At 66.8% G+C, this 56,794-nt stretch carries 53 protein-coding genes, 1 tRNA gene and 1 pseudogene (2 of these 55 cut by a window edge); 22 read left to right on the plus strand and 33 right to left on the minus strand.

Features of this window, described 5'->3' with window-relative positions; all coding sequences use genetic code 11:
* The 4 genes from D7316_RS20420 to D7316_RS20435 form a co-directional block, all read right to left on the minus strand.
* A protein-coding gene (locus D7316_RS20420; protein WP_124709880.1) for a cytochrome P450 crosses the window boundary here: on the minus strand, nt 1–702 show its 5' portion. Its footprint begins 1,542 nt before the window's first position; the window shows 702 of its 2,244 coding nt (coding positions 1–702); its start codon is at nt 700–702; its stop codon lies off the left edge, out of view.
* Between the two features lie 253 nt (nt 703–955).
* Complete coding sequence (locus D7316_RS20425) at nt 956–1,939, minus strand: aldo/keto reductase (RefSeq protein ID WP_124709881.1); 984 nt, start codon at nt 1,937–1,939, stop codon at nt 956–958.
* 30 nt (nt 1,940–1,969) lie between these two features.
* Nucleotides 1,970–2,740 carry an SDR family NAD(P)-dependent oxidoreductase gene (locus D7316_RS20430; protein WP_124709882.1) on the minus strand — a complete coding sequence of 257 codons (771 nt, stop codon included), beginning with the start codon at nt 2,738–2,740 and terminating at the stop codon, nt 1,970–1,972.
* Nucleotides 2,709–3,617: a creatininase family protein gene (locus D7316_RS20435; RefSeq protein WP_124709883.1), complete on the minus strand. Its 909-nt coding sequence runs from the start codon at nt 3,615–3,617 to the stop codon at nt 2,709–2,711. Before D7316_RS20435 ends, D7316_RS20430 begins: the two co-directional genes overlap by 32 nt.
* Before the next feature lie 257 nt (nt 3,618–3,874).
* Here D7316_RS20435 and D7316_RS20440 point away from each other — a divergent pair, with 257 nt between their 5' ends.
* Entirely contained in the window at nt 3,875–4,894 is a 1,020-nt protein-coding gene (locus D7316_RS20440) for a LacI family DNA-binding transcriptional regulator (RefSeq protein ID WP_124709884.1), read from the plus strand.
* A gap of 119 nt (nt 4,895–5,013) precedes the next feature.
* Here the strand turns inward: D7316_RS20440 and D7316_RS20445 are convergent, their stop codons facing one another.
* From D7316_RS20445 to D7316_RS20455, 3 genes are read right to left on the minus strand one after another with little or no spacing between them, the layout of a single operon-like run.
* On the minus strand, nt 5,014–5,919 hold the full coding sequence (locus D7316_RS20445) for an LLM class flavin-dependent oxidoreductase (RefSeq protein ID WP_124709885.1): 906 nt from the start codon (nt 5,917–5,919) through the stop codon (nt 5,014–5,016).
* 56 nt (nt 5,920–5,975) lie between these two features.
* Nucleotides 5,976–7,112 carry a DNA adenine methylase gene (locus tag D7316_RS20450; RefSeq protein WP_232016998.1) on the minus strand — a complete coding sequence of 379 codons (1,137 nt, stop codon included), beginning with the start codon at nt 7,110–7,112 and terminating at the stop codon, nt 5,976–5,978.
* A gap of 56 nt (nt 7,113–7,168) precedes the next feature.
* Nucleotides 7,169–8,386 carry a DUF418 domain-containing protein gene (locus tag D7316_RS20455; RefSeq protein ID WP_124709886.1) on the minus strand — a complete coding sequence of 406 codons (1,218 nt, stop codon included), beginning with the start codon at nt 8,384–8,386 and terminating at the stop codon, nt 7,169–7,171.
* Between the two features lie 113 nt (nt 8,387–8,499).
* Here D7316_RS20455 and D7316_RS20460 point away from each other — a divergent pair, with 113 nt between their 5' ends.
* Nucleotides 8,500–9,084: a TetR/AcrR family transcriptional regulator gene (locus D7316_RS20460; RefSeq protein ID WP_124709887.1), complete on the plus strand. Its 585-nt coding sequence runs from the start codon at nt 8,500–8,502 to the stop codon at nt 9,082–9,084.
* Nucleotides 9,085–9,265: 181 nt separating this feature from the next.
* On the opposite strand, the gene D7316_RS20465 is transcribed toward D7316_RS20460, so the two are convergent.
* The 6 genes from D7316_RS20465 to D7316_RS20490 all read right to left on the minus strand — a co-directional run bounded on the left by D7316_RS20465 (nt 9,266) and on the right by D7316_RS20490 (nt 15,325).
* Complete coding sequence (locus tag D7316_RS20465) at nt 9,266–11,929, minus strand: MFS transporter (RefSeq protein WP_124709888.1); 2,664 nt, start codon at nt 11,927–11,929, stop codon at nt 9,266–9,268.
* A 35-nt stretch (nt 11,930–11,964) separates the two neighbouring features.
* Nucleotides 11,965–12,774 carry a YceI family protein gene (locus D7316_RS20470; RefSeq protein WP_124709889.1) on the minus strand — a complete coding sequence of 270 codons (810 nt, stop codon included), beginning with the start codon at nt 12,772–12,774 and terminating at the stop codon, nt 11,965–11,967.
* Nucleotides 12,771–13,604 (minus strand): MSCRAMM family protein, encoded by an 834-nt coding sequence (locus D7316_RS20475; RefSeq protein WP_124709890.1) that lies wholly within the window; start codon nt 13,602–13,604, stop codon nt 12,771–12,773. Before D7316_RS20475 ends, D7316_RS20470 begins: the two co-directional genes overlap by 4 nt.
* On the minus strand, nt 13,604–14,125 hold the full coding sequence (locus D7316_RS20480) for a MarR family winged helix-turn-helix transcriptional regulator (RefSeq protein WP_124709891.1): 522 nt from the start codon (nt 14,123–14,125) through the stop codon (nt 13,604–13,606). The genes D7316_RS20475 and D7316_RS20480 overlap by 1 nt, the downstream gene beginning before the upstream one ends.
* A 235-nt stretch (nt 14,126–14,360) precedes the next feature.
* Entirely contained in the window at nt 14,361–14,849 is a 489-nt protein-coding gene (locus tag D7316_RS20485; protein ID WP_124709892.1) for a DoxX family membrane protein, read from the minus strand.
* Nucleotides 14,846–15,325, minus strand: coding sequence for a DM13 domain-containing protein (locus tag D7316_RS20490; RefSeq protein ID WP_124709893.1), 480 nt, complete (start codon nt 15,323–15,325; stop codon nt 14,846–14,848). Before D7316_RS20490 ends, D7316_RS20485 begins: the two co-directional genes overlap by 4 nt.
* Nucleotides 15,326–15,478: 153 nt before the next feature.
* Here D7316_RS20490 and D7316_RS20495 point away from each other — a divergent pair, with 153 nt between their 5' ends.
* From D7316_RS20495 to D7316_RS20510, 4 genes are all read left to right on the plus strand, one after another.
* Nucleotides 15,479–16,156 (plus strand): response regulator transcription factor, encoded by a 678-nt coding sequence (locus D7316_RS20495; RefSeq protein ID WP_124711472.1) that lies wholly within the window; start codon nt 15,479–15,481, stop codon nt 16,154–16,156.
* Complete coding sequence (locus D7316_RS20500; protein ID WP_197718277.1) at nt 16,153–17,298, plus strand: sensor histidine kinase; 1,146 nt, start codon at nt 16,153–16,155, stop codon at nt 17,296–17,298. The genes D7316_RS20495 and D7316_RS20500 overlap by 4 nt, the downstream gene beginning before the upstream one ends.
* A 101-nt stretch (nt 17,299–17,399) precedes the next feature.
* On the plus strand, nt 17,400–18,281 hold the full coding sequence (ppk2, locus tag D7316_RS20505; protein WP_124709894.1) for a polyphosphate kinase 2: 882 nt from the start codon (nt 17,400–17,402) through the stop codon (nt 18,279–18,281).
* Between the two features lie 85 nt (nt 18,282–18,366).
* Nucleotides 18,367–18,795, plus strand: a complete 429-nt coding sequence (locus D7316_RS20510; RefSeq protein ID WP_124709895.1) for a hypothetical protein — start codon at nt 18,367–18,369, stop codon at nt 18,793–18,795.
* On the opposite strand, the gene D7316_RS20515 is transcribed toward D7316_RS20510, so the two are convergent.
* Nucleotides 18,792–20,375 (minus strand): DUF222 domain-containing protein, encoded by a 1,584-nt coding sequence (locus tag D7316_RS20515; RefSeq protein ID WP_164473824.1) that lies wholly within the window; start codon nt 20,373–20,375, stop codon nt 18,792–18,794. The two genes, D7316_RS20510 and D7316_RS20515, sit on opposite strands and share 4 nt — an antisense overlap.
* A 179-nt stretch (nt 20,376–20,554) precedes the next feature.
* Nucleotides 20,555–21,160: a pyridine nucleotide-disulfide oxidoreductase gene (locus D7316_RS20520; RefSeq protein ID WP_124709897.1), complete on the minus strand. Its 606-nt coding sequence runs from the start codon at nt 21,158–21,160 to the stop codon at nt 20,555–20,557.
* Nucleotides 21,161–21,407: 247 nt separating this feature from the next.
* On the opposite strand from D7316_RS20520, the pseudogene D7316_RS20525 reads away from it, so the two are divergent.
* A pseudogene (locus tag D7316_RS20525) lies at nt 21,408–21,677 on the plus strand (hypothetical protein); the annotation flags it as partial.
* 10 nt (nt 21,678–21,687) lie between these two features.
* On the opposite strand, the gene D7316_RS20530 reads toward D7316_RS20525, so the two are convergent.
* Nucleotides 21,688–22,212 carry a hypothetical protein gene (locus tag D7316_RS20530; protein WP_124709898.1) on the minus strand — a complete coding sequence of 175 codons (525 nt, stop codon included), beginning with the start codon at nt 22,210–22,212 and terminating at the stop codon, nt 21,688–21,690.
* Nucleotides 22,213–22,423: 211 nt separating this feature from the next.
* Between D7316_RS20530 and D7316_RS20535 the strand changes: the two genes are divergently transcribed.
* Nucleotides 22,424–22,885, plus strand: coding sequence for a DUF4383 domain-containing protein (locus D7316_RS20535; RefSeq protein ID WP_124709899.1), 462 nt, complete (start codon nt 22,424–22,426; stop codon nt 22,883–22,885).
* A gap of 61 nt (nt 22,886–22,946) precedes the next feature.
* Nucleotides 22,947–23,498 carry a dihydrofolate reductase family protein gene (locus D7316_RS20540; protein WP_124709900.1) on the plus strand — a complete coding sequence of 184 codons (552 nt, stop codon included), beginning with the start codon at nt 22,947–22,949 and terminating at the stop codon, nt 23,496–23,498.
* Between the two features lie 16 nt (nt 23,499–23,514).
* Here D7316_RS20540 and D7316_RS20545 read toward each other — a convergent pair.
* Nucleotides 23,515–23,585, minus strand: a tRNA-Gly gene (locus D7316_RS20545).
* A 139-nt stretch (nt 23,586–23,724) separates the two neighbouring features.
* On the opposite strand from D7316_RS20545, the gene D7316_RS20550 reads away from it, so the two are divergent.
* Entirely contained in the window at nt 23,725–24,360 is a 636-nt protein-coding gene (locus D7316_RS20550) for a TetR/AcrR family transcriptional regulator (protein ID WP_124709901.1), read from the plus strand.
* 38 nt (nt 24,361–24,398) lie between these two features.
* Nucleotides 24,399–25,184, plus strand: a complete 786-nt coding sequence (locus D7316_RS20555) for an SDR family NAD(P)-dependent oxidoreductase (RefSeq protein ID WP_124709902.1) — start codon at nt 24,399–24,401, stop codon at nt 25,182–25,184.
* A 20-nt stretch (nt 25,185–25,204) separates the two neighbouring features.
* On the opposite strand, the gene D7316_RS20560 is transcribed toward D7316_RS20555, so the two are convergent.
* A complete protein-coding gene (locus tag D7316_RS20560) occupies nt 25,205–26,632 on the minus strand; it encodes a hypothetical protein (RefSeq protein WP_232016999.1) in 1,428 nt (475 codons plus the stop codon).
* Between the two features lie 214 nt (nt 26,633–26,846).
* On the opposite strand from D7316_RS20560, the gene dcd reads away from it, so the two are divergent.
* From dcd to D7316_RS20575, 3 genes are all read left to right on the plus strand, one after another.
* Complete coding sequence (dcd, locus tag D7316_RS20565; protein ID WP_124709903.1) at nt 26,847–27,422, plus strand: dCTP deaminase; 576 nt, start codon at nt 26,847–26,849, stop codon at nt 27,420–27,422.
* Nucleotides 27,423–27,558: 136 nt separating this feature from the next.
* Nucleotides 27,559–28,977 carry a UDP-glucose dehydrogenase family protein gene (locus D7316_RS20570; RefSeq protein ID WP_124709904.1) on the plus strand — a complete coding sequence of 473 codons (1,419 nt, stop codon included), beginning with the start codon at nt 27,559–27,561 and terminating at the stop codon, nt 28,975–28,977.
* A gap of 97 nt (nt 28,978–29,074) precedes the next feature.
* A complete protein-coding gene (locus D7316_RS20575) occupies nt 29,075–30,391 on the plus strand; it encodes a hypothetical protein (protein ID WP_124709905.1) in 1,317 nt (438 codons plus the stop codon).
* Between the two features lies 1 nt (nt 30,392).
* Here D7316_RS20575 and D7316_RS20580 read toward each other — a convergent pair whose 3' ends face one another.
* Nucleotides 30,393–31,193, minus strand: a complete 801-nt coding sequence (locus D7316_RS20580) for a MerR family transcriptional regulator (protein ID WP_124709906.1) — start codon at nt 31,191–31,193, stop codon at nt 30,393–30,395.
* 35 nt (nt 31,194–31,228) lie between these two features.
* Nucleotides 31,229–31,804 (minus strand): TetR/AcrR family transcriptional regulator, encoded by a 576-nt coding sequence (locus tag D7316_RS20585; protein ID WP_124709907.1) that lies wholly within the window; start codon nt 31,802–31,804, stop codon nt 31,229–31,231.
* 92 nt (nt 31,805–31,896) lie between these two features.
* Between D7316_RS20585 and D7316_RS20590 the strand changes: the two genes are divergently transcribed.
* Nucleotides 31,897–33,468: an MFS transporter gene (locus tag D7316_RS20590; RefSeq protein ID WP_124709908.1), complete on the plus strand. Its 1,572-nt coding sequence runs from the start codon at nt 31,897–31,899 to the stop codon at nt 33,466–33,468.
* Here D7316_RS20590 and D7316_RS20595 read toward each other — a convergent pair.
* The 6 genes from D7316_RS20595 to D7316_RS20620 all read right to left on the minus strand — a co-directional run bounded on the left by D7316_RS20595 (nt 33,430) and on the right by D7316_RS20620 (nt 44,105).
* A complete protein-coding gene (locus D7316_RS20595) occupies nt 33,430–34,569 on the minus strand; it encodes a PDR/VanB family oxidoreductase (RefSeq protein WP_124709909.1) in 1,140 nt (379 codons plus the stop codon). The two genes, D7316_RS20590 and D7316_RS20595, sit on opposite strands and share 39 nt — an antisense overlap.
* A gap of 17 nt (nt 34,570–34,586) precedes the next feature.
* On the minus strand, nt 34,587–35,522 hold the full coding sequence (locus tag D7316_RS20600) for a metal-dependent hydrolase (RefSeq protein WP_124709910.1): 936 nt from the start codon (nt 35,520–35,522) through the stop codon (nt 34,587–34,589).
* Nucleotides 35,523–35,535: 13 nt separating this feature from the next.
* A complete protein-coding gene (locus tag D7316_RS20605; protein WP_124709911.1) occupies nt 35,536–37,323 on the minus strand; it encodes an SDR family oxidoreductase in 1,788 nt (595 codons plus the stop codon).
* A 107-nt stretch (nt 37,324–37,430) separates the two neighbouring features.
* Entirely contained in the window at nt 37,431–38,684 is a 1,254-nt protein-coding gene (locus tag D7316_RS20610; protein WP_124709912.1) for a pyridoxal phosphate-dependent aminotransferase, read from the minus strand.
* A gap of 149 nt (nt 38,685–38,833) precedes the next feature.
* Complete coding sequence (locus tag D7316_RS20615) at nt 38,834–42,457, minus strand: (Fe-S)-binding protein (protein ID WP_124709913.1); 3,624 nt, start codon at nt 42,455–42,457, stop codon at nt 38,834–38,836.
* Between the two features lie 265 nt (nt 42,458–42,722).
* Nucleotides 42,723–44,105 (minus strand): WS/DGAT/MGAT family O-acyltransferase, encoded by a 1,383-nt coding sequence (locus D7316_RS20620; protein ID WP_124709914.1) that lies wholly within the window; start codon nt 44,103–44,105, stop codon nt 42,723–42,725.
* Between the two features lie 126 nt (nt 44,106–44,231).
* Here D7316_RS20620 and D7316_RS20625 point away from each other — a divergent pair, with 126 nt between their 5' ends.
* Nucleotides 44,232–44,825, plus strand: a complete 594-nt coding sequence (locus D7316_RS20625) for a SanA/YdcF family protein (RefSeq protein ID WP_232017000.1) — start codon at nt 44,232–44,234, stop codon at nt 44,823–44,825.
* An 18-nt stretch (nt 44,826–44,843) separates the two neighbouring features.
* Here D7316_RS20625 and D7316_RS20630 read toward each other — a convergent pair whose 3' ends face one another.
* From D7316_RS20630 to D7316_RS27205, 3 genes are all read right to left on the minus strand, one after another.
* On the minus strand, nt 44,844–46,088 hold the full coding sequence (locus tag D7316_RS20630; RefSeq protein ID WP_124709915.1) for an acyltransferase: 1,245 nt from the start codon (nt 46,086–46,088) through the stop codon (nt 44,844–44,846).
* Nucleotides 46,089–46,307: 219 nt separating this feature from the next.
* The gene (locus tag D7316_RS20635; RefSeq protein ID WP_124709916.1) at nt 46,308–48,443 is read right to left on the minus strand and encodes an acyltransferase family protein; all 2,136 of its coding nucleotides are present in this window, start codon (nt 48,441–48,443) and stop codon (nt 46,308–46,310) included.
* A gap of 11 nt (nt 48,444–48,454) precedes the next feature.
* Nucleotides 48,455–48,622 carry a hypothetical protein gene (locus tag D7316_RS27205; RefSeq protein WP_164473825.1) on the minus strand — a complete coding sequence of 56 codons (168 nt, stop codon included), beginning with the start codon at nt 48,620–48,622 and terminating at the stop codon, nt 48,455–48,457.
* Here D7316_RS27205 and D7316_RS20640 point away from each other — a divergent pair.
* The 3 genes from D7316_RS20640 to D7316_RS20650 all read left to right on the plus strand — a co-directional run bounded on the left by D7316_RS20640 (nt 48,621) and on the right by D7316_RS20650 (nt 51,339).
* Nucleotides 48,621–49,985 carry a styrene monooxygenase/indole monooxygenase family protein gene (locus D7316_RS20640; RefSeq protein WP_124709917.1) on the plus strand — a complete coding sequence of 455 codons (1,365 nt, stop codon included), beginning with the start codon at nt 48,621–48,623 and terminating at the stop codon, nt 49,983–49,985. The genes D7316_RS27205 and D7316_RS20640 overlap by 2 nt on opposite strands.
* 116 nt (nt 49,986–50,101) lie before the next feature.
* Nucleotides 50,102–50,320, plus strand: a complete 219-nt coding sequence (locus D7316_RS20645; RefSeq protein ID WP_124709918.1) for a hypothetical protein — start codon at nt 50,102–50,104, stop codon at nt 50,318–50,320.
* A 20-nt stretch (nt 50,321–50,340) separates the two neighbouring features.
* Nucleotides 50,341–51,339: an iron-containing redox enzyme family protein gene (locus D7316_RS20650; RefSeq protein ID WP_124709919.1), complete on the plus strand. Its 999-nt coding sequence runs from the start codon at nt 50,341–50,343 to the stop codon at nt 51,337–51,339.
* A 26-nt stretch (nt 51,340–51,365) separates the two neighbouring features.
* On the opposite strand, the gene D7316_RS20655 is transcribed toward D7316_RS20650, so the two are convergent.
* On the minus strand, nt 51,366–51,572 hold the full coding sequence (locus D7316_RS20655; RefSeq protein ID WP_124709920.1) for a CDGSH iron-sulfur domain-containing protein: 207 nt from the start codon (nt 51,570–51,572) through the stop codon (nt 51,366–51,368).
* Nucleotides 51,569–52,306 (minus strand): methyltransferase, encoded by a 738-nt coding sequence (locus tag D7316_RS20660; RefSeq protein WP_124709921.1) that lies wholly within the window; start codon nt 52,304–52,306, stop codon nt 51,569–51,571. Before D7316_RS20660 ends, D7316_RS20655 begins: the two co-directional genes overlap by 4 nt.
* Nucleotides 52,307–52,495: 189 nt before the next feature.
* On the opposite strand from D7316_RS20660, the gene D7316_RS27525 reads away from it, so the two are divergent.
* Both D7316_RS27525 and D7316_RS20670 read left to right on the plus strand, forming a co-directional pair.
* Nucleotides 52,496–53,539, plus strand: coding sequence for a hypothetical protein (locus D7316_RS27525; RefSeq protein ID WP_164473826.1), 1,044 nt, complete (start codon nt 52,496–52,498; stop codon nt 53,537–53,539).
* A 79-nt stretch (nt 53,540–53,618) separates the two neighbouring features.
* Nucleotides 53,619–54,062 (plus strand): ATP-binding protein, encoded by a 444-nt coding sequence (locus D7316_RS20670; RefSeq protein ID WP_124709922.1) that lies wholly within the window; start codon nt 53,619–53,621, stop codon nt 54,060–54,062.
* Between the two features lie 17 nt (nt 54,063–54,079).
* Here D7316_RS20670 and D7316_RS20675 read toward each other — a convergent pair whose 3' ends face one another.
* Complete coding sequence (locus tag D7316_RS20675) at nt 54,080–54,454, minus strand: STAS domain-containing protein (RefSeq protein ID WP_164473827.1); 375 nt, start codon at nt 54,452–54,454, stop codon at nt 54,080–54,082.
* 326 nt (nt 54,455–54,780) lie between these two features.
* Between D7316_RS20675 and D7316_RS20680 the strand changes: the two genes are divergently transcribed.
* The gene (locus D7316_RS20680) at nt 54,781–55,521 is read left to right on the plus strand and encodes a SigB/SigF/SigG family RNA polymerase sigma factor (protein ID WP_232017001.1); all 741 of its coding nucleotides are present in this window, start codon (nt 54,781–54,783) and stop codon (nt 55,519–55,521) included.
* A gap of 231 nt (nt 55,522–55,752) precedes the next feature.
* Here D7316_RS20680 and D7316_RS20685 read toward each other — a convergent pair whose 3' ends face one another.
* Nucleotides 55,753–56,794, minus strand: the 3' portion of a protein-coding gene (locus D7316_RS20685; protein ID WP_124709924.1) for a zinc-dependent alcohol dehydrogenase. It continues 137 nt past the right edge of the window; 1,042 of the gene's 1,179 nt are visible here — the last part of the coding sequence; its start codon lies beyond the right edge, outside the window; the stop codon is at nt 55,753–55,755.

Here is a 56,794-nt window from a genome sequence, read left to right on the forward strand (position 1 = left end):
CTCCTCCGGTGCCAGCGGCTGGCCGTCGATCTCGGCCTGCACGATTGCGGTGAGGACGTCGTCTCGCGGCTCGTTGCGGCGTTCACGCAGCAGGAAGGCCAGATACTCGCGCAGTTGCTGCGAGGACTCACGAGCGACCTCGGTCAGTTCCGGGGTTCCAGGATGCCGGTCCTTGATGCCGTGGGTCCACTCCACGAACTTGTCGCGAATCTCGCCCTCGGGCATGCCGAGGAAGTTGTAGAACACCTCGAACGGGATCGGCCACGCGTAGTCGGCCGAGATGTCGACCTCGCTCTGGTAGGCGAACCCATCGATCAGTCGGTCGCAGACCTCGCGGACCTCTTCGGTCAGCGCACGGATGCTGCGTGGCATGAACGACCGCTGAACCGCGGCGCGGAGCTGGTCGTGACGCGGGTTGTCGATGTTGGGCAACATGCCGGGATAGCGGCTCTGCTCTTGTTCGGGATCGTCGATGTCGACGCCCTCGAAGCTCAAGTAGGTCTCGTGGTCGCGCAGCGCGGTGCGCACATCGTCATAGCGGCTCAGCGCGTAGAAGTCCCATTTCTCGTTGTAGTACACCGGGGCTTCGCGGCGTAGCCGGGCATAGACCGAGAACGGATCGTTCTGGAACTCGTCGGTGAACGGGTCGTAGATCGGGTCGTATCCGTTCTCGACGAAAGGCTTCTCGATGGAGATCGTCATCGATGGCCTCCTCTCAGGGGGCTGCATCAGTGGGTCTGCCAGGTAGGCGCTTGGGCTATAGATCGATCTATGTTGTAGATCGATCTATACAATGACAGAGAGCCAGGTCACAGTCAAGGAAAACTTGTGATCTCCGAGGAACGGTCCGAGCACGTCGTGCGCGCTGCGCGGGGACGACCGCATGGCATTGCCCGCAATACGACGAAAGCGGCTTGCGCAGTGCGCAAGCCGCCTTCTTATCGCCGGGGGACGGTCAGTCCCAATGGGTGGCGTTGTTGAAGTTCTTGATGAACCGGTGGCGGGTGCGGATCGTGTCGAAGACGTCGTCGGGTAGGTCCGGACCCTCGACTGCGGCGATGTTCGCGACGGCGTGTTCGGGTTGGTGCATGCTCGTGAGAGCAGTGGTGATGCCGCCGGCCTGGGTGACGAACTTCAGGGCGAGGGCGGCCAGGCTCGGCGCGTACTCGGGGACGAATTCGCGCAGCGCTTCGACCTTGTCGAGGTACACGTCCCGCGGCAGCGTCGCATCGAAGTAGCCGTCGAGGTAGTGGCCGGCCGGAAACGCGGTATCGGCCGTGATCGCCCCGGTCAAGCCGCCTTCGTCGAGCACGCAGCGGGCCATGACCGCGACGCCGTGACTGTGCGCCAACGGGACGAGTGCGTCGAGCGCCAACGGGTCGAAGATGTTGACAATGGTCTGGACCGAATCGATCAGACCGCTGGTGACCAGGCCGAGCGCAACGTCGGATCGGTGATCGGGCAGGGACACTCCGATGCTGTCGACCAGGCCTTCGTCCTTGAGTTCGGTCAACTCGTCCATCCAATGGCCTGTCAGACCCCACGTCGGCCACCACAGGTGCAGTTGGAGCAGGTCGAGTCTGTCGAGACCGAGTTCTTTGAGTGACAGTTCGGCGCTGGCCCGAACCTGCCCCCGGGGGAAGACCGTCTCGACGTCGACCGGCATACCCCATCGCCGGCGTGGCCCCAGCGATTCGACCTTCGTCGCCACGATCGGCATCTCACCCGTCCAGCCGCGTAACGCTCTGCCCACCAACGATTCCGATGGTCCGTAGGCTCTCGCCGTGTCGATCAGGGTGACGCCGGAGTCCAGCGCTCGATGTATCGCGGTGGTGCCGGCGGACTCATCCGGCGTGCCGAACCAGTGCGATAGTCCCATCGCACCGAAACCCAATCGGCTGACGCGTTTTCCGGCGATCTCGAGGTCTGCGTAGTGCATCGTGTCGTACCTTTCTGGATTGGCTCGATCTCACCCGCGGGGAGTTCCGGACGAAGCCGAGACTCCCCCGTCGACGGGGATGATCGCGCCGGTGATGTAGCTCGCGTCGGGACTGCACAGAAACAGTGCCGCCCGCGCGATGTCTTCAGGGTCTGCGACGCGGCGCAGGGCTGTGCGATCCATCAGCCGGTCGTAAAAATCATCGTCGGACAACCGCTCTTCGGTCAGGCGTGATCGTGTGAAGCCCGGGGCCAGCGCGTTGACCCGGACGCCGTCGGCGCCCAGATCCAATGCGAGGCTCTGCATCAGCGCGTTGACGGCTGCTTTCGTGGCGTTGTAGCCGAACATCCCCCAGTCCCCGCGCAGTCCGGCGATCGAGGAGATCGCGAGAAAGCTGCCGCGCGTGCGACGCAGGTGCGGCACACTGGCGTCGGCGAGTGCGACCATCGCGTCCAGATTGATGCGCCGCAACCGCTCCCAGGATGAGAGGTCGCCGATGCGACTGGGTTCGCTGGTGCCCGCACTGGCAACCACGGCGTCGAGCTTGCCGAACCGGGCCGCCGCTGCGGCCACCGCGCCCGCGGGGGCGCCGTCCTGCGCGAGGTCGGTGGGATGCACCAGCGCCTGCTCCGCCGGAAACCCGCTCACGGCCTCGTGCAGCGACGTGGCCGATCGACCGGTCACGGCGACCCGAGCGCCTTGTTCGAGGAAGGCCCGCGCCACCGAGCGGCCGATGCCCGTGCCAGCACCGGTGACGAGGACAACTGAATCACTGAAGGGGTAGATGACCGTGGTGATCATGCCGTTCCCCTCGAACGGTCGACGACGCAACACGGCCGAGTGCCGCCGGCCCGCGGATGTGCTGAGGCGAGGGATTCTCGTCGGGATCCTGCTCGGACAGCGTCCGCCATTCGGCACGCCGGGCGAGTATGCGTCGCCAGATGAGTTCGGTGTCGTCGATGCTCAGCGGATCGATCGTGGTGTCGAGCGGGCCGAGGTCGGTGATCCTCCGGCCGAGTTCGTCCAGGGCGGCCTCCATGATGGCGCGCCCATGTTCACCCGAGGCCTCGACGGCGTCATCGCCCTGAGCGAATCGGCCCAACGGACTGGAGCTCTCGTCCGGCACCCGTCCGAGATCGACCAGATCGGGGCGCACGTGAAGGAGCTGTGACAGTTCGTAGTTGCCGGCATGATCGCCGGCGAACACTCCGCTGACGAGCTCTGGGTCGCTGACGGCCAGGATCTGAATCGGGCGGGTGATGGTGAACTCCTCTGCCACGAGGCGTAGATCGGCCTGGTTTCCGTGGTGCCCGGTCACGATGACGATTCCGCGGAAACCGGCGTTCGCGAACGCCCGCATCTGGAAGAGCAGCATCCGCAGCAGGACATCCGGCGGTACGGCGGCCAGATAGGGGTTGGGTCCGCCGATGACCTCGGCGAGCCATGGGCGGTGATAGCCGGTCTCGTGGATGTGATAGCCCTGCGTGGGCGCAACGACGCCACCGTGCCGCCTGGCCGCCTGCTCGCACAGCCATACGGCCTTGAAGGTGTCGAGTCCGAAGGCCGCCGGGTGGCCATGCGGTTCACATAACCCCATCGGCAAATACACGAGTGGCTGCTCTGCTTGACGCGCGACGAACTCACGCGGCATCAGTTCCTCCCACCGGACGATGGTCATGAGTTCTCCTCGGTAGACGTGGTGGGCGACCGCATCCGTTATGGGTCAGCGGAGTGGCCGGGAGGCGTGTTCATGGCAAGATGTCACTCGGGTCGGGTACCTGCCATCGCGCCGCCGTCGAGCGCGAAGTGGCACCGACCTCTATAGCTCGATCTATACGGAAATTAGCAGCACTGTGGCCCGGGACACAAGGGTCTCGGTAGATATTCCTATAGTTCGATCTATATGTGGTCCATTTGATGGTCGGAAGGAGCGCGATGCCCGAGCACACGAACGGGTCGACCAAGGCGCCGACGATGGCAGACGTCGCCGCACGTGCCGGAGTCTCGCGTGCACTCGTGTCGACGGTGTTCCGAAACGTGCCGGGTGCCAGTCCGACGACCCGCGAACGCGTGCTCAAGGCCGCCGCCGACCTCGGCTACCGCGTGGACAACCGTGCCCGTACGTTGCGGAGCAATCGGACTGGTTTGGTGGGAGTCGTCTTTCGCGTCCAGGATGCTTTTCACTCCGACTTCGTCGAGGCGCTGTACCCGGTGGCCGACAAGAGTCGCTTCAACCTCGTCCTGAGCGCCACGACACGCGCCCGATCCGAAGTGGACGCGGCCGAGGCGTTGTTCGACGACAGGTGCGAGGCGCTGATCCTGGTGGCACCGCAGATGCCGGACACCCAGTTGATCGATCTGGCCCAGCGCAGCCCGACGATCGTCGTCGGCCGCAAGATCCGCTCCACCGCAGTCGATGTCGTTCGCACCCCCGACGAGGAAGTGGTGCGCCTCGCCGTCGACCACCTCGTGTCGCAGGGGCACCGCCGAATCGCACACCTTGACGGAAGGTCCATCCGCGGCTCGGTCGACCGGCGGCGCAGCTACCTCAAGGCCATGCGCGGACTCGGCCTCGAGGAGCACGCCACCGTCATCGCCGGCGGCAACACGGAGATCGAAGGCATGCGGGCTGCCGAGACCATCCTCGCCGCGCCAGTGCGCCCGACAGCGATCCTGGCGTTCAACGACACCCTCGCCGTTGGCCTCATGTTCGGCCTCCGGCAAAGCGGAGTCGCTGTCCCCGAAGAGATCTCGGTGATCGGCTACGACGACATCCACATGTCGGCGCTGCCGTTCATCAATCTGACCACCGTTGGCCAGGACGCCACCGCGACGGCGCGCGGGGTGCTCGACCAGGTGGCCGGACGCCTCGACGACAAGTCTCCGGCAGGCAGCGAAAGGCTCGTCCCGCCCTACCTCAAAGTCCGCACCACCACGGCGAGACCGACGAGCTGAGCCGGCCGCGGCCGCGTCGCCGAAGTGGACCTACCACCGTTCACGCACCGGTGTGCGCGCACGATCGCGACGACCTCGGTCAGGAAGCGCAGGCCAGGAGGGGTGGCCACGTCACCGCCTCAGCCGAACTCGGCGGCCACCTGGGCGGCCCGACGCAGTTGTTCGGGATCGGAGCTGGTGGGGATGAGCTGGACCTCGTCGGTCCCGAGGTCGGCGAAACGCCGAAGTGTGGCAGCGAGCTCCTTCTCGGTGCCGGCCCATCCGGTGGTCGGCGCGATGGCGTCGACGAAGTCGGCGGGGATCCAGTTCATGTAGTGACGGAGATGGCGGTGCACCTGTTCGCGTGGGTCGTCGCCGGTCCCGTCGCGATTGCCGAGTGCGAACCAGAACGACGTGGCCAGGTGGGGAGCCGGTTTGGCGGCGTCTGCCCACGCGGCGCGGGCGACGTCGAACAGTTCGTTCTGCTTGGCCAGGTCGAGGTCGAGGGTCACCCCGGCGACGCCGCTCGCCCAGGCCGCGGCGCTGCGGATCGTCTTGGGGCCGGTCGTCCCGACGTGGAGCTCGGGTCCGCCCGCCTGCACCGGGCCGGGTCCGACGGGCAGCACCGACTCGGTGATCTTCTCCCCGGCCCAGACGCGGCGCATGATGTCGACCCGATCGGCCATGCCGCGGATGTTCTGGGTCGCGGTGTCGGCGCCCACGGCGTGGTAATCCTCGTGACGACCGCCGATGCCGAGGCCGACGGTCAGCCGCCCGCCACAGAGCATGTCGCCGGTCGCCAGGGCCTTGGCGAGCATCACCGGGTCGTGCAACTGCGGGACGACGACGGTGGTCACCAGCCGGACGCGGCGCGTCCACGCCGACAACGCGCCGAGCAGGGTGAGGGCGTCGGGATTGTCGAACGCGATGCGCTCACCCCAGCAGAGGGAGGAGAAGGGGCCGTCGTCGATCTCGGTGGCCCAGGTCCGCAGCAGGTCGGCGTCGAGACCGGGTTCCATCACCGGCATGGTCATTCCGATGCGCATCCCGGAGTTGTAGCACGACGGACCGTCCCCGCGGTGACGTGTGCGTCGGATGGGCCTCAGCGTTTGTCGACGAGGAACAGGTGTTCGGTGACGTGAACACCTCGGCCTCGCAGATTCCGGCTGCCGCGGAAGGTGTTGTAGCGCGACCGGAACTCGGTCACGGTGCCGACAGCGGAAAGGATCTCGAGCATCTGCGCGGGAGGGATGAACCCCTCGTCGTTGAACGAGACGATGAGGAACCGGGCGTCGAGGGCGACGGCCAGATCCGCGAACAGCGTCGCCGATTCCCGACGGACGTTGTAGCCCGACCGTTTCCAGTCGACCGGGATGCCGGACACCGGGCTGATCTCCGTTGGTCGACGGTGATCCACCAGGAGGTTGAGCATGAAGTAGTTGGAGCCGTAGGGATGCTGGTTGTACGGCGGATCGAGGTAGGCGAGGTCGACCGGGCCGACGACGTCGGGCAGGGCGTTGGCGTCGATCTGCAGCACACGTTTGACGGCGTCGTGGCGACTCAGCACGGGCGGCGACAGCCGGATCGCACCCAGGATGCGCACCAGCGCGTCGTCGCCGGAACCGCCGAAGCGGCCGAGGCCGGTGAGGCGATCCTTGTGGAATCCCTTGAAGATGCCGGACGTGTTCGCATGGATCGACGCGGCGGAGAGCAACGGCGCCAACAGAAATGGCCGATATCGGAGTTCGGTCTGCTGGATGAGGGTCGCGTACGCGTCGAGTCGGCGGGCGTTGTCACGGGTGTAGAAGACGCGTTCGCCCGGGCGGATCGCGAGGTCGTCGGCCGGTGCGTAGAGATCCTCGATGAACCCGCCGACCGAGAACCCGTCGTCGACGGTGGCATTGATCCGGTCCATCAGCGACGCGACGGTACCGAGGTCGACGTCGGCCCGGTTGGTGAGATGGCACTCGCTCATCACCCGCGCATACGACTCGAGATCATTGGCGATGACCGTGTGGGCGCGTGATTTCAGCAGCCTGGAGACGACGCCACTGCCCGAGAAGGCGTCGAGCACGCTCATCTTGTGGCCGAGCTGCGCCTGGACCTGCGCGGCGGCCCGATCGATGAGGGGGAGCAGGGCCCGCTTGTTGCCGATGTAGGTGAGCAGCTGATCGGACAGGAAACGCGGATCCTCGGGCGCGGCAACGTCCATCGTGGGTGGCTCGGGATCGCGGCTCACCTGCGTGGTCACCTCGCAGCTCGGCAGGGCGTCTGATGGACTGCGGCCTCATCGTCTCACGAGGAGGCACCTGTCGGGGTGCGGTCGGCCGGTTCCGTCGTCCGCGACCGCCCGGTCCGGTGCAGTCGCGCATAGCTGCTGTGCCAGAGCCATTCGAGGGGACCACGCTCGAATCGTCGGAGCCACAGCCGCGAGAGCACCATCAGCACGACGGTGATGCCGAGGAACAGTCCGATCGTCGCGGGCACCACGGTGGTCGGGTCGAGGCGTGCGGCCAGGCCGAGTCCCCACCCGTAACAGATCGCACCGGCCAGTGCGTTCTGGAAGACATAGCAGCTCAACGCCGTCCGGCCGATCGGGGAGAGGGCGCGGCCGAGGACTCCAGGCGACCGGCCGTCGGCGTAGAACGCCGCGATCGCCGCGAGGATCCCGAGTGCGACGATCGGCGCGAGCAGGTAGCGGCCGATGATCAGGCCGGCGTCGCCGCCGGTGATGCCGACGACGAGGTCGATCGGAAACGCGACGCCGAGTCCGAAAACCATCAGCCGCCTCCGCAGCCGGCCGGCCGACGGTACGCGTGTCGTCGGTTCGAGGACGCCTGCCCGCAGGAGCGCGGCGCCGACGAGGAACAGCGCCACCGACATCGGCAGGATCATGACGACCTCGGCGCGGAACAGCGCGATGTGCTCGGCACGGAACACGACGAGATCGAGGAACGAGCCGTCGGCGTACGGATTGGGGGACAGCGGTTGTGCTCGGTCGGTCGGTGGGGCGGTCGCGAGCGCGGTGACGATCAGGGTCAGCAGCAGCAGATGGATGACTGCGGCGATGATCAGCGCGACATGTTGTCGCCGGATGGTCGTCGACAGGATGAACGCCACGATCAGGCCGGTGACGGCGTAACCCATCAGGACGTCGAACTCGGTGAAGAGGAAGTAGTTGACGGTGCCGTCGACGAAGAGCAGTGCTGCGCGCCAGGGATAACCGCCGGGCCACGGTTCGCCACGACGTTCCGCGGAACGTTGCTGGATGGCGAGACCGATGCCGAACATGATCGTGAGCAGGCCGAGGAACTTACCCTGGGCGAGCTGCTGCAGGACGTCCTGGACCAGGGACCACGCCCCGGTCGCCTCGTGGGTGCCGTTGAGGTAGCCGACCAGGCCGTCGACGTTGGTGAAGATCCAGATGTTGGTGGCCAGCGTCCCGAGAATGGCGACGCCACGCGCGACGTCGAGGGCGGCGAAGCGTCGGGGTGCGGTGGGCAGGTCCGTCACGGTTCCTCCGTCGTCGTCGGGAGTCGTCCAGGGGGCAATGCGCACTCGATCTTGGTGGCACGACTGTGTTGGCAACGCGGCCTAAGCTAGCACAGCTGAGCTACCATGCGGAAGTGCCCAAACTGATCGACCACGACGCCCGACGAGCCGAGATCGCGGAGGCGCTCTGGCGGGTGGTGCTCCGCGACGGGGTGTCGGCGGTGTCGATCCGGGACGTCGCCGCCGAGGCGGGGATCTCCGCCGGGTCGTTGCGACATGTGTTCGCCGACAAGGAGGAGATGCTCGCGTTCTCGATGCGGCTGATCTACCTGCGGGTCGGCGAACGCGTCGTCGAGCATGCGGCGATCCGCGACCCGCTGCGGCGCGCGGAGGCGATGCTGTCGGAGGTCCTGCCCTTCGACGATGTGCGCCGGGTCGAGATGCACGTGAATCTGGCGCTGGTCACCGATGCGGTCGCACATCCGGGGCTGGCCGAGGCCGGACTCGAGGCGCACGACGGTCTGCGGGCACTGTGTCGGCGGGTGCTCACCGATCTGAGCGACCACGGGCTCGTCGACGGGCGGCACGATCTGGAGGCGGAGGCGATGAGACTGCACGCTCTTGTCGACGGGCTGGCGGTGCATCTGCTGCTCGGGCACAACGACGCGCCCGCCCGGGTGCGGCGGCTGGTCCGGGATCACCTGGGGTCGTTGCGATGAGGGGCGCGCCCGCAGGTCCCGCTCTCCGGAAACCGCCCCGCCGGAAACCGCCCCGCCGGAAAACCGCCCCCGCCGGAAAAGCGCCCCCGAAATGCGCCCTCCGTAGCAGGGCCATCGACGCATTGTCGACGGGTTCGCTACGGAGGGCGCTTTTCGGGGGCCGGGCCTGCCCGGGTAGTCGCTACGACACAGCCGGACTCCGGCCCGCACCCAAACCGATGTCGGCGACGTTGCGCTCACCCGCCACGACCTGAACCTGGACGGCGGCGGGCTCGTACATGTTGGCGACGATGGTGAACTGGGCGTCGGTGAGACCCTCGATCCGGTATCGACCGTCCGCGTCGGTGGTCACCGATGCGACGATCGTCTGCTCGGGTCCGATGGCCGACACGGTGGCACCCTCCAGCGGTGTGCCGTCGGCGGTGCGCACCGAACCCTGCACGCCGCCGATGGCGACCAGCAGCAGTTCGATCCCGTTGTGCGAGGACGCGTCCACGGTCACCAGCTGGCTCGTCGGCTGGTAACCGGGAACCGACGCCGTCACCGCGACCGTGTCACCCTGCGCCAGGCCGGCGATGGCGAAGCGGCCCTCGGAGTCGGCGTGCACCTGGGTGACCACCGCGCCGGACTGATCGGTGACGACCAGACTCGCGGCCAGGGGCCGCTGCGCGTCACGCACGACGCCCCGCACCGTCGATCCGCCGGCCAGCGCGAAGTCCCGCCGGAAGATCAGGTCGCCGACCACCGACACCGTGAGGGCGCGCGGAGAGCGGCCCGGTGCCGTCGCGATCACCGTGTAGGTCCCGTCGGCCAGATCGTGGATGCCGTACGACCCGTCGGCGTGCACCGCGGCGGAGCCCGCCTGATGGCCGCGGACATCGGTCACGGTGACCGCGGAATCAGCCAGCGGCACTCCGTCGGCCGTGGTGATCCGACCGGCGATACGCGGCCGCTCGGCCTGCGATCCGGCCGTTCCGGCCGACGTCAGACGATGCCGGGGCAGGGAGTCCGCTGCCGCGGCCGACCGCGGTTCGTCGATCAACTCCGACGGTGTCCCGACTCCCGCGTCGGCGGCCACCGCCGCCAGTTCCGCTCCCACGGTCTCCGGCATCAGCGGTGCCTTCTTCGATCCACCGGTGAACAGCGACGCGATCGCACCCAGGACGCAGCAGATCAGGGCGAAGGTGAACGCCGCCGTCAGGCCGTCGGAGAACGGATCGCTGATCAGATGCGGGAAGAACTCCAGTCCGGTGAGGTGATCGACGCTCGACTGTGGAAGTCCCTGCAGCGCTTGACCACCCACCTCCCGAATGGGGTTGTAGCCGAGGAAGGCGGCGAACAGGATGCCGACCGTCGGCAGATGTGCGATGCCGTTGGCGGTCGCGTCCGGCATGCCGTTGGCGGTCAGTCCACTCAGCATGGCGGTCGGCAGGTGCTTGCTCAGACCCGCGATCATCAGTGAGAAGAACAGTCCGATCGACAACACCATGGCCGCGTTCTGGAACGTCGTCATCATGCCCGCGCCCGATCCCCGCGACGTGATCGGCAGGCTGTTCATCACCTCGGCGCGGTTCGGCGAGGCGAAGAGCCCCATGCCGATTCCGTTGATGAGCATGATCACCGCGAACACCCAGTAGGTGAAGTCCACGGGGATCGCGATCAGCGCCGCGAACGTACCCGCGGTGATCAGCATGCCGATGGTGGTGAACCACTTGGTGCCCAGGCGGTCGGAGAGGAAGCCGGAGACCGGCGCGCTCAGCAGGAAGCCGATGGTCATCGGCACCATGTAGATGCCCGCCCACAGCGGGGTGCGGGAGTAGTCGAAGCCGTGCTGCGGCAGCCAGATGCCCTGCAACCAGATGATCAGGATGAACTGCAGGCCACCACGTCCGATGGAGGCCATCAGGTTGGCGAGGTTGCCGAATGCGAACGACCGGTTCTTGAACAGCGACAGTTCGAAGAGGGGACTGTCGACCTTGGTCTCGATGAACACGAACGCGATCAACACGATCACGCCACCGATGAGCCCGGTGAGGACCCACGGGTTGCCCCACCCCATGTTGGATGTCCCGTACGGCTGGATGCCGTAGGTGATCGCGATCAGGATCGCGATGAGTCCGACCGCGAACGTGATGTTGCCCCACCAGTCCATCTTGGCGCGACGGCGCTCGCCGGTGTCGTGCAGCTTGAGGTAGGCCCAGATGGTGCCGACGACGCCGAAGGGCACCGAGACGAGGAAGATGAAGTGCCACTGGATCGGTGCGAGCACGCCGCCGATCAGCAGGCCCAGGAACGAACCGGCGATCGCCGCGACACCGTTGATGCCCATGGCGAGTCCGCGTTGGTTGGCGGGGAAGGCGTCGGTGAGGATGGCCGAGGAGTTCGCCATCAGGAACGCGCCGCCGACGCCCTGGATGATGCGCCAGAAGATCAGCCAGATCGCGGCCTCGCTGCCGTCGAACCAGGTGATCGCCAGAAAGATCGATGACACGGTGAAGATGGCGAAGCCCATGTTGTACATGCGGGCTCGGCCGAACATGTCGCCGAGACGGCCGAAGCTCACCACCAGCACGGCGGTGACGACCAGGAAGCCCATCATCATCCACAGCAGATAGCTGGTGTTCTGCGGCTCGAGGGGATTGAGGTTGATGCCCTTGAAGATGTCCGGCAGGGCGATGAGCACGATCGAGCTGTTGATCGTGGCGATGAGCATGCCCAACGTGGTGTTCGACAGCGCGATCCACTTGTAGTTGGGCCCGAGTTCGTCGAGCGTTCGTTGCCGGGACGGTCGCGCGGCGCTACCCGCGGCGCGCGCGTCGGCTTCGGCGACTGCATGATTCGACATGTGTGCCTTTCAGGTCAGGAGGAGTTCGGGTCGGTTCAGGAGCTGGTGCGGACGGCCTGGATGTCGAGGCTCACGGTCGCGGTGCTGCCGATCTGAGCCACTCCGCTGATCAGCTTGTCGTCGAAACTGATCCCGAAGTCGTTGCGTTGCAGCGACCCGGTGGCGCGGAAGCCGGCGCGGTGACCACCCCACGGGTCGTCGACCTCACCGAGATAGGTCAGTTCGAGGGACACCGGCACTGCGGTGCCGCGCAGCGTCAGAGTGCCCGAGAGCGTCCACGCCTCATCGGTCGACGGCCGCACCTGCGACGCCCGGAACTCGGCGATCGGGTACTGCTCGGCGTCGAAGAACGCGTCGGAACGAAGGTGGTCGTCGCGGGTCCGGTTGTCGGTGTCGATGCTCGCCGTCTTGATCTCGGCGATCACCGCCGACTTCTCGATGTCCTCGGCCACCTCGATCTGACCGGTGAAGTCGCCGAAACGTCCTCGGATGGTGGCGATCCCGAAATGACGGACACTGATCTCGATGGTCGAATGGCCGGGGTCGATCTCCCAGCGGCCGGTCGCCGGGACGGGTGCGCCGCCCGCGCGGGCAGCGGTGATCTGTCCGAGATTCAGCGCGCCGGAACCGGATACGACCGCAACGCGAGCGGTCGGTTGATAGCCCTCGGCCGTGATCACCGCGGTATAGGTGCCGGTGCCGATGTCGGCGGCGACCAGGGCGCCATCCGCGTCGGCGCGCACGATGGCCTGCTGTTCGCCGGCCTGCGACATGACGGTCATCACCGCTCCCTCGAGGGCACGGCCGGTGGAGGTCGACACGCGTGCCGTGATCGTTCCGCTCATGCCTGCCCCCTTGCCCCGAGGACGAACTCGTGCGTGACGACCCGTCCGGCCTCGATGTCGATGGTCGCCGCGACCGGCGCATAGCCGTTGGCGATGACGGTGTAGTCGCCGGGCGCGAGGTTGGCGAACAGGTAGCGCCCGTGCTCGTCGGTCAGTGCGCTGGCCGCCATCTCGCCGGCGTCGTCGAGCAGCGCTACCTGGCTGTGCGCCACCGGCGAGCCGTCGGCGGCGGTGCCGTCGGTGATCACTCCGCCGAGTTCGGCGGCGGTGCGCAGGACCACGTCGATCGTCGCGGCGGCGGTCCCGTCGATGGTCACGGTCTCGGCGACCGGATCACAGCCGGATGCGGTGACGATGACGGTGTAGGTGCCGCCCGACAGTCCGCTCACGTCCCACCGGCCGTCCGCGCTGGTGACGGCGGTGGCGGTGACCTGTCCGGTGCGGTCGGCGACCGCGACGGTCGCCTTGGCGACGGGCTCGCCGGTGGCGGAGGTGGTCACGACGCCGCCCAGCGCGGCCATCGACGACAAGGTGACCTCGACGTCGACCGGACTGCTGCCGACGGCCACGGTGACCGCAGACGGTTCGTGGCCGTTCGCCGAGACGACGAGCACGTAGTGGCCACCCGCGGCGACCCGGATGACGAACGTGCCGTCGGGATTTCCGACGGACCGGGCGGCCTGACGGCCGTTCGGGTCGATGACCGTCACCGTCGCGTCGGCGATTGCGCTACCGTCCGCGCGACGGATGTCGCCGCGGATAGTGCCACCGGGGCTCGAAGGCGGTGACGAGTCGCCCTCGTCGCGGTGTCCGTTGATGTTGGGCTGCATCAGTTCTCCTCCTCTGTCGGGGCGTCGTCTGTGGTGGGAACAGCGGGGGCGTGGGCGCCGGGATGGACGGCGAGCTCGCACAAGGTGTCGGCGAGCAACCGCATGGCCTGTTCGACCTTCTCTCGGTCGTCCGAGTCGAGATGGTCGAGTGCCACCTCGAACAGCTGCGATTTGCGCGACGATGCGCCCCGGATGAAATCGAGCCCCGCTGCCGTCGGTGTGAGCAGGCAGACCCGCCCGTCGTGCGGATCGGCGGTGCGCACCACCATCTCGTGCCGTTCGAGTGTTGCCACCACCCGGGACATCGTCGGTCCCGCCACGCCCTCGCGGTCGGCGAGTTCGGTGGCGCGAATCGGCGCATGCTGCGCGATGGTCCACAGCGCACACATCTGACCCGCGGACAGCGGACCCTCGCCGGATCTCGACCGAACCGCGCGTCCGATCCGGATCAGATCGCGATGGACGGCCGCGGCACCGGTCGGTGTGGTGGTCGTCAGATCGATCGTGCGGGATCCGGACACGGAGACACGCCCCCTCCAACAGACAACTACTTAGTAAAGCTAAATGAAAATTACTTAGCCAGACTAAGTGAATCACCGCCCCGGAGTCGCCTCGGGACGGTGTGAGTTGGGCTACATCTGTGGCGAAAAGACCGGCAAAGCAGTCGATTTCGGACATAGGCGGCATCGGTTCGCCGGATATGTCCGAAGTCGCGACGGTGCCCACGACCGCCGCAGAAGGGTCGTCGAACGGTGATCAGCGGTGCACATCCGGTATCGCGGCCCGACTCGTCCGACGACTGACCAGCAGCGTGGGCAGTGACCACCCTGACGCGGCGTGCGGGAACGCGACGACGGCGACCGACAGCAGGACCATGATCGGGTACTGGCCGATCAGCTGGTCGGCCATCCAGTAGGTCATCAGCATGACGGCGGACAGCGCTGCGGCGGGACGGACCAGCACGCCGATGACCAGGACGATGCCCAGGCCGGTCTCCATCGCCGGGATGGCAACGCCGAAGAGTTCGGTGAGAGGGTCCATCACGAGCGTCGCGAACTCGGTGAAGTAGCCGGGCACTCGGCTGTTGGACATGGCGCCGTCGACCACCAACTGGATGTCGGCACTGCCGAAGTGAGCGCGGTACTTCAGGATTCCCTCGTTGAGCCAGAGGATGCCGAGGGCGATCCTCGCCGCACCCATGAGCACGGGTGCGGCGAGGACGCGAAGGTTCGACGACAGTGTCATGACATCAGCGGTGCGGCACCGAAGACGGCCTTCGCCTTGTCGCAGTTGATCACGACCGTGGTGTAGGAGGAGGCGTCGACACCCTCGAGCATGAAGGTCTGGGAGTCCTTGTCGTAGGCGACGGTGCCGATCTCCTTGCCGGCGCCGACCGCGGTCTGGTCGGTGCCGTTCGTCAGGTAGACGTGCAGATCGGGTCCTTCGTCGGAGGAGAATCCCGACAGGACGATCTCGTCGTCGCTGACCATCGCCATGCCGGACACGGCTTTTCCGTTGAGCCCGCCGAACTGGCCCGTCCGGGACATCTGGGCCTGCGGCGACATCATCTCCGGTGACGACATCATGCTCTGTGGCGACATCATCGCCGCGGACGACGTCGCGGCGGCCGGTTGGTCCGCGTCCGAGCTGCACCCGGTGAGCGACACCGCCGCGGCGATGAGCGTCGCGCCGACGGCGCCGGTGATTGCTGACTTGCGCATGAGTGTTTCTCCCTCTCGATGGTGTGTGACGTCCCGAACGGTAGGAGGGAAATCGGCACCGAGACCGAAGATTTCAAGAGCGTAAGAACTTCACGGCGATTATCGCGGCCACCGAGGTCTATCGTCGATGACGTGGAAGAACGCCCACGCGTGATGATCGTGGAAGATGATCCCACCGTGCTGACGGTGGTGGGTGACTACCTGCGTGCGGCAGGTTATCCGGTGGCCCAGTTCGCCGACGGAGACGCTGCCCGGATCGCGTTGTCCGCCGACGTTCCCGACGTGCTCGTCCTCGATCGCATGCTGCCGGGGGTCAGCGGCGACGAGCTCTGTCGCGAGGTGCGGGCCTCGGCACCCCAGGTCGCGATCATCATGCTCACCGCGCTCGACTCCGTTGATGAGCGGATCAACGGACTCGAATACGGCGCCGACGACTATGTCGCCAAGCCGTTTGCGCTGCGGGAGTTGCAACTTCGCATCGACGCCACGATCCGGCGTGCCCGCGGCGCCACCACCTCGGTGTCTCCGTTCGCGGTGGGACCGTTCCGCGTCGACCCCGCTCGCCGTCGCATCTGGCTCGACGACCACGAGATATCGCTGACCACAAGAGAGTACGAGCTGTTCCTGTTCTTCCTGCAGAATCCCGAGCGGATCCACTCGCGTGACGAGATCCTGCGCGAGGTGTGGGGATGGTCGTTCGGGGAGGCGTCGACGGTCACCGTTCACGTCCGGCGTCTGCGCGAGAAGATCGAACCCGAACCGCGCTTTCCCCGCCACCTGCTCACCGAGTGGGGAGCCGGTTATCGATTCACGGTGCAGGAGTCCGAATGATGCTGAGTGTCAAGGATATTCTCCTGATCGTCGGGATCACCGCGGTGTGTACGGCGGTGGTCACCGGCGTCGCGCTGCTCATCATGCGACTCAACCGGCGCGGTTCGATCACCTCCCAGTTCGCGGTGGTGGTGGCCGCGGCGCCGGTTGCCGTTGTCGCGTCGACGATGGCGATCGCGTCGGAGATGTATGTGTCGCAGCATGATCTGCAGGTGTTGATCTGGGTGGTGCTGATCTCGGCGCTGTTGAGTCTGCTCGCGGCGGTCGTGACCGGCCGGTCGGCGCGGGCCAGGATGGGTGCGATCAGGGAATCGGCTCTGCGCATCGGCGACGGCGAGGTCGTCGATGACGACGCGCACGGCTGGAAGGAGTTCGCCGACGTCTCGACCGCGCTTGCCGACACCTCCGAACGTCTGGCGGCCGCGCGGGCGGAGATCGCCCGGCTCGACGCCTCCCGCCGGCAGTTCTTCGCGTGGATCTCCCACGACCTGCGCACGCCCCTGACCGGCGTCCGGGCGATGGCCGAGGTCCTCGAGGACGGGGCCGCAGAGGACCCCGCCGACTACGCACGCCGAATCCGCGTCCAGGTCGACACCATGAGCCGCCTGGTGGACGACCTGTTCGACCTCTCCAGAATTCAGAGCGACGCGTTGGCGCTGCACTGCGAATCCGTCGGGTTGCTCGACATCGTGTCGGATGCGGTCGCCGACGTCGCGCACATCGCAACCGACCGCGACGTCCGGGTGGTGCAGGCCGGCATTGCCGACTGCATGCTGTGGGCCGACCCGCACGAGCTGACCCGCGTGGTGGTCAACCTTCTGACCAACAGCCTGCGGCATGCCCCGTCGGGGTCGGAGATCCTCGTCTCGGCCCATCGCAGCGATGATGCGCGCGTGGTCCTGAGCGTGCTGGACCACGGCAGCGGCGTGGCCGCGGAGGACCTTGGGCACATGTTCGAGATCGGTTGGCGGGCGAATACGGCCCGGACCCCGGACAAGCCGACCGGCACCGCGTCGGCGGGCGCCGGCCTGGGGTTGGCCATCGTCCGGGGGATCGTCGAGGCGCACGGCGGCGACGTGAGCGCCCAGCATGTTCCGGAGGGCTTCCGTCTCGACGTCGTGCTGCCCACGGCGGCCGGCTGATCGCACGATGTCAGGCGTCGCGCGAGCACCAGTGCCGTAGGATTCGTCGGACGCGTTGTCGGGGTCGTCGACGCGGCGCACGCGATCGGAGGAGGACACTCATGGGCAAGAAGAAGAAGTCCAAGAAGGTGAAGTCGCACAAGCATGCGAACCGCGGCACGATCGCTCCGTTGCCGGACATCGACGACCGCGAATCCGACTCCGCAACAGAGCCTCTGATGAAGAACAAAGAGTTCCGGGAGCTGATCAAACCCCTGCATGCGGAACTCGTCGCGATGCAGGAATGGGTGAAGTCCACCGGCGCGAAGGTGTGCGTGATCTTCGAGGGGCGCGACACCGCCGGCAAGGGTGGCGTCATCAAGGCGATCACCGAGCGGGTGAGCCCCCGCGTGTTCCGGGTGGTGGCGTTGCCGACGCCGACCGAACGCGAGAAGTCGCAGATGTTCCTGCAGCGGTACGTATCGCACCTGCCTGCGGCGGGAGAGGTCGTGATCTTCGACCGCAGTTGGTACAACCGGGCGGGCGTCGAGCGCGTGATGGGCTTCTGCACCGAAGAACAGTCCATGCAGTTCCTCGCCGACGTGCCGGAGTTCGAGCGGGCCGTCGTGCGTTCGGGAATCCTGCTCATCAAGTACTGGCTCGAGGTGAGCGAGGAGGAGCAGACGCTCCGGCTGCAGAGCCGAATCGAGGACCCGCGCAAATACTGGAAGCTGTCGCCGATGGACGTGAAGTCGTACACGCGTTGGGACGACTACTCGAAGGCCCGTGACGACATGTTCCGCTACACCGACACGGGCTGGGCGCCGTGGTACGTCGCCAACACCGATGACAAGAAGCGTGGCCGGCTCAACATCATCACCCACCTGCTCGGCCAGGTGCCGTACACGCCGCTCGAGGCGCCGGACATCACGCTGCCCGAGCGGGAGCTCTCCGGCTACAGCAGCCCGAATCTGGCCATCACCACGGTTCCGGTGCGCTACTGAGCCAGGTTGCTCGCCGAGCTACAACAAATGTTGAAAAACGCGGCAGCTCTGTGCATTTCACGCATCGCTGCTACCGTTGGCAAGCATGCGAAACAAGATTCTGGGTTCTGTGCTCGCCGTGGGAGCGGCTGTCGGACTCGGGTTCGTCGGCTCGGGGGCGGCGAGTGCCGCACTGCCGGCATTCGACCTGACCGATGGCGGCAGTAGTGCGACGACCTCGACCGTCGTGATCGACCGCTCCGCCGACGGCCGCGGCCCCTACACGTGTATCGCCGTCGCACGGCCGAACGGGTTGCCGCCGGGGGTGAACATCGCCATCCCGAGCAATCCGACCGTCGTACCCGCCGACCGCGCGACGCGGCTCACGATCTCCAATCTCGCTCCGAACACCGCCTACACGGTGACGGCGACCTGCACCGAGCTGCCGGGCCTCGACGTCGGCAGCGCGACCGTCGCGGTGCAGACCACCGCCGGTGGTGGGGGCGGCGGCGGGACCGGGAGTCTCAGCTTCTAACCGTCTGTTTCGTTGCTGATTCGGCGTCTGCGGTTGCGTTCGCGTTCCTGCTGTCTGCGGGTGTGCTTGGCTGACACCCGACTCTGCGAACGAGTGGGCGCTGCTGGTGTCTCCACGGTTGGAGCAGGCGTCGTGAGATCCGGCGGACCCTGGGCAGGCGCCGCGAACCGGATGCGGCGTAGCCCGGGGAACAGCACGTCGAGATGCTCGGGATCGCCCGTGACGACCAGGCCTTCGGGGGTGGTGAACTCGGTGTGCAGGCGGCCGGTGAGGTCGCGGTACTGATCGTCGATCCAGTCGCCGAACGTCTTGAGCAGATGCCCGAAGCGGTCTTTGGAATTCAGGTTGTCCGCCGTCGTCTGACCGCCACGCGCCGGATGCCGGTGGTCGTACTCGACGACGTGGTCGACGTCGGCGACGAACGACGACACCGACGAACCCGGGATCACGCTGTAGGCGTCACGAATCCGAACGAACAGATCCAACGCCGACGACGGCCGGTACGGATCCGACGGCCGATACGCGGGCAGCGTGATCGTGCCGTCCGAATTCTGCGGTGTACCCGGCGGTACGAGTGGCCTGACGACGGCATCCGGGCGGGCGATCAGGTCACGGACGTGGGCGTCGGAGACGACGCCGTGCCCTGCGACGAACCCGGCGTTGTGGGCGGTGCCGGCGGCGGTGGATTCGTCGCACACCACGTGGATGACGACCTTCGAGTCGACCGGTGGGATCGTCGAAGATTCCGGAATCTGCGCGCTGCAATCAACGTGGCCGCACTGGCATTCGAACGGAGTTCCGGTCAGCAACGCGAATGCCGCATCCGACGCACGCTGCTGCCTCGTGCGGCCATCGAACTCGCATGCGGCCGCGGCGAGAGCCTTGACCGCGGCAGCCGCGATCTGTGCGTTCTCCGCCGCCATCGTCGCGGTCAACGTCGCGGTGCCGTCCTTGCCGTCGCGCACCCACATACCGCGCGCATCCAGGGCGCGGCGACGGCGCTCGCGGACGGCGTCGGGGTCGTGGCGGAACACGATGCGATCGACCATGTCCTGCACGCGTTCGCGTGACCACGCACCCTCATGAAGATCCAGGGCCGCCGCGACCTCGACATCCACCACCGCCGCATACTCGTGACCGTCGACCAGGTCGCTGCGGGAGATGATCGTCGCCACCAGGTCCGCCGAGATTCGTCCATCACGCAGCCGTTCGGCGACCTGCGGTAGCCGGTCCCGCAAGGCGAGAGCCTGGTTGATGATCTTCTCCGCAGCGTGTTGGGAGATGCTCAGCGAGATGGCGATCCGCGCGGCACAGTCGGCGAAACCGTCCTTGAGGAACAGTGCATGCGGATCCGGATCAGACCCGACGATGCGGGCATGCAACTCGGCGGCGGTCTGGTACTTCTGCCACGCCAGAAACGACTGGCCGCGCTGCAGCGAGACGAAAGAGCCGACAAGGTCATTGGTGTCGGCGGCGGGAATCTCCTCGGCAGACACCCCGCCCGTGAACAGCGGCGCCACATCCGGCCACGGCGAGGGGACTCCCCACCACGACGACAGCGACCACGCTGAACCCGACACCGAGAACACCTTCCGCACGAAGAAACCAGGGAACACCAGGACCGTTCCCACATATCTCTTCGAACATCAGCCACTCCGGTGGGGGCCGACCTCGGGTTCATCAACAACCGATCCTGCTGACAACCACTCTACGAAACCGGTCCGACAAGAATCGATCGCGAACCTGTCGTCGCCTGGTGTCAGGCCGCCTCGACCGCGCGCAGACAGTAGCCGAGCGAATTCGGCTGGGAGAACGACCACTTGGTCTGGTCCTCGGTACAGGTCAGCGACTCGTCCGAACGGGAGACCGCCTCGGCGATGACCGTCGTCTGCGCGGGTGTCGCCGAGCAGTCGCTCTCCCGGTAGTCCACGAGCTGACCGCCGGGCATCGGGATCTGATAGCACTCGCCGTTGACGAAATTGGGTGTCATGCAGAGTTTCTGGGAGTCGCCGGCGAAGGTGAGGCTGGCACTGTTCTCGGCCGCGCAGTCGGCGCCGGTCGAGACCGTCGACGCGGCGTAGAAGGTGAGTCCGTCGGAATCACAGGTGACCTTGGTGGCGCGCACCTTTCCCTCGTCGTCGGTCTTGTCCGCGATCCGCAGACATTCGCCGACCGCGATGTCGGAGGTCTTCTCGACCGGCTTCTCACTCTCGGTGCCGATGGACACGCTGCATGCGGCGACCAACATGAAGCCCATACACGCCAGCAGGAGACCGCCGTGCCGGGCGAGCTGCCATCGCCGGCGCGGCGGGGCGTCGGCGATGTAGGTGATGTCGGGTCGGGGAGAGGAATCGTGGAACGTCATCGGAGGAGCCTTTCGGTTGCTTGTTGTGCGACGAGCATCCCGATCGGCTCTTGTGACGGACTTGAGGTCGGCTTGGTGCGCTGCGGCGCGTCCACTGCTCAGATGACGACGCTCTCGTCGCCGCGTGACGCCATCCGCTCCCCGGATCGGTATCCGCTCCCTCGATCGAAGGAGCGGATACGGATCGAGGGAGCGAGGATGGTCGAGCGGGAAGCCAGAGGTGGCTCAGCGGCCGAGGAATGCGTTGCAGGCCTTCTATGGCTTTGCCTCGCAACAGATGTCGGGCACAGCCCAGCTGGTGACCAACACGAAGGGCGGTGTCAGTTCACAGGTGGGCATGTCGATGGCGCCGCCGCTGTGGATCGTGAACTTCGCCCTGCTCTACATCCTGAAGCCTTCACTGGCGGCAGCGATGCCTGCCCACTGGGCTCCGATTCCTCCCGCGGTGGCTCGCGCCGTGCGGTCGAGTCCCAGCGGGCAGGTGCCTTTCGGCGACTACGCGTCGTACTTCCGGTGACCGATCGGCGCTACGGGGTCTGCCGGGGCTCCTGCGTCTGCCGGGGGTCTTGGGTCTGTCGCGGATCCTGAGTCTGCCGAGGATCCTGGAGGTGACGCGGGTCGGATGATCCGTTGGTGTCCGGCACCTGCCCGTGGCGCGGTGACTGCGCGGAGTCCTGTCCGGGCGCCGGCTGGCGACGATTCCCGTCCCGACCGACATCGGGGTCGATCTTGTCGGCACGGGCGTACTCGCTGTCGAGTTCCTGCCGGGATTCGACGGCTTGCTCCTGATGGGAGCGGGCATGCTCGTTGAGGCGCTTGGCCTCGGCGGCCTTCGCGTCGGCCTCGGCCTGGACCTGTCGTGCTCGGGCCTCGGACTCCTCCGCGATCGCTTCACGGTGTCGCACGGCTGACGCCTGCTCGGACGCATTCTCACGAATTTCCTGTGCCTTGACCCGCTGGTGCGATTTGCGCTGGCGCAAGATCACCAGCAAGGCGACGAGCAGGACGATCACGACGACGATGGCGATGACGACCCAGATTGCGGTATCCACGGTGTACTCCTCGGCTGACGGTGTTGTCGCGGAGGGGTACCCAGAACGGGGCGGAACCAATCCTCGGCGGGGATACGGGTATCCGTGCTCGCGGTCGGGAGATCAGCGCCCGGATGTTTGATCCGGCGCGACGCGGAAACTCTGCGTGTGCGCCCGACGTCGATCCGACGGCGCCGACATGTTGTCCGACCGAGTCGAAAGCCGGCTCCCCATGGCCACACTTCGTTCCAGCCTGACGCGCACGCCAGTGCAGACCGCCGCATTCGCGGTCGGCGTCGGCTTTGTCGTCGCGGGTGTCCTGGGCTTCATCCCGGGTATCACCCGCCGCTTCGACATGCTCGGCCCCGCCGGGCTCGACTCCGGCGCGATGCTCGTCGGGGTATTCGAGGTCTCGGTGTTGCACAACGTCGTTCATCTGTTGTTCGGCGTCGCCGGGGTGATCTGCGCCCGGCGCGGATACACCGCGCACCTCTACCTGATCTTCGGCGGGATGATCTATCTGGTGATGTGGCTGTACGGGTTCCTCGTCGATCGCGAGAGTCCAGCCAACTTCATGCCGGTCAACGATGCCGACAACTGGCTGCATCTCGGGCTCGGAGTCGGCATGATCGGGCTCGGCGCGCTATTGCGCTCGCGGCGACAGCGCGACCTGTCGAAACCGCGCCGCCGATGAACTCTTGCCGCCGAGCCGGTCAACCCCTAGAGAACGCACTGCCATTCGACGAGGAGGACCCATGCGAAAGCTGGCCGTCACGCAGAACATCACACTCGACGGATCGATCGAGATGCTGGAATCCTGGTTCGATCCGGGCGACACCACTCCGGACCTGATCGAGGAATCGCATCGTCAGGACGCCGAGGCCGACGCGTTGTTGGTCGGCAGGCAGACATTCGAGGACTTCCGCGGGTACTGGCCGCACCAGACCGACGACCAGACCGGCGTGACCGACTACCTGAACACGGTGGACAAGTACGTGGTGACCTCGACGATGACCGACCCCGACTGGGCGAACTCGACGATCATTCCCGGCGACTCGATGACCGACGGTGTCGCGGAGCTGAAGCGGCAGGACGGCAAGGACATCGTCGTGACCGGCAGCATCACCTTGACCCATGCGCTGATCGAGGCCGGACTCGTCGACGAGTATCGGCTCTTCGTGTACCCCAGCGTGCAGGGCCGCGGCCGACGATTGTTCCCGGATGGATACGAGGTCCCGACGTTGGATCTCGTCGAGGCGAAGTCGTTCGGTAACGGGGTTGCGCTGCTGAGGTACACGGCGAAGTGACCGAAGCTCTCATCGGAGCCGATGACGGGAATCGAACCCGCGTATTCAGCTTGGGAAGCTGATGTTCTGCCATTGAACTACATCGGCGTGCAAGGCGTTGACCTCGCGATCGACAGACTAGCAAACGGTCGGCGGACTGGCGTGAGGGCGGTCACCGGCGGGTCTTAGAAGTGAAAAACCTACCGGATGGTTTGTCAAAACCTACCGAGCGGTTTATTCTGGCCTCGTGAGTCCAGTCGAGCCATCCACCGCAAAGGGTGCGGCCACCCGCGCCCGCCTACTCGACGTGGCAGCACGAGTATTTGCTGAGAAGGGCTATGGCGCAGCCAAGTTCAGCGAGCTGATCAGCGAGTCCGGGCTCACCAAGGGCGCGTTCTACTTCTACTTCCCGTCCAAGGCGGCACTGGCCCGTGCGGTCATCGACGATCAGGAGCGTCGGTGGGTGGCCGAGGTCCAGCAGCGTGTCCTCGCGCAAGCCACGCCGACGCAACAGCTCGCCGACGTCATGCCGGCGATGCTCGAGCTCCTCGCCCGGGAGCCGGGCGCGTGGAGTGTCGTGCGCCTCGTGCGCGAGTTGGGCGCCGACGCCGGGCTCGCGGACGACGTCGTCAAGCCGATGGACGCGTGGATCGCGTTGGTGGCCGGAATCATCCGCGACGGACAGCAGGCCCGGGAGTTCCGCGCCGACCTCGACGCCGACGGCCTCGCCACGGTCCTGGTCGGCGCCTTCGACGGCATCAAGGGTCTGGTCGATTCGACGTCCCCCGAGGATCGCGAGCAGCGCCTCACGCGATACACCGGCATCCTCGGCGACATGGCCTTCGCCGAGCTCGGCATCCTCGCCCATCCACGCGACCTCTGAAGCCCGACCACCCCGATCCCCGAAACCGAGGAGCAATCATGGACTACCGTCAGCGCACCACCCTCATCACCGGCGCCAGCGGCGGGATCGGTGCGGAATTCGCGAAGACCCTGGCGGACAAGGGCTCCGATCTGATCCTCGTCGCACGCAGCGAGGACAAGCTGGAGGCCCTCGCCGCGGACCTGCGGTCCCGGCACGGGATCCGCGCAGAGGTGATCGCTGCCGACCTGTCAGTCCCCGGTGCCGGCGACGGTCTCGTCACCGAGGTCGGGAAGCGCGGCCTCGACGTCGACATCCTGATCAACAACGCGGGCTTCGGCACCCACGGAGATCTCATCGACGCCGATCCGGCGCGCATCCGCGACGAGGTGTCACTGAACGTCGCGGTCCTCACCGATCTCACCACCGCTTACCTGAAGACGATGGCGGCCAAGCAGTCCGGCGCGATCATCAATGTCGCGAGCACCGCGGGCTTTCAGCCGGTCCCGCACATGGCGGTCTACGCGGCCACCAAGGCCTATGTGCTCTCACTCAGCGAGGCACTCTGGTGGGAGGGCAAGCAGCACGGGGTGAAGGTGCTCGCGCTGTGCCCCGGCGCCACCGACACCGAGTTCTTCGACATCGCCGGCTCCGACGATGCCGCCGTCGGGTCGCGACGGTCCACCCGGCAGGTCGTCGACACGGCGCTGGATGCGCTCGAGGCGGGTAAGCCGAGTGTCATCGACGGTGCGCAGAATCGGATCAGCGCGATCGGTAGCCGTTTCGCACCGCGACGTCTCGTGATCGCGATCGCCGAGCGGGCGGTCCGGCCCAAGAAGGGTTAAGGCCGAAGGGTTAGCGCCGCTCACCACCGGGCAGCCGACACCGGCACGCGCTTCCCGTCGGTCTTCGTCGGCGCCGGACGCTTGTCCTCGGCGAGACACATCGACCGAAGTACGTTGTGGTACACGACGAGTCCGTACAGATTCGGCGCACCGATGATGCCCGCGGACCGTGGCACCATGTCCGCGGTGATCCCGGCACCGGGGAAGAGGTCGTTGAGCAGTGCGGCCGACGGATCGGTGCCGCCCTCCTGCCAGGCCAGCTCCACGACGTGGGCGGCGAGTGCATACGCGTAGTAGGCGGCGGTGAGCGTCTTGGTGACCGTGAGCGACGAGACCGGCACCGTCGCGCCCAGGTCGGCACCCTGGTTTCGGTTGTGGGCCAGACCGATACCGATGTCGAGTGGCGTGCCGCCCACATAGGGGATGAGGACGCCGAGCTGGGACAGCGCGTACTCGGGGGTGGTGAAGTCCGCCGGGTCGGCGGGGATGAGGTTCTGATGGACGCGCGCGTGGCGCATCCAGTCCTGTACCTGGCCCGCGGCCGCCGCGATCTGGCGATCGGTACGCGGGTCGGTGGTGATCAACTGTAGATAGTTCGACGTGCGGGTCACGATGCGCGACAACGGGATGCTGCCGATCGACGGGCAGGTGTCCGCATCCGCGATGTCGACCTGGCCGGCGATCTCCCGGACGATCGCGGGAACCGACTGGGTGAACCGGAGATCCTTCACCGGTTTGCCCGCATTCTCCTTCTGCGAGCGGGTCACCGACGCGATACACGAATCGATCAGCTTCTCGCTGACCACCTTGTAGATCTGGGTCGATGCGAACACACCCAACAGGATCGGGAACGTGAGCAGCGTCCCGACGGTGATGGGGCCGGCGACCGTGGCGATCGCCGGCACCGTGCGTCGGAGGATGGTGAGCGGAACCATCACGGTGACATACAGATACAGCCAGACCGTCTCCACGGCCTGGGCGACGGTGAGGTTCTCCACCTCGATCGCCTGGCCCGACCGGCCTTCGCGGACATCGATCAGCTGGCTGACGATCCACTGCGAGATCGGGTCCCGATACGTCATGATCGGGTCCTTCTCGTCCGCGCCCAGGTGGGCGGGATGGTTGGAGACGGCGAGGCTCGAGATCCGCAGGCCCTTCATGTCCCGATGCGCGCGAGCGCGGATCGTCGAGGACTGGCGCTTGATCTCGGCCGGCAGCATCGGCAGCAGCGAGTCGAAGATCGCGTCGTAGACGGCGCCGAACGTCGCGAATCTCGACCCGACGCATTCCTTCGGCTCGTCGGGCGGCTTCGCGACTGGGGTCACGGACTGCTGCGTCGGTTGTGCCGATGCCACCGCACCGACGCCACGTTCACCGCCGAGCGCCACCGCCAGGCACGCCACCACCACGACCACGGTCGACGACACCAGCCACTTGTAGTTCCGCATCCGCCCCTGATCCCCGACTCGCGCGGGCCGATGCACCTCGGCCGCGACCCCCTATGACGTCTCGTGACCGTCACGCCGCGATCACACGACAATCACGGAGGTCACTGTAGAAGACGCGACCGTCGGTTGACCATGGTTCGGGTCAGGTTGCATCTGGTTCGACAGCTCGCGGTCACGCGCCATTCACCGGAGGTCGTCGGCTAACCTCACAGGCGTGCTGCTCTCCGATCGCGACATCCGTTCCGAGATCGCCGACGGCCGGTTGGCGCTCGACCCGTTCGACCCGACGCTCGTTCAGCCGTCGAGCATCGACGTGCGCCTCGACCGCCTGTTCCGGGTGTTCAACAACACGCGCTACACCCACATCGACCCCGCACAGCGGCAGGACGAGCTGACCTCCCTCGTCGAGCCCACCGAGGGTGAACCGTTCGTGCTCCATCCGGGTGAGTTCGTCCTGGGCTCCACGCTGGAGGTCTGCTCCCTGCCCGACGACCTCGCCGGCCGGCTCGAAGGCAAATCATCGCTCGGGCGGCTGGGTCTGCTCACCCATTCGACGGCGGGCTTCATCGATCCCGGCTTCTCGGGGCACATCACGCTGGAGCTGTCGAACGTCGCCAACCTGCCGATCACGTTGTGGCCGGGCATGAAAATCGGGCAGCTGTGTCTGATCCGGCTGTCGAGTCCGGCCGAGAATCCCTACGGCAGCGCCTCGGTGGGCTCGAAGTACCAGGGGCAGCGCGGACCGACGCCGTCGAAGGCGTATCTGAACTTCACCCTCCCGTCGGACTGACCTGGCCGAACGGCAGCAGTTCACGAACGTCGTTCGACGGTCGTTCATCTCCGATGATCGGAGTTCATCCGATCGATCAGGGCGGGCCATGTCGTGGTCGCGTCGTCGCAGTGCAGCGCGCGTACTCACTGAAGACATGAAGCTCACTGTGATCGGATGCGGATACCTGGGTGCCACCCATGCGGCCTGCATGGCCGAACTCGGGCACGACGTCCTCGGTGTGGATGTCGATGCCGACAAGGTCTCCCGGCTGCAGGCCGGGGAGGTGCCGTTCTTCGAGCCCGGACTCGCCGACGTGCTGCGTCGCAACCTCGCGGCCGGTCGGTTGCGCTTCACCACCGACCACCGGGACGCCGCCGCCTTCGCATCGGTGCACTTCCTCGGTGTCGGGACGCCGCAGGTGCGACGCGGGTACGGCGTCGACCTCTCGCATGTCGAGTCCGCGATCGACGCGCTCACGCCGCTGGTGCGCGGAGAGCATCTGATCATCGGCAAATCGACCGTGCCGGTGGGCACTGCGGCCGCGCTGTCGCAACGGATGGCGGTGCTCACCGCGCCGGGCTCGCGCGTGGACCTCGCGTGGAGTCCGGAGTTCCTGCGGGAGGGCTTTGCGGTGGAGGACACTCTCGAACCCGACCGCCTGGTGCTGGGCACCGACCCCGACGACGAGGATGATCGCGCCGAACAGGTGATCACCGAGATCTATCGGGAAATCCTGGAGACCGGCGTGCCCTTCGTCCGAACCGATTGGGCGACGGCCGAACTGGTGAAGGTGTCGGCCAATGCGTTTCTGGCGACCAAGATCTCGTTCATCAACGCGGTCAGTGAGATCTGCGAGAACGTCGGCGCCGACGTCTCGACGCTGGCCGATGCCATCGGCTACGACGCACGGATCGGCCGGCGATTCCTCAACGCGGGCCTGGGATTCGGCGGGGGCTGCCTGCCCAAGGACATCCGCGGTTTCATGGCGCGGGCCGACGAGGTCGGTGCGGGTCAGGCGCTGCGCTTCCTGCGGGAGGTCGATGCGATCAACACCCGCCGCCGCAGCGCGATGGTCGAACTGGTCGCCGACGCGGTCGGCGGCGATGTCCTCGGCACCAACATCGCCGTCCTCGGTGCCGCGTTCAAACCGGAGAGCGACGACGTGCGGGACTCGCCGGCGCTGAACGTCGCGGGACAACTCGCCCTGCGTGGGGCGTCGGTGGCGGTGTTCGATCCGAAGGCCAACGACAACTCCCGGCGCCTCTATCCGACGCTGGCGTACGCACAGAGCGCGGTGGAGGCATGTGAGCAGGCCGATGCGGTCGTGGTGGCGACCGATTGGGCCGAGTTCGTCCACATGGCCCCGGAAGAGCTCGCCGACGTCGTGCGGGCGCGGGTCATCGTCGACGGGCGGCGCTGCCTCGACGCCGCCGCATGGCGGTCGGCGGGCTGGCGCTTCTATGCGATCGGCGGCCCCATGCGGGCCGTGCCCAGGTCGCCGATCGCACGTCGCGCGAACTCTGACAGTGAGTTGCCGCAGGTCGCAACGGTCGCGACCCCGCCGACGCGCTGAACCCGTGTTAACCTCGGGCGTCCGCACTTCATCGTGAACTTCGGACGCGGGGGGTGCACTCTGGGGGAGTGCGCATGGACGCAGGACATCGGATCTGATGACAGACGACGCGACGGAGCGCGGTCGCACGGCAATCGCCACGACCGCAGCTGACCTGCGCCCACTCGACCCCGTCCTGCTGGGTGACATCGCCGCACGCCAACTCTCCCGCGGCATCCCCGCCGACCTCCCGTTCGTGCTGCTCGACGTCGCGGAGGACGGACTGCACCTCACGGTCGTCGACCCGACCGCCGAATCGGTGATCGAACAACAGGTCGTGCCGACGGTGAGGCCGTCGGTGCTGGACCACCTCCTCGCCGACCATCTCGTGCGCACCGGACGGGTGGAGCAACCCGCGACGCAGGTGTGGACCGCGGAGCTCCTCGATCTGGCGTCCCGTGGGCGGAAACGTCTCGCGTCGTCCGACGGCACCTTCATCATGGGCCGTGAGCACGTCAAGTTCTTCCGCGTCGCCCAGCGCGACCTCGACGAGGCGAGCGCGGGTCAGCTCGCCGAGGTGGTGCGGCTGTCCGCCGATGCGGGTGCGTCCGTGCCCGGCGGGGTGACCTCGCTCGTGTTGGCCCCGGGGCACGAGGCGTGGCCGGGATTCGACAGTGCGCTTGCGCAGTCCGCCGCCGTGCCGGTCCTGGCACTCGACGCCGCGACCATGCCGATCGACGACGCGGGCCGCAATCGTCACGACTCGGGCGCCGAGGTGCCGGCCGCGGCCGACGCCGGGTCCTCCACCGTCGCAACCCCGATCGAACCCTTGGTGATCGCCGCGTCCGCGCTCGACACCGTGCCCGAGATCACCATCGAGCCCGAGAACATCGTCGAACCTCCTCTGCCTGAACCTCCTCTGCCCGAACGCCTTCCGTCGAACCCGACACCGATCGTCCGGCCCGTGTACGAGCCCCGGGAATGGGAGCTCGAGCCGGTGTTCACGAGTCCGCCGGTCACCCGTCCGCGCGCGCTACGGACCTCGGGAGCCAGGGGTTCGGGCACGCGCATGTCGGGGAGGCGCTTGCTGGCGGGCATCATCGCGGTGTTCGCGATCGTCGGGATCGGCACCGCCACAGCGGTTGCGGTGACCGGCGACGACGGCGGGTCCGCCGATCGTCCGATGAGCCTGGCCGATTCGTCGTCAGAGTCCGCCGACGCGGACCCGACCTATGCCGACCCCGCCGACTTCGCGGAGGCCCGCCAGCCCGCCGCGCGGTACGTCGCGCCGCCACCCCCACCGCCGCCGACCGCGGAGAGCACCACCGAGGCGCCATCCCAGCAACAGCCGCGTCCACGGCCGCGACCTCGGCCGCGTCAGCGGACGATTCCCAATCCGATCCCCGGACTGCCGCCGATCGTGCTGCCCGGCTGAGTCACCCGTCGGCGGCGTCGTCTCCGGTCGTCGCCGCGTCGCCTGCTGCACCGGCGGCCGACTGTCGTGCCCGGCCGAGGTATTCGCTGAGCTGACGGGCGAGGTCGCGGTCGAGCGCACGGTCGAGGGCGTTGTGCGCCGACACCGAACCGGCGCGGCGAAGCTCGCTGAGAAGCTCTGTCGCCCATTCGGATTCGGCCGATGTCTGCGGTAGCCAACCGTCCGCGTGCCCCTCGGTGACAGCGCGTCGGCCGGCCGAGATGACCACTTCGGCGACCGCGGCCATCTCGCGGTCGAGCCGGCCGTGCACGTCGAGGATGCCGCTCAGCGGCAAGCCCAATCGGACGAGCCGCCCATACGCCGACACGGTCTCCTGATCGAGGATCGTGTAGTGGTGGGGATGCTTGTGATCGCCCTTCGGCTCGATGAGCCCGAACTCGATGAGCCGCTCGAAGTGGGCCGGGTTCCCCGAGTTGAGAAGCGACTTGAGGTCGTCGGCGGAGATCGACGTCGACGTGGCGGTGGACCAGGGTTCGGAGACGATCTCCTCGAGGCCGAGCACCTCGGCCAGGTTGTCGCCACGTTGGATGCCGGACAGGAAATCGCCGATGTGGCGGATGGTGAACCCGCGCTTGAGCAGATCGTTGATGACCTTCAGCCGGGCCAGATGGGCGTCGGTGTAGATCGCGATGCGTCCACGCCGGACCGGGCGGGGGAGCAGGCCGCGGTCCTGATAGCCACGCACGTTGCGGGTCGTGGTACCCGCGGCTCGTGCCAGATCGTCGATCCGGTATTCGGTCACCGCGACATTGTCCCAGATGGTGCCCCGTCTTCGGCTCAGGCTGCGACACCCCGGGCGATGAGACGGATGACCTGCTCGTACGCCGCCGAGGGATCGATGAACGGCGGATACGACGATGCCAGCTCCAGCGCCACCGCGCCGTGCACGCACGCCCAGATCTGCGCGGCCAGCTGCTCGGGCTCACCGGGCCGGATCATCCCCGCGACCTGGCCGTATTTGACGATGTCGACCAGCTCGAAGAACGCGCGGGCGGCGACCTCGGACTCGGCCTCGCAGTCCATCGAGAACATCAGGGTGTACAGGGTCGGGTTGGCGACCGCGAAGCCCCGATAGTTGCGGCCGCTGTTGAGCAGCCGTGTGGACGGGTCGGCGTCGGTCGCGGCGATCAATCCGGCGAACTCCGCGAAACCATCGGTGACCAGTGCGTTCAGCAGGCCTTCCTTGCCGTCGAAGTGGTTGTAGACACCCATCGGCGCGACCCCGGCCTTGGTGGCGACGGCCCGGACCGTCAGGGCGGCCACTCCGTCGCGTTCGAGGATGCGACGTCCGGCGGCCAACAGGTTGGCGCGCACTTCGGTGGCAGGGGTTCGGGCGGATTTCGGTGGTGACACATTGACAACCCTACTAGAACAATGTTCTTCTTGAATAGAACAACGTACTACAACGGTGTGACGACGTTCCAGAACTGACTCGAGGAGAGAACATGAGAACCCGTTGGCTCGCTCTGGCGGCGCTGTGCTTCGCCGAACTACTCGTGATGGTCGACAACACGATCGTCAACGTCGCGCTCCCCACCATGGCGCGCGACCTCGACGCCGGGATCTCCGGTCTGCAATGGATCGTCGACGCCTACACCCTCGTCTTCGCCGGTCTGCTGCTCACCGGCGGCTATCTCGGTGATCGCTTCGGTCATCGGCGGATGCTGCTCACCGGCATCGCCGGATTCGCCGCGATCTCCGCACTGGCCGCATCGTCGCAGACCCTCGGCCAACTCATCGCCACCCGCGGGGGCCTCGGTTTGTTTGCCGCACTGGTCTTCCCCGCGACCCTGGCGATCATCACGTCGATCTTCACCGAGCCGAAGCAGCGCGCTGCGGCGGTGGGGATCTGGGCCGCGACGTCGGGTATCGCGGTCGCCATCGGTCCGGTGCTCGGCGGCTGGCTGCTCGAGCACTATTCGTGGTCGTCGGTGTTCTGGGTCAATCTGCCGATGGCCGCGGTGGCGGTGATCGCCATCGTGATGGTGGTGCCGGGCACACGCCCGGAGGCCGTATCCCGTTTCGACGCAATCGGTCTGGTGCTGTCGATCATCGGACTCGGGCTGCTCACCTACTCGGTGATCGAGGGGCCGCACTTCGGCTGGGCCGATCTTCGGACCATCGGTGGGTTGGTTGTCGCAGGCATCGCCCTGGGCTTGTTCGCGCGGCGGGAACTGACCATCGCGCACCCGATTCTCGACATCCGGCTGTTCGCCAACCGCCACTTCGCCGCGGCGGCCGGGATGATCAGTGTCGCGTTCTTCGCGCTGTTCGGCTTCATCTTCCTGATCACCCAGTTCTTCCAGGCGGTCAAGGGCTACGGACCGTTGGAGGCGGGCCTGCGGACCCTGCCGTTCGCCGTGGTGATGGCGGTGTTCTCGCCGATCGCGATGGCACTGTCGCACAGGTTCGGCCCCCGGTTGGTCTCGGTCGCCGGCGGACTCTTGATGTCGGGCGGCTTCGCGCTCGTCGAGGTGTCGTCGCGGATGTCGGGGTACTGGGAGTTGATCATCTGGTCGATGTCGCTGATGGCGATGGGCCTCGCGTTCATCTCCGGTCCGTGCACCCAGGTGATCATGGATGCGCTGAGACCGGAGCAGGCGGGCGCCGGTTCGGCCGTCAACGACACCACCCGCGAGATCGGCGGCACGCTCGGCGTCGCGGTGCTGGGGTCGGTGCTCACCTCGGTCTACACCTCGGGCGTCGGAGATCGACTGTCGCAGTTGGGCGTACCCCGCGCCGCAACGACCGTCGCCGAGGACTCGGTGATGGCGGGGATCGAGGTGGCCGCCCGTGCGCCGTCCCAGATCGATCAGCAGGTGCGGTTCGCGGTGCAGGACGTGTTCGTGGACGGCTTGCACAGCGCGGTCTGGGTGGCCGTGGCGATCACCGCCGCAGCCGCGCTCGCGGCGGCGTACTTCCTCCGGGGCGCCGTCGGCGGACGGACCGCAGCGCCGGTCGTCGACGACGCGCCCGGGTCAGAGATCGACGGTGACGTTCCCGCCCGCACTGCGTGACACGCACGTGAGGAACATGCCCTCGGCGCGTTCCGGCTCGGTGAGGATGTTGTCCCGGTGATCCGGTTCACCGGCCAGCGTCCTCACCTTGCACGTTCCGCAGAAACCCTGTTGGCACGAATACGGCACCGAGGGCAGGACTTTCAGGATCGCTGCGAGGGCTGTCTGATCGGCGGCGACCGGGATCTCCTGCCCGGTGGAGGCGAGGGTCACGGTGAAGGGCACGCCGTTCTCGACCGGCGGTGGACTGAACCGCTCGTAGTGCAGTTCGATGTCCGGCCGGTCGCCCAGGTGAGTTCGGAGACGTTCGAGCATCGGCACCGGTCCGCAGCAGTAGACGGCGAGACCGCTCGGTGCACGCCCGGTCTCGGGATCGACCGGACCGAGGAGATCCTCCATCGTCGGCAGACCGTGCCGGTCGTCGGTCCAGATCGTCACCTTGTCGCCGTAGCGGGCGAGCTCCTGTTGGAACGGAATGGATTCCGACGTGCGACCCGTGTAGATCATCGACCAGTCGAGACCGAACCGATCGGCTGCGGCGAGCATCGGCAGGATCGGGGTGATGCCGATGCCGGCGGCGACGAAACGCAGTGACTGCGCCGGCGATCCGTGGCCCGGGACGGCAAGCGGAAAAGCATTGCGCGGTCCCTTGATCGAGACGAGATCGCCCACCCGCAGAGCGTCATGCACCTCGATGGAGCCGCCGCCACCGTCGGGGATGCGGCGGACCGCGATCCGATAGGTGTTCCGGTCGGCCGGGTCGCCGCACAGCGAGTACTCTCGCATCCGTCCCGACGGGAGCAGCAGGTCCAGGTGCGCACCCGGATGCCAACGCGCGAGAAGTCCTCCGTCCGGCGCTGCGAAGGTCAGCGCGACGACGTTCTCGTCCTCGGCCACCACCTCCCGGCCGATCAGTCGCACCGTCGTCACGCCGTCGTCGGCCTCGGTGGGGCGCAGCGGCGCCAGTGGTCGCCAGATCGGCCACCACATCTTCGCGATCACCGTTCCCACCGTGAGGAATGGGTCGTGGCGCCATCGCCCGTACAGATGCGGTGGCGGCGTCGTCATCGAGGTGTTGTGGGGGTGTGCGCGGTGGTTCATCAGCGACGTCACCTCGCTCAACTCGCGTTTCGCGCGGCCGGCGACGCGGCGAGATATGCGACTGCCTGTGCGGTGCTGCCGATCTCGTTGGGGTGGAAGCCGGGTCGGAAGTAGCTGAAGGTGGCGAACACGATGTGCCGCATCTTCGGCAGGACGCCGGCCCGGACACCCCGGAAGTAGTGGTACTGCTGCTGAACGTAGTTGTACCGCAACGACGAATCCTGCCTCATGATGAACCGGAAGCCGCGGTTGATGAGGAGCAGCAGGACCGGCAGCACCACCAGCATCGCGCGTCCGCGGCGGAGATAGCTGTCGCCGAAGTACACGGCCACCTCGTGTGCGACGGCCCGGTGCTCGACCTCCTCGGCGCCGTGCCAGGTGAACAGGTCGGTCATCGTCGGGTCGGCGCCCGACTCCACCCACGTGTTGTTCAGCGCGAAGTCCCCGAGGATCGCGGTGTAGTGCTCGAGCGCCGCGATGAGCCACAGCCGTTCGATGAGATGCTTCTGGCGTGCCCGGGGTGTGCCGGATTCCATGGGCCCGAGGATCTTCCGGAAGATCCACTCCATCTGCCGCTGGTAGGGGCGCGGGTCGACGCCGTGGTGGTCGAGGAACTCCCAGAGCACGTGATCGTGGGCCTCGGCGTGCATCGCCTCCTGTCCGATGAAGCCGCGCATGGTGGCCGCGAGTTCGTCATCGCCTACCAGGGGCAGGGCCTCGTTGTAGGTCTGCACGAACCAACGCTCACCTTCGGGCAGCAGGAGATTCAGCACGCTGATGAAGTTGGCGGCCACGGGGTGGTCGGGAATCCAGTGCAGCGGGGTCTCGGACCAGTCGAAGGCGACGTTGCGGGCATGGAGCTCGACAGGGCCCGGGTCGGACCCGTCGACATCCCGCGGTTCGCGGGCGTCGTTGATCGGATGGGCGTGGTGCGCGTGTGCGGTCGCGGACATCGTCGGATCCTCTCTACTGCGTGACCTTGCGACGTGCCGCGATGCGCGACACCCAGGGCGTGAAGCGATAGATGCGATAGCCGACCTTGGCCTCCGGCGTCACCGGCACCACCGCCTTGTTGCGGATGATGGCGCGCACGATGTCGCGGGCCACCCGATCCGGCGTGAAGCCGCGTCGCCGGTACAGGCCGTCGATCCGATTCCGTTCGGCCACTTCGGTTTCGGCGTCGAGTCCGGCGATCGGGGTGTTGCCGACGATGTTGGTGTCGACGATGCCCGGGCAGATCGCGCTGACACCGATCCGATGCTCGGCCAGCTCGGCGCGCAGCGACTCGGAGAACAGCAGCACCCCGGCTTTGGACGCCGAGTACAGTCCGAGCGAGCGCTGCGGGGTGAAAGCCGCGGCCGACGCGATGTTGACGATGTGTCCACCGACCCCGCGCTCCACCATCTGCCGCCCGAAGGCGCGGCTGCCGGAGATGACCCCACGCAGATTCACGTCGAGTAGCCGGTCGACCTGCTCGTCGGTCGCGTCCAGAGCGCTGCCGGCCAGGCCGATCCCGGCGTTGTTGATGACGATGTCGGGCACGCCGTGGGCTCGTCGGACCTCGTCGGCGAACGTGCTGACGGCGGAGGTGTCCGAGACGTCGAGTTCGTAGGGCGACGCCTGGGCGCCGAAAGCCTTGCTCTCCCGCGCGGTCTCCTCGGCGGCGGCGACGTCGATGTCGGCGAGGACGAGTTCGCAGCCCTGCTCGGCGAGTGCGTATGCGGTCTCCCGGCCGATGCCGCTGCCCGCGCCGGTGATCACGGCGAGCTTGCCGGACAACGGCTTCGGCGGTCCGAACAGTCGGTTGCGATCGAGCCGGCCGGCGACGTCGGCCGGGGTTCGGGGAGCGTGAGCCGAGATGAAGTCGTGCGCCGTCTGCGCCAGATAGGCCGGATTGGTATACGGCAGCCAGTGTCCGGTGGCGGTGCTGCGTCGCCAGAGCCGCTGGGTGTGGCGGTGCGTGCCGTCGAAGATCGCCGGGCGCAAGGCGATGTCGCGTTCGTTGACCACTTCGAGGACCGGCACGAACGTGGGGGAGGTGTGCGGATCGCGCAACTTGGTGCGGATGTTGGCACGGTACAGGCGAAGTCCGGAGATCATGTCCTCGCGCAGCGTGTCCCCGACGACGACGTTCTCTCTCGGGGTGCCCTCGACCCGGTGCAGGAATGCCCGCCACACGGCGGGCGACCCCGCGGCTCCGAAGAACAGCTTCGGCAGTAGCGGCATCTGGAAGAAGACCGTGTAGGCCGACGATGCGGCCTGCGACAACGCATTCCCCAGGTTGCGCGGAGTGGGACGGCTCAGGTTGTCGCGCGCCCAATCGCCCAGCTGATCCAGATTGGGGCCGGACACCGAGACGAACGAAGCGATCCGATGGTCGGCGCCCGGGCGGGTGACCGCCTCCCATGCCTGCACGGAGCCCCAGTCGTGCGCGACGATGTGCACCGGTTGGTCGGGGCTGACGGCCTCGGCCACCGCGAACACGTCGTCGGCTAGCTCACTCAGTCGGTACGGGTCGTCGCCGTCGGGGCGGTCGCTTTCGCCGAATCCGCGGCAGTCGTAGGCGACGACGTGGAAATCCGCGGCGAGAATGGGCGCGACGTGGGTCCACAGGTGGTGGGTATCGGGCCATCCGTGGATCAGCAGAACCGTTGGACGGGGTCGCTCGTCCGCACCGTGTGCCGAGTCCCCGACCTCGAAAACGGCCAGGTTGACCCCGTTGTTGCTGACGACGCGCTTACGCCACTCCACCATGTGACACCCCTCCGAGACAATCGAACGGAGTTGACGTTACCAACGGTCACATGAATTGACCAGAGTGTCCGTGACTCGGCGTCACGTATAGATTTGCGGGGGCGCGCTCACTGCCGATACGACGACAGGAAGTTGCCGATCCGTTCGATGGCGCCGCCCAGGTCACGTGACCACGGCAGCGTGACGATCCGGAAGTGGCTGTGATCGGTCAGGTTGAAGCCGGTGCCCTGCACCACCAGGATCTTCTCCTGCAACAGCAGGTCCTGGACGAACAGTTCGTCGTTGTGGATCTCGTGCACCTCGGGGTCGAGCCGCGGGAAGGCGTAGAGCGCGCCCATCGGCTTCACACAGCTGACGCCGGGGATCTCGTTGAGCTTCTCCCAGGTGACATTGCGTTGCTCGAACAACCGCCCGCCGGGTGCGACGAGCGCGTCGATGCTCTGGTACCCGCCGAGTGCGACCTGGATGGCGTGTTGGCCGGGCACGTTGGAACAGAGTCGGGTGGATGCCAGGATGCCGAGTCCTTCGATGAACCCCTTGGCGTGGTCCTTGGGGCCGGTGAGGACCAGCCAGCCGGCGCGATAGCCACAGACGCGATACGCCTTGGACAGTCCGTTGAACGTCAGACACAGCAGATCCGGTGCGAGGGAGGCGACGTTGATGTGTTCGGCGTCGTCGTAGAGGATCTTGTCGTAGATCTCGTCGGCCATGATCAGCAACGAGTGCTGTCGGGCCAGTTCGACGAGCTGTTCGAGCACCTCACGTGAGTAGACGGCGCCCGTCGGGTTGTTCGGGTTGATGATCACGATCGCCTTGGTGCGGTCGGTGATCTTCGACGCGATGTCGGCGATGTCGGGGTTCCAGCCGTTGTCCTCGTCGCAGCGGTAGTGCACCGCGCGCCCACCCGACAGCGCGGTCATCGCCGTCCAGAGCGGGTAGTCGGGGGCCGGGATCAACACCTCGTCGCCGTCGTTGAGCAGCGACTGCATCGTCATGGTGATCAGCTCGGACACCCCGTTGCCCAGGATCACGTCGTCGACGTCGAAGTAGGGGAAGTCGGGGATCAGTTCGTACCGGGTGACCACCGCACGTCGCGCCGACAGCACGCCCGCCGACTCCGAATAGCCCTGCGAGTACGGCAATGCGTGGATCATGTCGCGCATGATCACGTCGGGCGCCTCGAAGCCGAAGAGCGCGGGATTGCCGATGTTGAGCTTCATGATCCGGTGGCCCTCGGCCTCCAGCCGCGCCGCGTGCGCATGCACCGGCCCCCTGATCTCGTAGCACACGTTCTGCAGCTTCTGCGACTGCTCGAGTGGCTTGAGGTTCTGGTTCAGGTGCGATACATGCGGTCTACTCACGAGTTCAATTGTGACAGCCCAGGGCAAACCGGTTTTCGCGACACCGGCGACCGGTCACCGGAAGCGCTGCACACCCCTCAACGACAACACCACCTCGGTTTCCAAACCGAGGTGGTGTCGTGAAACGGGGTGAGCGTTGCGCCGTCCGATCAGGAGTGCCCGGGCCGCTTCTTGCCGGCCGCGATGCCGAATCCCTTCGCCTTCGAGGCGCCTGCCTCCGAGATCGTCTTCGCCGACGACCCGTTCGGCGACGGCGCGGGCGCGTCGTCGCCGGCCGGGGTCGTGTCGGTCTCCGTCGTCGACTCGGCAGGTGTCTCCGACGAATCCTCCGCCGGTGTCGCGGTCTCGCTCGGGGCCGGAGCGGCGGCCTTGGCCGGTGCCGCCTTGCCGATCCCGCCGGGACGCTTCTTGCCGGCGGCCATGCCGAATCCCTTGGCCTTGCCGGGCTTGGCCTCCGTGGCCGCTGTCTCCGTCGACTCCGTCGTGGAGACCGAACCGCCGTCGGCGGGAGTCTCCTGCGTCGCCGTCGACTCGGCAGCAGCAGATTCGGCGGGCTCAGCGGCAGCGGATTCGGCTGCCGCGGAATCGGATTCGGCCGGGGCCTCGGCGGGCGCCGACGATCCGGCGCCACCGGGGCGCTTCTTGCCCGCGGCCATGCCGAATCCCTTGGCCTTACCGGGCTTGGCCTCCGTCGAAGCCGCCACCGTCGATGCCGCCTCGGTGGCGGGCGCGCTCGGTGCGGGCTCGCTCGTCGTCGGCTCGGATTCGGCCGGGGCTGACTCGGATTCGGCCGGGGCCTCGGCGGGCGCCGACGCAGCAGGCTTGGGCGCCGACGATCCGGCGCCACCGGGGCGCTTCTTGCCCGCGGCCATGCCGAATCCCTTGGCCTTACCGGCCTTGGCCTCCGTGGATGCCGCCTCCGTCGATGCCGCCACCGTGGCCGCTGCAGCCGACGACTCGGTGTCGGCGGTCGGGGCCGCCTCGGGTGCGGACTCTGTCTCGGCGACCTGGTTCTCGGCCGGGGCCGTCACGCCCGCCTCAGATGCGGCCGCGTTGGGCTTCGCGGCTCCGGGCTTCTTCGCCTTGCTGCCCATGCCGAATCCCTTGGCGGCGGGCTTTTTCTCGGCGGGGGCTGCCTCGGCGGCGGACTCGACCGCAGCCGACGACTCGGCCTCGGCGGGTGCGGGAGCGGCCGATCCGCCGGACGCTGCGCCCGGCTTCTTGGCCTTGCCCATGCCGAATCCCTTGGCGGCAGGCTTCTTCTCGGCAGGCGCCGACTCTGCCGGCGCGGCCGGGGCATCCGCCTTCGCGGTCGCTCCGGGCTTCTTCCCGCCCTTCATGCCCAGGCCGACCTTCGGTTTCGCCTTGGCCTCGGTGGCGGTGGCCGTCGCGGCCGCCGCAGCGGCCGGCTCGGGCTCCTTCTCCTCCGCAGCCGGTGCTGGCTCGGCGATACCCGGAATGGATGCCGGGCCGAGATAACGACCGCCGCGACTCACCTCGGGTGCACCACGTTTGACCGATTCGAGAAGCAACTGCGCAACGTCGACGACCTCGACCTTGCCCTCCTGCTCGGTGCCGCTCGTCCGGGCGGTCACGCCGTCGGTCAGCATCACGCGGCAGAACGGGCAGCCGGTCGCGACCTTCTGCGGTGCATCACCCTTCGATGCGCCGAGGGTGTCGAGCGCCTCGTCGACGCGATCGATGTTGATGCGCTTACCGATCTGCTCTTCCATCCACATGCGGGCGCCGCCGGCGCCACAGCACATGGACCGTTCGCCGTGACGCGGCATCTCGGTCAGCTGCGAGCCGGATGCGGCCATCAGCTCACGCGGGGCGTCGTAGACCTTGTTGTGGCGACCCAGGTAGCACGGGTCGTGATAGGTGACACCCTCGCCGAGCGGCGCCACCGGAACCAGCCGCTTCTCGCGGACCAGCCGGTTCAGCAACTGGGTGTGGTGGACGACCTCATACTGTGCGCCGAGCTGCGGGTACTCGTTGCCCAGCGCGTTGAAGCAGTGCGCACATGTGACGACGATCTTCTTGCGCTGTTCGGGCGCCGTCGCGAAGACCTCGCCGAGCATCTCGATGTTCTGCTGGGCGAGCATCTGGAACAGGAACTCATTGCCCGCGCGGCGAGCCGAGTCGCCGGTGCAGGTCTCGCCCTCGCCGAGGACGAGGAAGTTGACCGCGGAGATGTCGAGCAGTTCGGCGACGGCCTTGGTGGTCTTCTTCGCGCGGTCCTCGTAGGCGCCGGCGCAACCGACCCAGAACAGGTACTCGAAGCCGGCGAACGATTCGACGTCCTTGCCGAACACCGGGATCTCGATGTCCATCTCGTCGATCCAGTTGGTGCGCGCCGAGGAGTTCTGGCCCCACGGGTTGCCCTTGTTCTCCAGGTTCTTGAACATGCCGGCGAGCTCGGTCGGGAAATCCGACTCGATCAGCACCTGGTAGCGACGCATGTCCAGGATGTGGTCGACGTGCTCGATGTCGACCGGGCACTGCTCCACGCAGGCGCCACAGGTGGTGCAGCTCCACAGGGTCTCGGTGTCGATCACGGCGCCGAGTTCCTCGGGATCGAACTCGCCGTCGACGGCGCTGACGCCGTCGAGCGCACCCTTGCTGTCGCCGACCAGCTTGCGCGCTGCCTCGGCGCGGGCCGCTTCCGGGATGGCATTGAGCTTGTCCTCGAGGACGTTGCCGTCGGCGTCGACCAGCCCGACCTCGTCGCCGCCCATGTCCTTGCGGCCGCCGGCCATCAGGTAGGGCGCCTTCGCGTAACCGTGATCGCGGAGCGACATGATGAGCAGCTTCGGCGACAGCGGTTTACCGGTGTTCCATGCCGGACACTGGCTCTGGCAGCGACCGCATTCGGTACACGTGGTGAAGTCGAGCCAGCCCTTCCAGCTGAAGTCCTCGACCTTGCCCGCGCCGAACGCGTCGACATCGGGGTCGGCGGTCTCCATGTCGAGGACCTTGCCCTGACTCATCATCGGCTTGAGGGCGCCGAGTGCGACGCCGCCGTCGGCCTCACGCTTGAAGTAGATGTTGGGGAACGCGGAGAAGCGGTGCCATGCGACGCCCCAGTTGATGTTGCGGCCCACCACGGCCAGCCACACCATGCCACTCATCAGTTTGATGACCGCGAAGATGGACACCAGGGTGGGGCTCGCGGGCAGGATCTTGGCGACCTGCATGGTGAAGAAGTCGGAGTAGGGGTCCGAATGGTGGTAGGTGGCGATCTTGCTGGCCTTCACCAGGATCATGCCGAGACCTTCGAGGAGCACCACGATCTCGACGAAGTAGGCCGCGCCGAATCGCGAACCACTGAACCGTGACAGCCGCTCGGGTACGCGCGGGTGATTGAGCTGCCGGATCGCGATCAGCACGAGGATGCCCACAACGGTGCCGATGCCCAGGAGCTCGTCCCACAGGTGCCAGATGAACCAGTCGCCGAAGACCGGCCAGTGGAACTCCGGATCGATCGACTGTCCGTATGCCTCGAACCAGAGCAGGAAGCCGCCGAGGAAGCCGATCATCACGAGCCAGTGCGCCCAGCCGACGGTGCGGAACTTCGTCATCCGGGTATGGGCGATGAATTCCTTGATCATCGTGCCCAGTCGGGGCAGCAACGGCCAGAACCGTCCGCTGTCGACCTTCTGTCCCTGGGCGATGGTGCGCACCATGCGCCAGACGCCTCCGAGGAACAGTGCCCAGCAGAACAAACTGATGATGGCGGCAGTGGTACCGATGGCGATCGTCGTGGATGTCACGGGCGCGTACCGGCCTTTCTTCTAGGTCGTCGCCGAACCATTTGCGCAGGGCTCAGGCGCACGCGGGCCGACGTGTACTACAGGTAACCGTAGTTCGTCACGGCGGTGCAGCGCTGCCAAGGATGACCTAACTAACGCTCGGTGCCCGCCGGACTGACACCATGGATGATACCCACCAGTAACTTACTGTCGAGTCAGTTGCGGTGATTTCGCGGTCCATGTGGGAAGCATCACGCAAAGCCGGTGTACGCCGCCGGTATTGGGCTCACCCGACGATGCCCGCGACCTTCTCCAGTTCTTCGAGGGCGGTGTCGAGGTGGGTGAGGAGACGCTGCAGGCTGGGCAGCTGTGCGCGCGCGCCGATCAGGCCGAAGTTGACATGATCGACCGTGCTCGTGACGGTGATGTTGAGCGCGAGCCCCTCCATCGGTATCGACACCGGGTAGACGCCCTCGAGGCGTGCTCCGTTCCAGTACAGATGCTGCGACGGACCGGGCACGTTGCTGATGATGATGTTGAACTGCGGCGGCGTGTACTGCACGAAGCCGGGCACGGTCGCAAACGCCAGCGGCGCGAAGTTCGCCGCACCCAGTGCGAGGGCCTGCAGTGGCTTCAGCCCCCGCACCACCTGCTTGCTCGTGCGGGTCGAGGCCACGATCGTCGCCAGCCGACGTTCCGGATCGGGCTGGTCCGTCGCCAGATTCACCATGATGGCCGTGATGGAGTTGCCGACCGTCTCGCTGTCGGTGTGCATGGACACCGGGACCGAGGCGATCAGCGGCTTGTCGGGTAGTGCATCTTGATCGATCAGGTAGGAGCGCAGGGCCCCCGCGCACATGGCGACCACGACGTCGTTGAGGGTGATCTGCATGTCCGTCGCCACCGCGCGGAGTCGCTCGATCGGCCACTGCTGTGCGGCGAAACGACGGGCACTGCCGATCGCGACGTCGAGGATGGTGCGTGGCGCCCCGTTGCCGGGGCTGATGAAGTCCGGATCGGTGATGCCCCGCAGCGCCACCTTCGCCGTGGCCGGGATCATGCCGGCGATCTGACCGCCGACGCCGACCGCGGCACCGATCCGTGAGCGGAGACCCACGCCTGTCGACGGCTTCTTGGTACGGCGCCGGGTGAGGCTCGGGTCCCAGGGGGCGGTGCCGCTGCGGTCGTCGGGATCGGTAGTGAGGGTCCGCTGCAGCAGCTTGAGAGCCGACACACCGTCCACGAGCGAGTGATGCACCTTGGTGTAGAGCGCGACCCGGCCGTCCTCGAGGCCCTCGATGACATGGACCTCCCACATCGGCCGGAATCGGTCGAGCAGCGCGCCGTGCTGAAGCGACACGTAGCGGAGGAGTTCGCGCACGCGTCCCGGGCGGGGGAGGACCGTCCGCCGGACGTGGTACTCGAAGTCGATGTCCTCGTCGAAGGACCATGCCAGGTTGCCCAGGATCGTCACCGGCGATGCCGGACGCTTGCGGAAGAGCGGTTGGACGTCGGTGCATTCCTGGAAGGTGGTGAAGATCTCCTCCGCGAGGTCGGTCGCCGACTGTCCCGCGCGGGGCACGAAGAGTTGGAGCCCGCCGACGTGCATGGGCTGCTCGCGCGTCTCGGCGATCAGGAACATCGATTCGGTGACCGGCATGTAGGGCATCGCAGAGTCCTTCGGGGTGACGGCGGGCAACGAACTCGTCCGCGTGACCTCCAGTATCGGTAGTGGACCCGACAGCATCGTGCGATTGGGGAAGTTGGTGACCAACGGCTCATCTACCGTGAGTACGTGCAGCCGGTGTCGCGTGTGTTCGTGGCGGTGCTGGTGGCCGTCGAACTGGTGATCACGATCGGCGCGACGTGGGTGTACGTCTCGTCGTCGGGCCGGATCATCGACGACGTCGAGGTCCCGGCCGGATCGACGGCGCTGGTTCTCGGCTCATTGGTCGACGACGGCGAACCCGGCGACTACGTCCGCGGCCGGCTCGACACCACCGTCGACCTCTACCGTTCCGGTTTGGTCACACGAATCATCAACTCCGGCAACGGCTCCGCCGCCGCAGGCAACGAGCCCGCGGTGATGCGCGGCTACCTCGAGGAGCGTGGTGTGCCCACCGCGGCGATCGCCGACGATCCGCTCGGATTCGACACCGAGGCCAGCTGTCGCCGTGCCCGCGACGTGTTCGACGCCGATCGGGTGGTGATCATCACCCAGGATTTCCACCTGTCCCGCGCGATCGCCCTGTGCAGTAGCCGTGGTGTCGATGCGACCGGAGTTGCTGCCGGATGCGACTGTCCGACTTGGACGTTGGCGCGTAACCATCTTCGCGAGCTGGTGCTCGCCCGGCCCCGCGCGTTGCTGAGCGCCGTCGCCGCCGACTGATGGTGTCGGCCGCGGGTGTCAGCCGCGCGCGGGCCGTAGCGGAAGTCGCGGCCGTCCCGTGAGATACAGCGATCCGGGCAGGCGGCGCAGGGCTTCGACGAGGAGCAGCGATCCGCCGATCGTGGTGATGTACGCGACGATGGTGCCCCATGGCTGGCCCAGGGTGGCGATCAGCCAGGGCTGGTCACCGGACTTCGGCTCGAGGATGAACCACAGCACCAGCACGTGGGCGAGGAACACTCCGAAGGAGCGATTCGATGCGAATGTGACGACGCGGGCGAACCTGGGGGTGAAGTCGCGCCAGTGCGTACCCCAGTGCAGGGCGGCCGAGTACAGGCACGCGATCGCCACCACCAGGAACGGCAACAGCGTGGGGTAGAAGGCCGAATTGTTGTCGTGGACCGGCTTTCCGCCGAACCAGACGCCCGCGACGTAGCTACCGACGGCGAGTGCGCCGGTCAGCACGAGGGCGCCGAACAGCCACCAACCCTTGCCGCTGAGCCATCTCGCGATCGCGTCGCGATGCACCGCGGCGACGGCGCCGTAGAGGATGAAGAACTGATACGGGACGAACGTCGCGTAGTGATGCCACCAGTACGCGGCGATCGACGCGGGCGGCTGCCACGAGGTGATCGTCACGGTGATGGCGATCTGCAGGGCGAGGCTGCCCGCGAGCAGCATGCCGTGATGGCGGGCGGTGGCCCGGACGAGCCACAGCACGAGCGGGAACAGCAGGTAGACCTGCAGCATCACGAACAAGAAGTACATCTGGAAGCCGGACAGACCCCAACCGGCCAGCTTGCCGAACTCGACCAGACCGTCGACCGGGTGCGACACGACGTCGCCGATGCGGCCCTCCGCCCACACTTTCTGGACGAGCCAGTAGATCGCCGACCAGATGATGTACGGGAAGATGACGAGCTTGATTCGTTTGCGCCAGAACGCGGTGGTGCTGAAGTCGCGCTTGTCGAAGTTCTGGTACATCAGCACGAAGCCGGTCAGCGCGAAGAACGTATTACGTGTGAAGTGCAGCAGCAGCGACGTGATGTTGACCGGCATGCTGGTGAACTCGTCGGTGGTCTGGGTGAGGCAGTGCACAAAGATGACCAGCGAGAAGGTGGTCGCGCGGACCAGATCCACGTGGTGCAGATAGGCACGTTTGCCAGCGCCACGGACCTTGTCGACCGTCCGGGGCACGCGCGTGATGGTGTCGGTGCCGGCTGTCGCGGCGGCAGGGTCGTGCCCCGGTGCATACGTGGTCATTCGCGCGTATCAGCCTCAACCGTCGGACGGACTCTGCTCCGAGGTGGCTCGACAGCGAGTCCTCGGCGCTCGCAGCATGTCGGTCGCAATCCGCGGTACCAGCGCGGACGCCCGGCCACAAGCATCGTTTGCCACCCTAACAGCCGAACCTTGGGGCAGCCTGAGATGGCGGGAGAGAAGGGTCTCAGGCGACGGAAGGTGCCGCGGGTGTGACCGGGATCACCACCACTGCAACGACTTTCCCAGGTCGGCGTCGACCGCCGGGATGAGGCTGCGGACGAACGTCGCGGACAGGTGGTGGTAGTCGTGCCACACGAGGATGTTGCCGACGACCGCCGGGCAGTACGCCGGCCCGCACATGGCGTTGCTGTAGTCCAGGAAGTTCATGTTCGGGAAGTCGGCAGCGATCGCCAGTGCGGGATCGGTCGGCGCCAGGGCCAGGTCCCGCGCGACGCCGCAGACCTGTGGCTTCTTGCCTTCGGCCAGGCACTCCGGCGGCTTCAGCTTGCCGTGCGCCCACGGGTTGTCGCGCACCGCGACGACCCGCTGTCCCCGGTCGCGGAACTGGGCGAAGATGTCCTCGTAGTCCTTCGGGACGTAGTCGCCGCGGGCGCCGGGGCCCTCTTCCGGGCGGGTCGAGTTGGTGAACACGACGTCCGGCTTGTCGACGGCGAGGCGGTCCATCACCCGGTTCGACCAGTCGTTGCACTGGTAGTACTTCTGTCCGAACCAGATGAACACGTGACTCGTGGTCAACGCGCAGCCGACCTTGAGGTAGGTGGTCACCTTGAATCCGCGTTGCTTCCCAATGGCGTCGAGCGCGGTGATCCAGTACTCGGCGTGCGAACCGCCGACCAGCGCGACGGTCCGGGCGGCATTCTTGTCGCCGTAGACCCCGACCTTGATCGAGGGGTCCTTCCACCCGCTGATCACCGAGTCGTACGACGTGATCGGCCAGTCCTTGTCGACCACCTCGGGGCTCGGCTGCGGATCGACCTTCGGCACGGGCGCGCCGTCGAGGTAGGCGCGCGCACCGGGGTAGAGCCGGGGGTCCAGGTTCTCGGTGTTGACCGTCGCGTTGGCCGCGTTGCGTTGCCAGATGACGACCGTCGAGCCCGCGACGATGGTGGAGATCAGGATCACTGCGAGCAACGACCGCCGATACCGCGGGCCGAAGGAGATCCCCTTCCCCGCACGCAGAGGTGCCTCGATGAACTTTGTGGTCGCCCAGGCGAGGACCGTCGAGACCGCGAGGATCGCGGTGCCCTCCAGCCAGTTCACGTCGTCCTGATAGCGCCAGGCCAGATAGAAGATGAGCAGCGGCCAGTGCCAGAGGTACAGCGCGTAGGCGATGGATCCCAGCCACACCAGCCGGGGGTGTGCCAGCCCGACGCTGACCTGACTCGGTCCGGCGGTCGGCTCGGGTCGGGTGGCCGCCGATCCGGTCCAGATCAGCAGCAACGTCGCGCCGACGGGCACCAGGGCGAGCATGCCGGGGTACTGCTGCACACCCGCGATCCACCACCCACACGTGATGATCAGCCCGAGCGCGACCACACCGAGTGCGTTGCGCATCCACGGCCGTAGCGCGACGCGCGGCATCCAGACCGCGAGCAGGCCACCGACGAGCGGTTCCCACAGACGCGCGACGGTGTCGTAGTAGTTGAAGGGCTGATTCACCGAATGCCGGTAGTTGGCCCACGCGAACGACAGCACCGCGACCGCGAGCAGGGAGAACCCGACCACGCCGCGGATCACCGACGGGTTGGCGAGCGCCGGCAGACGCCGCGACAACGCCCGCAGAAGGCCGCCCAAGGCCAGCGCGCACACCAGCGTCAGGACAAAGAACTGGCCCTGCATCGACATCGACCACAGGTGCTGCATCGGGCTGTTGGCCGAGTCGGCGGCCTGATAGTCCTGTGAATCGAAGGCGAGGTGCCAGTTCTGGTAATACAGCGCACTGGCCTGGACCTCTGCGCCCAGGGGGCCCCACCGTGTCTTCGGCATGACCAGGGCGATCATCGCGGTGATGAAGACCAGCACCACCAACAGGGCGGGAAGCAGACGGCGCAGGAGGCGCCAGAGCCGCGGCCACGGGTTGATCGCCGTGCTCCACGGCACCGACGCCGGTTGGGTCGCCAGGACGTGCTTGAGCAGGGATGCGACGAAGAAGTAGCCGGACAGCGTCAGGAACACGTCGACGCCGCCGGACACCCGCCCGAACCAGACATGGAAGATCGCGACCAGTGCGATCGCGATTCCGCGCAGGCCGTCCAGATCCAGCCGGTAGCCGGAGGTGTTTCCGGTCGCGGCGTCCTCGTTGGGCGTCGCGGTGGTGGTTACGGCCGTGCTCACAGGCTGCGATGCTACTTGGCCCGGCCCGGGTTTCCGGTGACCAGCCTGCCGACGTCACAGTAGATCTCCGCGAATCGGGCATGCATTTGCGCGCGCTGCGCGTAACCCTTCAACACCACTCCCCGCCACGGCACGCTGACGCCGACACCACACCGGAGAACGACAGAGGGGACCGACATGGCACATGAGGGAAAGAAGAGCGTGGCGATCGTCGGGGCGGGGCTGGCCGGGACCAGCGCCGCGCTCGGCTTCACCGACGCCGGTCACGACGTGACGCTCTACAGCGACCGCGATCGGGAATCGTTGCGCGACAAGGTGCCCCCGACCGGAGTCGGCGTCCTCTTCGGCAAGCCGCGCGAGTGGGACGCCGAGATCATCGACGACCTGTACGAGGTCGGCAACACCACCGGCATCAGTGTCCGGCTGCACTCGGGCAGCGGTGACGACCGTGCCGATGTCCTGGAGTTCAATCCCGACTACGGCTACGTCGCGCAGGCCGTCGACCTGCGCCTGCGCGCCGACGATCGGCTCGAACGATTCCTGGACCGCGGCGGGCGTTTCGAGGTCGCCTCGGTGGACGTCGACCGGCTCGACGAGATCGCCGGCGCGCACGATCTGACCCTGGTGGCCACGGGCAAGGGCGGATTGTCGGCGCTGTTCCCGGTCAACGAGTCGCGCTCGCACTACCGCGAACCGCAACGCAAGCTGCTCCAGGTGACGCTGACCGGCCTCGACCACGGGCCCGGGTCCTTCGCCTACCGCAGCAGTGCGGGCGGCGACCATTCCCTGTTCAACCTCGACAGCGAGAACGGCGAGGTCTTCGTCGGACCGTTCCTGCACAAGGATGCCGGCGCCACCTGGTCGTTCATCGTCTTCGCCAAGCCAGAAGGCGCGTGGGCGCCCAAGGTGGACGAGGTCACCGACGCGTCGTCGGCGCGCCAGGCGATCGTGGACATCTTCACCGAGTACTTCCCGGCCGACGCCTCGGTCATCGAGCAACTCCGGATCATCGAGTCCGACCCGGTGTCGTGGCTGAAGGGTGCGGTCACCCCGACCGTCCGCCACGCCGTCGCCACCACCCGTGGTGGTCATCCTGTCGCCGCGATCGGCGACACCGCCATCGCGGTCGATCCGGTCGCCGGCCAGGGTGCGGCGAACACACTGATCCAGGTCGCCGAGCTGGTGAAGGCCGCCAAGGAGCACGACGGCGCCTTCACCGAGGATTGGCTGGAGGCCGAGTTCGAGAAGCACTGGGAGCGGCGCGGCCGGGCTGCCGTCGAGGTCACCCGTCTCTACCTCGGCGATCCCGATTACGCGACCCATCTCGAGTTGTCGTTCCCCGCTGCTGCCGTCGACACCAACATCGCCGCCGCCCTGTTCGGACTGCTCTCGGACCCGAATCCGCTGTTGACCCTGGAGACCCGCGACGACGTACTGGCGTTCATCACCGCTGTGGCGGGTGAACCCGCCGACGACGTGCTCGGTCGGTTCGAGCCGGCCGGCCGCTTCGCCTCGGCGACGGAGCCGGCGGCGGTGAGCTGACATGTAGTGGTGCCGCCCACCCTCGCGTTTACCGCTCCGTTGTACGGGAACACTCCACCGACGGACCGGCATCTGCTGACGGCCGCGCAGCGGACACATGACGAAAGGGGGCACCGATGGCACACACGCACGAGGCGCCGGACGGTGGCGATCGATCCGAGCTACCCGAGTCCGACGTACGTCTCGCCCGGGAGACGGTGGACGAACTCGAGGACAAGCATGTGAGTATCCCGGAGACCGGTGATGACACGCAGGTCGATCCATCGGCGGCGACACACTCCGGCACCGACGATCCGTCGTCGGACAAGGCCGGGGACGCCGAACCGCCGGACTGATCGACCGCGAAAGGACTCACATGCAGCTCTCCACACGCCGGGTCCCCGTCTCGGCGACCCTGCCGTCGCCGCGCGGCCCGCTGTCCGAACGCGTCATCGACGCTCTCCATGACGGCACCGGGATGCAGGGGCCACCGCTCACCGACGGCGTCGACCCCTACGGCGATGATCTCCAACTCGCGCTGTACGTCGCCTACGAACTGCATTACGCGGGCTTCGTCGGCGTCGACGCGGATCGTGAATGGGATCCCGAGATCCTCGGCTTTCGTCGCGACCTCGAACGTGTCTTCCTGGATGCGGTGCGCGCCGAGGTCGGTCCCGCCGAGGACTTCTCGACCGCGCAGACCGAGATGAATCGGCTGTGTGCCGAACCTGCCGACGGTGACGGTGTCTCGTTCCGCCTGCGCGACAACGGGACCTGGGATCAGTTCCGCGACATGTTCGCGATGCGCTCGCTCTATCACCTCAAGGAGGCTGACCCGCACGCCTGGGCGATTCCGCGTCTGCGAGGAGCCACGAAGGCCGCGTTCGTCGCGGTCGAGTTCGACGAATTCGGCGGTGGCCGAGGAGATGCCGTCCATCAGGAGCTGTTCGCGGATCTCCTCGATGCCGCAGGCCTCCGGTCGGACTACCTCGGCTATCTCGACGTCGCGCCCGGATGGGCGCTGGCGCCGGTGAACCTGATGTCCTGCTTCGGTCTTCATCGGTCGCTGCGTGGGGCGACGGTGGGGCATCTCGCCGCCACCGAGATCACCTCGCCGCCCGGTTCGCAGCGGCTGCTGTCGGGGCTGGAGCGCCTCGACGCCCCGGAGGAGTGCCGACACTTCTACCGCGAGCACGTCGAGGCCGACGCTGTGCACGAGCAGATCCTGCGCACCGACGTCGTCGGTGAACTCATCCGCCTGGAACCCGAGTTGGAGGCCGACGTGGTCTTCGGCATCCGTGGATTCCTGGTGGTGGAAGACGCCTTCGATGTGGGACTACAGAAGGCGTGGCAGGACGGCTGCGTGCTGGGCTGACGACTCCCGAATCACTGACGCCCGAATCAGTTCTCGTCGGTGCGGCGTCGTCTGCGATGGCTGGTGTCGCACAGTGGATATCGACGACTGCGGCCGCACGCACAGACCGCGACCATGAAACGGTCTGACTCGACGTGCGAGCCGTCGGGTAGTTCGATGTCGACCGGTCCGGCCACCAGGACGGGCCCGCCCCGGACCACCCGGACTCGGGTCGGTTCGGATGCGGAGCTCATCGCCGCTCGTCCGATGCCGATGCCGATGTCGACGGTGCGGCGGGGCGATCCGCGCGGATGACCACGAGTTCCTCGCTTCGTCGTCCCGGCTCGAGGAGTCCGATCTGCTCGAGCCACTCGGCACGCGCGGTCATCACCGGTCCGAACGGGATCGATCGCCGTTGCACCACGGCGGCTTTCAGTCTGCCGCGGCGCAGAGCAGCGACAGATGCTGTCGCGTCAGCGAATTCGGACTGGACGATGAGCAGTGTGCCGCCAGGATTCAGAAATCCCGCCGCGCTCGCGCACAGCGGGTCGAGCACCGATCGGCCGTCGGGTCCGGCGTCCCAGGCATGCCGGGGGCCGGCGCACTCGACGATCCGATCCGCTTCAACCGGTGTCGGGACGTACGGGGGATTACAGGTCACGAGATCGAAGGTGCCGTGCTCGGCCAACTCGCCGAGCTCACCGTGCACGACGGTGACCGGTGAGCCCTGGCAGCGCAGCGCGGCCGAGGCGACCGCGTTCGTGCACGAGTCGATGGCGAGCACAGACGCGGCGCCGAGCCGTGCGGTCTCCAGGGCGACGACCCCGGATCCCGTGCACAGATCGGCGGCGCGCGCTCCCGGTGCAGATCGGCTCGCACGTAAAGCATCGATCAACAGCGCCGAATCGTGCTGTGGCTGGTAGACCGCGTGCATGGTCGTCGAGGAAGCGAGTGCACCGGGTGCGGGCTGGTCACAGCTGAGGGTCATGCGCTACTCCAGGGGTGGGGACAATGGACGGTCCGGTCGACGAATCCTTCCCGGTCCCATCGTTGGTCGTGTCGCGGAACGAGTTCCCGCTCGTGGGCCGGGTCAAACACGTGGGTGGGTGGTCGCGCGTCGACATGTCGAGATTCGTTGCGATGGTTGTCGGGCACTGTCGCGGGGTACGCGAAGACCATGCAGATCGAACGCACCGCAACGCGACTCGACGGTGTCCGCATCGTCACCGAGACCGGCCCACCGTGCGCGGCGACCGAACGCGCGGAAGCGCGCGTTCGCCAACTGGTCGAGGACGAGGGGATGAGGTTTCGCGACACCATCGTCACCGAACACACCACGTTGCAGATGAGCCCGTACGACGATCTGGACGCAGGCCTGGTCAGTGAACCGCGGGACGACCTGGAGGCAGTGGTCTTCGTGACAGAGATGCCGCGTGTCCGGGGGCGGCAGGTGGTGGTCGCCGAGGTCGATCATCAACGTTCTGCCGCGGTGATCTCGGTGCCCTCGCTCGGGCCGCTTCCGGGCCGTGCGCTCGCGACCTGCATCGCCGCGATCATCGCCAGACTGCGCGGTAGGTCGAATCGCGGCACCGGGCCGACGGTAGGCCGCTGGGTATCCGACGACGGCGACGGTTCCACCGAATACCTGGTGTGTGGCGGCGCCGTGAGCCGCGCCCGCGTGGTCCTCGGCATGGTCGGGGGCAACCGACCGTGGCGGCTGATCCCGACGCTGACCGGCTTGACGGCCGCTGCTGCTGCCGCGGCCTCGTTCGGCATCTTCTTCTCGTCCATCTGGTCGATGGCGAACTCGCTGAGTGCGTGGCGTCTCTCCGCGATCTCCCTGTTGTCAGTGGCGCTGACAACGGCATGGCTCATCGTCAACAACAAGCTGTGGGAGCGGCGCGGGGACATGTCGAAGTGGCGAGCGAGACTGTTCAACACCGTGACCGTGTGCACGGTGCTGTTCAGCTCCGTGGTTCTCTACGTCGGATTGTTCGTGGCCACGCTGGTGGCGGCGCTGTTCGTTATCGACTCGTCGTTCATGGCGGATCAGCTCGGATTCCCTGTGAACGTCGGAAACTACGTGCTGCTCGCGTGGCTGGCGACCTCGATGGGCATGTTCGCCGGCGGACTGGGATCGAGCGCGGATAGTTATGATGACGTGCTGCGCGCCACCTATGGTCACCGGGAGCGTAAACGTCGGCGACGTGCCGGCAAGTGATGGTGCAGGGTTTTGCTCAGGACCGACAAGGGTAAGACTGACACGAGACGAGAGTCATCTCGTGTGTGAGGAGAGACCAGTGACCGATAACCGCAGCACCACTGATGACAGTCAGGTCATCGAAGAGCTGGCGCAGTCGGCGGATGCACCGGTTGAACTGACGGTGCCCCCGCGTGCCGACAGGCTGCAGATTGTTCGAGCGGTGGTGGAGCGGACGCTCTTCGCGGATGACTGGACGATTGACGACGTCGCCGATGTGCAGCTGGCCGTCGACGAGGTCTGTTCTCAGATCATCGCGGCGTCGGTGGACGGTCGGTCCTTGGGCGTCGGGCTGACGATCGGTCCGGCCGGGTGCATCGGACGGATCACCGGTTCCATTGAATCCGGAATCGACATCGACACAGCAGGATTCGGATGGCATGTGGTGGAGGCCGTGACCACCGCGCACTCGATCAGCTACGTCGAGACCGGAGCGTATCGAGAGGTCACGGTGCGGTTCGGCAAATTCTTGTCCGCACCGTAACCCCTAGATCGTGTCGCTCAGGTCATCGTGGTGGCGCTGAGCTTCGCGCTCGCAGCGGTCACCGAGTCGAACAGTGCGATGGTGCCATCCAATCCACAGGCTTCGACGGGACGTGCGACCGACCGGTCGCACGCGACGGCTACCGGGATGTGGCTATCGGCGGCGTCGGCGCAGAAGCGATCGAGAATCGCCAATCCGGCCGCGCTCATGAAGGTCACGTGGAGGAGATCGAGAACCACACATTCCGGATGTCGCCCGGCGACGCGGTCGAGCGCGGCGGCGAAATCGGCTGCGTTCGCCATGTCGATCTCACCCGAAAATTGTTGCACGCAAAATGTTTTGCTTGCGGTGAGTTGACCTGTCGTTCGCCGCGCACTGCTGGACGGGATCAACGAGGTGTGAAAAGACGTGTTCGTGTCTAGATTCATGCGCGTGTTCCGCCTCGTTCCTGATCGTACGAGTGCGATGTGACACGCCTACTGCGGTCACACCGCCGCAGCTGTTGGCTGAACCGCTGATTCAACCGTACGGTGCCGCCCGCCGGTCTTCAAGTGGAAAGTTTCGGTATGGCCCGCCCGGGGTACGCGCTAGCGTGGTGTCAGCCCACACTTTCGCCGTTCGACACCTGATCGGAGGTCTGCTTGCCGTCGACACCTGAGGACGAGACTGCACCGCGGAAGACCGCGGGGGCAGCACTCGGGGGGACGACTACGGCGACGTGGTCATCGCGATCCAGAAGTTGCGTGACACGACCGACGAACAGATCGGACGTCAGATGCGTGCGGAGATCGTGGAACGGTGCCTCCCGCTCGCCGACCATGTGGCGCGACGGTTCACCGGTCGCGGGGAGTCGTTCGACGACCTCGTCCAGGTCGCCCGGATCGGCGTCGTCAACTCGGTCGACCGGTTTGATGCGGAGCGTGGCGGGAGCTTCCTGTCCTTCGCGGTGCCCACGGTGATGGGCGAGGTGAAGCGGCATTTCCGCGACACCATGTGGTCGATCCGGGTGCCGCGACGCGCCAAGGAGGCATCGTTGAACATCAACAAGGCGAGCGATGAGTTGGTGCAGCGACTGGGTCGGTCGGCCCGCCCAAGTGAACTCGCCGAGTATCTCGACATGCCACTCGATGAGGTGATCGACGGCTTGATGGCCCGCTCGGCCTACAACGCAGTGTCCATCGATGCCGAATCGGATGACGATGAGGGACGCTCCATCCGTGACACGCTCGGGGAGGACGACGTCCACATCACCCAGATTGATGAAATCGTCACGCTACGACCGGCATTGGATCATCTGCCGGAGCGGGAGCGGCGCATCATCACTCTGAGATTCTTCCATGCCATGTCGCAGAGCGAGATTGCCGCCGAGGTGGGCATCTCGCAGATGCACGTGTCGCGGCTGCTGACCCGCACGCTGTCTCAACTGCGCGATGAACTGACCACGCAGCGTGACGATTAGGAGCTCGATTCCTCGTCATCGCGATCATCGGTATGGACCAGTTCCGGTGCAACCTCACGTGTCGCCATTCCGCCCTGCCCGTTGTTGTCGACGGGGCCGGGTGCTTGGTCCTTGGGCGTGGAGTCCGTCGGACGATTCTCGTTCCGCTCCGTGGCATCGTCGTGCGTCATTTCGGCAACCTCTCGTACTGGCGTCGTGTCGAGCTCGGCTTGGTCGAAATCGGGCGTGGCATCACGGCTTCAGGATCACCTTGACCGCACCATCGGCCTTACGTTGGAAGATGTCGTAGGCGTGCGGTGCCTGATCGAGCGGAAGTTCGTGTGTGGCAAAATCATCCACTCCGAGTGGGTCGTCGTCGCCGAGCAGTGGCATGATCGACGGTACCCACTTCTTCACATTGGCCTGACCCATCCGGAGCTGAATTTGCTTGTCGAACAACGTCAACAACGGTAGCGGGTCGGCGGTACCGCCATAGACGCCACTGAGTGAGATGGTCCCGCCGCGCCGGACGATGTCGATGGCCGAGTACAACGCCGCGAGCCGGTCGAGCCCCGTGTACTGCATCAAGGGTTCGGCCACCATGTCCGGTAGATGGCCGATGAGGCTCTGGATCGTCTTGGCCACCGGGGAACCGTGCGCCTCCATCCCCACGGCGTCGATGACGGCGTCGGTACCGCGCCCGTCGGTCAGGTCGCGGATCGCATCTCCGAGATCATCCACCCCGTCCAGATCGATCGTCCGGATCCCGCGTGCCGCCAGGCGTGCCAGCCGCTCGGGTACGCGGTCAACCGCGATCACCTCGGCTCCCTTGTGAGTGGCGATCCGGGCGGCCATGTCGCCGATTGGTCCGAGGCCCAGCACGGTGACCGTTCCGCCCGGCGGGATCGCGGCGTACTCCACCGCCTGCCACGCGGTCGGTAGGACGTCGGACAAGTAGACGTAGCGCGAGTCCGGTGCCTCATCGGGCACCTTGATGTGGGTGAACTGCGCCTGCGGTACCCGCAGATACTCGGCCTGACCGCCCGGGACCGAACCGTACAGTTTCGAGTAACCGAACAGAGCCGCGCCCATGCCCTGCTCGCGCACTTGCGTTGTCTCGCACTGGGTGTAGAGCTCCAGCGAACACATGTGACACGACCCGCAGGAAATCTGGAAGGGGATCACCACCCGATCGCCGACAGCCAGATCGCCGACGTCGGAGCCAATCTCCTCGACGACACCCATCGGCTCGTGGCCCAGGATGTCGCCCGGCTCCATGAACGCGCCGAGGACC

Source organism: Gordonia insulae (assembly GCF_003855095.1).
Classification (GTDB): domain Bacteria; phylum Actinomycetota; class Actinomycetes; order Mycobacteriales; family Mycobacteriaceae; genus Gordonia; species Gordonia insulae.

Excerpts from the sequence above, each read along its gene's own strand:
- ppk2 (WP_124709894.1), top strand. The coding sequence starts at position 17,400 with ATGGGCAAGAAGAAGAAGTCCAAGAAGGTGAAGTCGCACAAGCATGCG.
- D7316_RS20430 (WP_124709882.1), bottom strand. The coding sequence starts at position 2,740 with ATGATCACCACGGTCATCTACCCCTTCAGTGATTCAGTTGTCCTCGTC.
- D7316_RS20590 (WP_124709908.1), top strand. The coding sequence starts at position 31,897 with ATGAGAACCCGTTGGCTCGCTCTGGCGGCGCTGTGCTTCGCCGAACTA.
- D7316_RS20630 (WP_124709915.1), bottom strand. The coding sequence starts at position 46,088 with ATGACCACGTATGCACCGGGGCACGACCCTGCCGCCGCGACAGCCGGC.
- D7316_RS20645 (WP_124709918.1), top strand. The coding sequence starts at position 50,102 with ATGGCACACACGCACGAGGCGCCGGACGGTGGCGATCGATCCGAGCTA.
- D7316_RS20500 (WP_197718277.1), top strand. The coding sequence starts at position 16,153 with ATGATGCTGAGTGTCAAGGATATTCTCCTGATCGTCGGGATCACCGCG.
- D7316_RS20465 (WP_124709888.1), bottom strand. The coding sequence starts at position 11,929 with ATGTCGAATCATGCAGTCGCCGAAGCCGACGCGCGCGCCGCGGGTAGC.
- D7316_RS20535 (WP_124709899.1), top strand. The coding sequence starts at position 22,424 with ATGGCCACACTTCGTTCCAGCCTGACGCGCACGCCAGTGCAGACCGCC.
- D7316_RS20445 (WP_124709885.1), bottom strand. The coding sequence starts at position 5,919 with ATGCGCATCGGAATGACCATGCCGGTGATGGAACCCGGTCTCGACGCC.
- D7316_RS20655 (WP_124709920.1), bottom strand. The coding sequence starts at position 51,572 with ATGAGCTCCGCATCCGAACCGACCCGAGTCCGGGTGGTCCGGGGCGGG.
- D7316_RS20485 (WP_124709892.1), bottom strand. The coding sequence starts at position 14,849 with ATGACACTGTCGTCGAACCTTCGCGTCCTCGCCGCACCCGTGCTCATG.
- D7316_RS20475 (WP_124709890.1), bottom strand. The coding sequence starts at position 13,604 with ATGCAGCCCAACATCAACGGACACCGCGACGAGGGCGACTCGTCACCG.
- D7316_RS20640 (WP_124709917.1), top strand. The coding sequence starts at position 48,621 with ATGGCACATGAGGGAAAGAAGAGCGTGGCGATCGTCGGGGCGGGGCTG.
- D7316_RS20540 (WP_124709900.1), top strand. The coding sequence starts at position 22,947 with ATGCGAAAGCTGGCCGTCACGCAGAACATCACACTCGACGGATCGATC.
- D7316_RS20490 (WP_124709893.1), bottom strand. The coding sequence starts at position 15,325 with ATGCGCAAGTCAGCAATCACCGGCGCCGTCGGCGCGACGCTCATCGCC.
- D7316_RS20600 (WP_124709910.1), bottom strand. The coding sequence starts at position 35,522 with ATGTCCGCGACCGCACACGCGCACCACGCCCATCCGATCAACGACGCC.
- D7316_RS20560 (WP_232016999.1), bottom strand. The coding sequence starts at position 26,632 with ATGCGGAACTACAAGTGGCTGGTGTCGTCGACCGTGGTCGTGGTGGTG.
- D7316_RS20605 (WP_124709911.1), bottom strand. The coding sequence starts at position 37,323 with ATGGTGGAGTGGCGTAAGCGCGTCGTCAGCAACAACGGGGTCAACCTG.
- D7316_RS20575 (WP_124709905.1), top strand. The coding sequence starts at position 29,075 with ATGACAGACGACGCGACGGAGCGCGGTCGCACGGCAATCGCCACGACC.
- D7316_RS20425 (WP_124709881.1), bottom strand. The coding sequence starts at position 1,939 with ATGCACTACGCAGACCTCGAGATCGCCGGAAAACGCGTCAGCCGATTG.
- D7316_RS20470 (WP_124709889.1), bottom strand. The coding sequence starts at position 12,774 with ATGAGCGGAACGATCACGGCACGCGTGTCGACCTCCACCGGCCGTGCC.
- D7316_RS20620 (WP_124709914.1), bottom strand. The coding sequence starts at position 44,105 with ATGCCCTACATGCCGGTCACCGAATCGATGTTCCTGATCGCCGAGACG.
- D7316_RS27525 (WP_164473826.1), top strand. The coding sequence starts at position 52,496 with ATGCAGATCGAACGCACCGCAACGCGACTCGACGGTGTCCGCATCGTC.
- D7316_RS27205 (WP_164473825.1), bottom strand. The coding sequence starts at position 48,622 with ATGTCGGTCCCCTCTGTCGTTCTCCGGTGTGGTGTCGGCGTCAGCGTG.
- D7316_RS20650 (WP_124709919.1), top strand. The coding sequence starts at position 50,341 with ATGCAGCTCTCCACACGCCGGGTCCCCGTCTCGGCGACCCTGCCGTCG.
- D7316_RS20440 (WP_124709884.1), top strand. The coding sequence starts at position 3,875 with ATGCCCGAGCACACGAACGGGTCGACCAAGGCGCCGACGATGGCAGAC.
- D7316_RS20595 (WP_124709909.1), bottom strand. The coding sequence starts at position 34,569 with ATGAACCACCGCGCACACCCCCACAACACCTCGATGACGACGCCGCCA.
- D7316_RS20570 (WP_124709904.1), top strand. The coding sequence starts at position 27,559 with ATGAAGCTCACTGTGATCGGATGCGGATACCTGGGTGCCACCCATGCG.
- D7316_RS20435 (WP_124709883.1), bottom strand. The coding sequence starts at position 3,617 with ATGACCATCGTCCGGTGGGAGGAACTGATGCCGCGTGAGTTCGTCGCG.
- D7316_RS20660 (WP_124709921.1), bottom strand. The coding sequence starts at position 52,306 with ATGACCCTCAGCTGTGACCAGCCCGCACCCGGTGCACTCGCTTCCTCG.
- D7316_RS20555 (WP_124709902.1), top strand. The coding sequence starts at position 24,399 with ATGGACTACCGTCAGCGCACCACCCTCATCACCGGCGCCAGCGGCGGG.
- D7316_RS20510 (WP_124709895.1), top strand. The coding sequence starts at position 18,367 with ATGCGAAACAAGATTCTGGGTTCTGTGCTCGCCGTGGGAGCGGCTGTC.
- D7316_RS20520 (WP_124709897.1), bottom strand. The coding sequence starts at position 21,160 with ATGACGTTCCACGATTCCTCTCCCCGACCCGACATCACCTACATCGCC.
- D7316_RS20495 (WP_124711472.1), top strand. The coding sequence starts at position 15,479 with ATGATCGTGGAAGATGATCCCACCGTGCTGACGGTGGTGGGTGACTAC.